The following is a 55836-nucleotide window of genomic DNA, read 5'->3' on the forward strand; positions in this document are numbered from 1 at the left end:
TATTCCTGCCTTACTCGAAACAGCAGGCACACGGCGAGTTTGCGCTTTTCTTCGTCACCGAGAGAGCGCAGAGCAGCGATGACGTTTCGCGCCTGGGCGATGAGATCGGCGGCTTGGGTCGAGGGGAAGAGCGACGGCTCATTGGGAAGGTAGTCAGCCCGGTTGCGCTCGACCTGAAGCTGAACGACGGACTGGCCGATGATCCGAAACCTTGCGTCATCCTTCAGCGGGAGCTGCAGAAAAACACTCTTGAGAGGGCCGTGATCGAGCGAACGGTAGGTGCGGACATACTCCCAGCTGTCGGAGCTCACGTCAGGCAGCAAGCTCTTGCTCGCAAGTTCGGCCAAGGCATGAAAAACCGCGTAGTAGGTCGCACTGACGGCCCGGCGCCGTGAGGCAGGGTTCTGACTATCGCGGAGCAAGGCCTCCGCGGTGAGAAGCAGTTCATCGATCATCGTTCGAGCCGAAATCGCCAGCCGGAGCCACGCTGCCGGGCGCCGGCTCTGGCCGGCGATACGTCAGGAGCGCGAATCGTCTGTCTCCGCGATCGAGCAGCGCTCCCCAGACCTCGCCCCCCACATCGAGCATCGCGCGGCCCGATACCTGCCGGTCGACATCCACTGTCATCCTCAGAACCACATCCCCGTCGAAATCCTCCTCGGAACTGACGGTAACGCCGCGATAGCCGAACTCCTTCAGTCGCTCCCGCAAGATGGGATCAGCCATGCGACGGGCTTCATCGTCACTCAACTCGATGATCATCGACATCGCGTTTCTCCTCTCCGCGCCCCAGCCTCTCAAACCGGCCGCGCGCGGTCACTCACCCATTCAACCCTGGCTCAACCCTCCGAACAATGTCGGCATGTCGAGCGGGCGAAAGCCGTAATGTTCGAGCCAGCGGATATCGGCGTCGAAGAAGGCGCGAAGATCGGGCATGCCGTATTTCAGCATGGCGATGCGGTCGATCCCCATTCCCCAGGCAAAGCCCTGATAGACGTCCGGGTCGAGGCCGACACCCCTGAGGACGTTCGGATGGACCATGCCGCAGCCGAGGATCTCCATCCAGTCGTCGCCTTCGCCGAAGCGAACCTCGGCGCCTGACCGGTCGCACTGGATGTCCACCTCGAGGGACGGCTCGGTGAAGGGGAAGAAGGACGGGCGGAACCGCATCTTCACCTGCGGCACCTCGAAGAACGCCTTGCAGAACTCCTCCAGCACCCACTTCATGTTGGCGATGGTGGAGGTCTTGTCGACCACGAGACCCTCCACCTGATGGAACATCGGCGTGTGGGTCGCATCGGAATCCTGCCGGTAGGTCTTGCCCGGAATGACGATGCGGATCGGCGGCTGCTGCGCCTCCATCGTGCGGATCTGCACCGGAGAGGTGTGGGTGCGCAGCACCTTGCGCTCGCCCTTGTCGTCGGGTGCGAGGAAGAAGGTGTCGTGCATCTCGCGGGCGGGATGGCCCTCGGGGAAATTCAGCGCGGTGAAATTATAGTGGTCGGTCTCGATGTCCGGCCCTTCGGCGATCGAAAAGCCCATATCGGCAAAGATCGCGGTGATCTCGTCGATCACCTGGGAGATCGGATGGATCCGGCCCCGCGCCGCGGCGCCCTGGCGCACCGGCAGCGTGACGTCCACCCGCTCGGCCCGAAGTCTTTCGGCGATCGCCTTTTCGACAAGCTCTTCGCGCTTGGCGGTGATCGCGTTCTGCACCCGGTCGCGCAGGCCGTTGAGGCGCGGTCCGGCCTCCCTGCGCTCATCGGGGCTCATTTTGCCGAGCCCCTTCATCATCTCGGAGATCCGGCCCTTCTTGCCGAGCTCGGCAATGCGGATCGCCTCGAGGTCCGCCTCGTTCGCGGCCCCGTCGATCGCGGCAAGAAGCTCGCCCCCCAGCGCTTCGGTATCGCTCACCAGTCACCTCTTCTTTTTGCAACGCGCCCTGCCTTCGCACGGCAGGAAAGCGGCGTCATGACAAAAAAAGGCCCGCTGCGGCGTCCGCGCGGGCCTTTCCTCGATTAAAAAACTTCGTCCTGGGCATAACCCGTCCGAAAGGTCGATCGACCTTTCGGTATCATGCGTCAGGCCGCGCGCTTTTCTCCGACCGCCCGCTCATAGGCGTTCGGAAACTCGCCGTCCTTCAGATAGGCGAGCGCCGTCTTAGCGGATTCGCAGAGCGCCGCGAAGGCCTCCGGCTCGTGGATCGCGATGTCCGACAGGACCTTGCGATCGACCTCGATGCCGGCCTTGTTCAGGCCGTCGATGAAGCGGCCATAGGTCAGGCCGTGCTCGCGGACGGCAGCGTTGATGCGCTGGATCCAGAGGGCCCGGAAATTCCGCTTCTTCACCTTGCGGTCGCGGGTCGCATACTGCTTCGAGCGGTCGACGGCGGCCTTGGCGGTGCGGATAGTGTTCTTGCGGCGGCCGTAGAAACCCTTGGCCTGCTTCAGAACCTTCTTGTGCTTGGCGTGGGCGGTAACGCCCCTCTTCACGCGTGCCATGATCTAAACTCCTGAAATGTCTTCAAATGCCTGGCGACGCGCGGCTCAGCGGTCGTAGGGCATGTAGGTCTTGACGATCCGCTCGTCGGGCTTCGACAGGATCATCGTGCCGCGCGCGTCGCGAATGAAGTCGTTGGAGCGTTTGATCATGCCATGGCGCTTGCCTGCGGCTCCCGCCTTGACGTGGCCGTTGGCCGTCATCCTGAAGCGCTTCTTGGCGCTCGACTTGGTCTTCATCTTGGGCATTTTGCTCTCCTTCAAGGGATCGCGACGCGGGCCCGGACCGTCTCGCGGCGGCCTCGAACGCACCTTCGGGGAAGGGATTGTCGCGAACAGCATTTAGAGCCGCCACGGCATGCCCTGCCGGCCGGCTCTTGTCTGAACGGTCGGTCTCTTACGCGAGCGGGCGAAAAGACGCAAGATCCCTCCCGACACTCGGCCTGCCGACCGGCGAGGCGGGTGCGGCGCTTGATCGGCGCTCCACCCTCCGCCATAAGGCCGGCAACACAGTGAAGCGTCCTCCCGGAGCCGCCCTATGAGCGCATTCTCCCCCCGCGTCTTTTCCGGCGTGCAGCCGACCGGAAACCTGCATCTCGGCAATTATCTCGGTGCGATCCGGAAGTTCGTCGCGCTGCAGGAAAGCCAAGACTGCATCTATTGCGTCGTCGACCTCCACGCGATCACCGCCCAGCTCGTCCATGACGACTTGAAGAGCCAGATTCGCTCGATCACTGCGGCATTCCTCGCCGCAGGCATCGATCCGAAGCGTCACATCGTCTTCAACCAGAGCCGCGTCTCCGGCCATGCGGAACTGGCCTGGATCTTCAACTGCGTCGCCCGCATCGGCTGGATGAACCGGATGACCCAGTTCAAGGAGAAGGCCGGCAAGGACCGCGAGAACGCCTCGCTCGGGCTCCTTGCCTATCCGAGCCTGATGGCGGCGGACATCCTGCTCTACCGGGCGACCCACGTTCCCGTCGGCGACGACCAGAAGCAGCATCTGGAGCTGACCCGCGACATCGCCATCAAGTTCAACAACGACTTTTCGGGTCGCATTGCCGCGGCCGGTCTCGGCACCGAGATCGCCATGGGCGAAGAAACGGTGAATGGCTATTTCCCGATCACCGAGCCGCTGATCGGCGGCGAGGCCACCCGGGTGATGAGCCTCAAGGACGGATCGAAGAAGATGTCGAAATCCGACCCGTCGGATCTCTCGCGCATCAATCTGACCGACGACGCCGAGCAGATCGCCCGCAAGATCAAGAAGGCCAAGACCGATCCGAACGCCCTGCCCTCCGAGCCGAAGGGCCTCGAAGGCCGGGCCGAGGCCGACAATCTCGTCGGCATCTACGCGGCGCTGGCCGATCTCAGCAAAGCCGACGTGCTGAAGGATTTCGGCGGCCGGCAGTTCTCGGAGTTCAAGCCGGTGCTTGCCGAACTCGCGGTGGAAAAGCTTTCGCCGATCAATGCCGAGATGCGCCGGCTGATCGACGATCCCGCCCATATCGACGCGGTCCTCAAGGACGGCGGCGAGCGGGCAGGCGCCATCGCCGAAAAGACGATGGCGGACGTCAAGGAAATCATCGGCTTCCTGCAGTAGTCGGGCGAAAGCTCGCGAAATCATCGGCCTTCGGCTATCTTCCGGGAAAGTCGTCAGCTGTTGCGCGAGGGATGTGATGGCCAAGGAATCGCTGACCGTGACCCTTTCGGGCGCCGCGGCGGAGAAGCTCCGCCGCCTGTCGGAGGCCTCCGGCCACGATCCCGCCGCCTATCTCGGTGTCATGCTGGACGAGCATTTCGTGGAAGACATGGCCGAGATCGCCGAGCTGAAGCGGCGGATTGCCAGCGCGGACGCCGGAAACGTCGTTCCGCATGAAGGATCGGCGGACGCAGCCGCCTCGCCCCACCTTGCCTCCACCCCCACTGCCCGCCATTTTACCGCTCATGGTTTCGAAACGACTCGGCCGGGAAGCCGGCGGCAAACGCAAGTTCCTGGCGATCATCGACGGCACGCCCGAATGCGGCCGAGCGGCCTCCTATGCCGCGCACCGGGCCAAGGCGAGCGGCGGCAGCGCCGTCCTCCTCTACGTCATCGAGCCTGGCGATTTTCAGCACTGGCTGGGCGTCGAGAAGCTGATGCGGGCCGAGGCCGAGGAGGAGGCCGAGAACAGTCTCGCCAAGGTCGCCGAGGATCTGCGCGAGATCGTCGGCATCGAACCCGAGACGGTGATCCGCGAGGGCAAGATCATCGAGGAGATCCACGCCCAGATCGAGGCTGATCGGGAGATCGCCATCCTCGTGCTCGCAGCCGGCGAGGCCGGCGAAGGCCCCGGACCGCTGGTCTCGGCGGTCGCCGGCAAGGGCGCGGCCTTTCCGATCCCGGTGACGATTGTTCCGGCGTCGCTGACCGACGATGAGATCGTCAGCCTCTGCTGAAGGCTGCAGTCGAGCGCCGGAGGCTTGTGGCAATGGGCAACACACCGTTCGGCCGTCCGAAAGGTCGCTTCGGTCCCGCTGACATAGCCAGCGCAACACACCATCTGTTGCGGCAGAGGCGGCGAGCCGGTAAGATTTAGAAGAATTCCAAGAACCGGCGCAAGGACGGCCGGTGAGAGGCAAAGACGATGTTCATTCAGACCGAAGTCACTCCGAACCCAGCGACCCTGAAGTTCCTGCCCGGGCGGGTGGTGGTCGATTCCGGCACCGAGGAGTTCTCCTCGGCAAACGAGGCCGAGACCCGCTCGCCGCTGGCGGCCAAGCTGATGGCGATCCCGGACGTCTCCGGCGTCTTTTTCGGCTACGATTTCGTCACCGTGTCGAAGAGCGGCGCCGAGTGGCAGCATCTGAAGCCGGCGATCCTCGCCTGCCTGATGGATTACTTCATGTCCGGCGAGCCGGTCATGGCCGTTTCCGGGGGGCCGGCAGCCAGCGGCGGCGAGGAGTTCTTCGAGCCGTCCGACGAGAAGACCGTCGCGACCATCAAGGAATTGCTGGAGACGCGCGTGCGTCCGGCCGTCGCGCAGGATGGCGGCGACATCACCTTCCGCGGTTTCAAGGACGGCACGGTCTATCTCAACATGCGCGGTGCCTGCGCGGGCTGCCCGTCCTCGACCGCGACGCTCAAGCACGGCATCCAGAATCTGCTGCGCCATTTCGTGCCCGAGGTGGAAGCGGTCGAGGCCGTCGAGGCTGCCTGAGGAAGTGACCTGACGGTGCGGAGATATCGCGAAACAAAGTGCACTTGGTAGCGCGCAATCATCTTCCGCCCCGAGCAGTGCAGTTGATCTGGATTACTCGGTGGTACAGATTTGACGCGGACTCAAAGATGCAATCGGAGCGTCGCCCATGGAACTCTCGGTGACTGCCGCCAAGGCTCAGCTGATGGAACTGGTTCGCCGCGCTGAAGCGGGAGAGGAGATTGTCTTGACCCGCCGCGGGCGCGCAGCCGCTCGGATCGTTTCAGTCCCTAGCCACGCAACGAAATCGGAACGTGCCACACGGCTGGACCAGCTTCTTGGGGCAGGCCTTCGTGAAAGCGGCCAGGCCGAACTACCGAGTGCTGCGCGAAGCCAAGATTTCCTCTATGGAGACGACGGCCTGCCCAAATGATAGCCGTCGACACCTCTGCTCTCATTGCGGTCTTGCAGAATGAAGAGCGTGGCGTCGATTGTCTGAACGCAATGAAGGCCGCCGACCGTGTCGTCATTTCTGCCGGAACGACGGCTGAAGCGCTTATCGTTGCGACACGCCGCCGGATGCGAACCTCCATGTCCACGATGATCGAGGACCTGGGTTTCGAGATCATCGCTGTAACCCCGAGCATGTCCCGGTTGGTGGCTGATGCCCATAGACATTACGGGAAAGGCGTTCATCCCGCTTCTCTCAACTTTGGCGACTGTTTTGCCTATGCTCTCGCTAAGGAACTCCGGCTACCCCTCCTTTACATCGGCAACGACTTCGCTCAGACCGACATCACCGCAGTGATCTGATATCCAGAGGATGCAACTGGAACGTCTGATGCGTCCGTCGCTAGCAAAGTACTCATACTGATCCATTCGCTTTTCGCTGATGCCTCCGCTCGTCCTTGCCATCGATACCGCCTTTTCCCGCTGCACGGCGGCCGTGTTCGATGCGGCGGGGGACGGCCGGCTGCTCGCCTCGGCCGAGCCCGAGATCGGCAAGGGCCATGCCGAACGGCTGACGGGCGTGATTGACGAGGTTCTGGCCGAGGCCGGAATTACTTATCGCGATCTTCAGCGCATCGCCGTGACGACCGGCCCGGGCTCCTTCACCGGCATCCGCGTCGGTGTCGCCGCCGCACGGGGCCTCGCCCTCGCGCTCGACATTCAGGCCGTCGGCATGTCCACCCTCGACGCACTTGCGAATGGCGCGATCGCCATGGCAGGCGGCAATGCCGAGCTTCGTGGCGGCCAAAGCACCACACCAGTTCTCGCCGTCATCGATGCTCGGCGCGGCGAGGTCTATGCGGCGTTGTATTCGTCGGACGGATCCGCCCTGAACGGCCCTGCCGCACTGCTTCCCGCAGACCTCCCGGCATTCGTCACCTCGGCGATTGCGGGTGGCGGTCCGGTTTCAGCCACCGCACTCCGTCTCGTCGGCAGTGGCGCGGCAATCGCCGCAGCGGGTCTTTCCGACCACGATTGCGTCATCCTCGACCCCAGTGACCGGATCGATCCGGAGACCCTCGCCCGCCTCGGCGCGCTTGCCGAGGCGGGCGAAGCGCCGCGCCCGCTCTATCTGCGCTCGGCCGATGCCAAGCCCTCGAGCGCTCCCTCGCTCCGCCGCGCACCGACGGAAAGCATTCCCTAATCGGCTTGCGAATATCATAGTGTTTTCAGTAAGGGCGCCTGCCCGCCCTAGGGTGCCACGGATCGGTCGATCATGGTCCCGAAACCGTGTCGGTCAGGGGCAGGGAGGAGCGCGTCATGTACTGGTTTCTGCCCTGGGTTTGGACGGCGAGCTGGCTCGAGACGATTCTCGGCCATGGCGAGCCGGTGGTTGCGGAGCTCGGTGACGACGATCTCGACGCCGCCGCGGATCTTCACAGCGAAGCCTTCGATCAGCCCTGGTCCGGCGACGAGCTCGGCACGCTGCTCGCCCAGCGCGGCAGCTTCGGCTTCGTGGTGCGCCTTCCTGGCCAGCCGCTGGGTGCGCCGCTCGGCTTCGTCCTCGGCCGCTCCATCGCCGGCGAGGCGGAAATCCTGACGATCACCGTCGCCCGTCGCAGCCGCCGTGCCGGGGTGGGCCGGCTGTTGATGGACCACGTGTTGCAGAAGCTGCACGCCGACCGCGTCCAGTCGCTGTTTCTCGAGGTCGACGAGGAGAACGAGCCGGCCCTGAGGCTTTACAAGCGGCTGCGTTTCGAGGAAGTGGGGCGGCGACCCGCCTATTATCAGCATTCCGACGGCCGGCGGACCAGCGCGCTCACCCTCAAGCGGACATTTGCCGCCGCGAGGTGACGTCGCCCGGGCCGCCCGCCGCCACGAGCCTCATGACGCACCGATCGTGACCGAAAGCCCCCGACGAGAGAGCCCGCCGTCATGATCGCCAAGCTGCGTGTGGCGTTCGTCGCCGCGGTGCTCGTTTCGATGACCCTTGCCCTCTGGCCGCTGCAGGCGCTCGCCATGCGGCGCGGCTGGCCGATCCAGCGCAAGCTGCCGCATCTCTGGCACGTCGTCGCCTGCCGCGTCGCCGGGCTGACGGTGCGGGTGAAGGGCACCCCCGCGACCGGCCGGCCGCTGCTGATCACCTCCAATCACCAGTCCTGGTCGGACATCATGGTGCTCGGCCGGGTGATGCCGCTCTCCTTCATCGCCAAGGCCGAGGTGAAGGACTGGCCGGCCTTCGGCCTTCTGGCACGGCTGCAGCGCACGGTCTTCGTCGAGCGCGAGGCGCGCGGGCGCACTGCCCATCAGGCCTCGGCGATTGCCGAACGGCTCTCGGAAGGCGATGCCATGGTGCTGTTTGCCGAAGGCACCACCTCGGACGGCAACGAGGTGCTGCCCTTCCGCACCGCGCTGTTCGGCGCCGCACAGATGGCCTTGCGCGAATCCACCTCCGGCTCGGTTCTCGTGCAGCCGGTCGCCGTCGCCTACACCCATGCCAACGGACTGCCGCTCGGGCGCTACTCTCGCCCGCTCGCCGCCTGGCCCGGCGACGTCACCCTCGGGCCGCATCTTCTCGCATTTCTGAAGGAAGGCGCGATCGACGCGACGGTCGCGTTCGGCGAGCCGATCGCCTTCACCGAAACCTCCGATCGCAAGGCCATGGCCCGGAGCGCCGAAGCGAGCGTCCGCCGGCTTCTCGCCGAAGCCCTCGCGGACCGGCTCTGACGATCGGCGAAAGAGACGCGAACCGGCGCTTGCGCTCGGTCACGATGGCGTCGATATAAGAAGCGAGAGTCATCGCCGGACGATCTGCCGCCGATGTCCGCGACGGCCAGCCAACGAAAGCCGAAACTGAAGGGCGCATGACGGATACGAGCCAAGCGACACTTTCGCCGACGAGACGAGCCGGTTCGCGCAAGGTCTTCATCAAGACATATGGCTGCCAGATGAACGTCTACGACTCCCAGCGCATGGGCGATGCGCTGGCGAGCGACGGCTATGTGGCGACGCAGGCGATCGAGGAGGCCGACCTCGTCCTCATCAACACCTGCCACATCCGCGAAAAGGCGGCGGAGAAGATCTATTCCGAGCTCGGCCGCATCCGCAAGATGAAGCTGGAGCGCGCCGCCGAGGGACGCGAGCTGCGTGTCGCCGTGGCCGGCTGCGTCGCCCAGGCCGAGGGCGAAGAGATCATCGCCCGCGCCCCCGTCGTCGATCTCGTCGTCGGGCCGCAGACCTATCACCGGCTGCCGCAGGCGCTGTCGCGGGTCGAAAAGGGCGAGCGGGTGGTCGACACCGACTACGCCGTCGAGGACAAGTTCGAGCATCTGCCGAAGGCCGAGCGCAAGGAGATCCGCGCGAGGGGCGTCAGCGCATTCCTCACCGTCCAGGAAGGCTGCGACAAGTTCTGCACCTTCTGCGTCGTTCCCTATACGCGCGGCTCGGAAGTCTCCCGGCCGCTTGCCCGGATCCTCGACGAGGCCCGCCAGCTTGCCGAGGCGGGCGTGCGCGAGGTGACGCTGCTCGGGCAGAACGTCAATGCCTGGCATGGCGAGGACGCCGCCGGCCGGCCTGTCGGCCTCGGCGGTCTCGTCTTCGCCCTCGCTGCGATCCCAGGGATCGAGCGGCTGCGCTACACGACCTCGCATCCGCGCGACATGGACGACGAACTCATCGCCGCCCATCGCGATCTGCCCGAGCTGATGCCCTATCTGCATCTACCGGTCCAATCGGGATCGGACGCCATCCTGAAGGCGATGAACCGCCGCCACACAGCCGACGACTATCTGCGGCTCGTCGACAGGATCAGGGCCGCGCGGCCCGACATTGCGCTTTCCGGCGATTTCATCGTGGGATTTCCGGGCGAGAGCGAAGCCGATTTCGACGCGACCATGCGCCTCGTCGAGGCAGTGGGCTACGCCTCGGCCTTCTCGTTCAAATATTCGCCTCGTCCCGGCACGCCCGGCGCCGAGCTTACCGGCCATGTCGAGGAAGCGGTGAAGACCGAACGCCTTGGCCGCCTGCAGGACCTGATACGCCGGCAGCAGCAGGCATTTTCCGAAAGCCTCGTCGGCAAGACCCTCAGCGTCCTCGTCGAAAAGCCCGGCCGCCATCCCGGCCAGATGGTCGGGCGCTCTCCCTATCTGCAGCCGGTGGTGATGTCCTCCGGCGAGATCGGCGAGATCGTCGAAGTCGAAATCGTCGAGGCCGTCGCCAATTCGCTGATGGCCGCAGCCCCCCTCTCCTTCGAGCGCCCCGAGCGCGGAGGTCCGTTTGCCGCGTAACTCATCGTCAGATCTGAAGCCGCATGTCGGCCCCGGGGCCTCGGACATGACCCATATCGTCCTCACTTTCGAGGACAACAGGCTGGCCAGCGCCCTGTTCGGCCAGTTCGACGAACATCTGGCGCTGCTCGAGCAGAAGCTCGGCGTCGACTGCCGGGCGCGCGGCAACAAGGTCGAGATCCGCGGCGCACCCTCGGCCGTCGAACAGGCGCGGCGGGCCCTCGATCATCTGTACGAGCGCCTGCAGCGTGGCAGCGAGATCGGCGGCAAGGACGTCGACGGCGCGGTGCGCATGGCGATCGCCCAGGATGATCAGCTCTATCTGCCGACGCTCGAGAAGAAGGGGCGGATGGCGCTTGCCCAGATCTCGACGCGCAAGAAGACCATCCATGCCCGCACGCCCACCCAGGACGCCTATATGCGCGCCCTCGACCGGGCCGAGCTGGTCTTCGGCGTCGGCCCCGCCGGCACCGGCAAGACCTATCTCGCCGTCGCCCATGCGGCGCAGCTCCTCGAACGCGGCCAGGTGGATCGCATCGTACTGACCCGGCCGGCCGTCGAGGCCGGCGAGCGGCTCGGCTTCCTGCCCGGCGACATGAAGGAGAAGGTCGACCCTTATCTCCGGCCGCTCTACGATGCGCTCTATGACATGATCCCGGCGGAAAAGGTCGAGCGGGCGCTGACCGCCGGCGCGATCGAGATCGCGCCGCTCGCCTTCATGCGCGGACGCACGCTTGCCAATGCCGCCGTCATCCTCGACGAGGCGCAGAACACCACCTCGATGCAGATGAAGATGTTCCTGACGCGCCTCGGCGAGAACGCCCGCATGGCGGTGACCGGCGATCCCTCGCAGGTCGACCTGCCGCCCGGCCAGAAGTCCGGGCTCGTCGAGGCGATGCGGGTTCTCGACGGTGTCGCGAACATCGTCACGGTGCGCTTCGAGGCGAAGGACGTCGTCCGCCATCCGATGGTCCAGGCGATCGTCGAGGCCTATGAACGCGACGCCACCGAGCAGCGCGGCGCCAGCGGCGCGCCGCTCGACCGCTGAGGCCTCGGTTGATGCGTCATGGACGAGTGACTCGGTAAGCCGGCGTAATCTATTCTCGCGAAAGCCTGGAGCGATGGGCAAAGCGCCTGAAACCACGATGTTCGAAGACGGACAGGACGAGGCCGTGACGGCCGCGCTGCACGGCTTTCCCGGCATTGCCGTCGCCATCTCAGTCGATGCGTCCGCTTGGTCGCAGGCGATTCCCTACGAGGCGCTGGAAGCGTTGACGCTGCGCGCCCTCGGCGCCGCTGCCGGCCATGTCGGGCTTCCCACCGCGCTGGAAACCGAGATCTCCGTCACCTTCTCGGACGATGCAACGGTGCGCGAGGCAAACCGCGAATGGCGCGGCAAAGACAAGCCGACGAACATTCTTTCCTTCCCGATGGTGCAGCTGACGCCGGGCGACCTGCCCGGCCTGCTCGCCGGCGATCTGCTGATCGCCTTCGAGACTGTCGCGAAGGAAGCCGCGGCGGACGAAAAGTCGCTGGCCGACCATCTTGGCCATCTTCTCGTCCACGGTCTGTTGCATCTTCTCGGCCATGACCACATCGAGGACGACGAGGCGGCGGCGATGGAGGCTCTCGAGATCGCCATCCTGGCGGGCCTCGGCATTGCCGATCCCTATGGCGACCGGCCGCTTCGAACGGTCCCGGCCGGGACCAGGGATCCTCTGGCGTGATCGGTCTCGCAACTCGGCGAGCGATCCACTATAGTCCGGGATGATTGAGCTTTGAGTGAGACGATGCCACGCGAGGACCACGCCGCTGAAGGACCGGCCGCCGAACCGGCGACCGCGAGCGGCGACAACAGCGGCGACGACCGAAGTCGCCTCCAGCCACATTCTCCCCAGGCCAATGGCGGACGGGGATTCTTCGACGGCCTGTTCGAGCGGCTGCGCCCCCGCATGCCCCGGCTCGTGCGCGAGGACCTGACCAAGGCGCTCCTGAGCCAGAGCCCCGAGGAGGACGCCTTCTCGCCCACCGAGCGGGCGATGCTCAACAACATCCTGCGGCTCCGCGAGGTCCGCGTCGAGGACATCATGGTGCCGCGGGCCGACATCCGCGCCGTCGAGATCACCACCACCCTCGGCGAGCTGATGAAGCAGTTCGAGGCGAGCGGCCATTCCCGCATGCCGGTCTATGGCGAGAGCCTCGACGATCCGCGCGGCATGATCCACATCCGCGACGTCGTCGGCCACATCACCCGCGTCGCCCGTCCCGCCAAGCAGCAGAACGGCAACGGCACGGCGAGGAAGCCGCGGGCCGGCCTCGACCTTCGCCAGATCAACCTCGCCCGCAAGGTCGAGGACCTCGGCATCATCCGCAAGGTGCTGTTCGTGCCGCCCTCGATGCTCGCCACCGACCTGATGGCGAAGATGCAGGCGGCGCGTATCCAGATGGCGCTGGTGATCGACGAATATGGCGGCACCGACGGCCTCGTGTCGCTGGAAGACGTCATCGAGATGGTGGTCGGCAACATCGAGGACGAGCACGACGACGAGGCCCCGATGATCATCGAGCGGGGCGACGGCATCTTCTATGCCGATGCCAGGGCCGATCTCGACGAGGTGAAGCAGGTCGTCGGCGAGGATTTCGACATCTCCGAATATGAGGAAGAGGCCGACACGATCGGCGGCCTCCTGTTCTCCGAGCTCGGCCGCGTCCCGGCGCGCGGCGAGGTCGTCCAGGCCGTGCCGGGCTTCGAGTTCCAGGTGCTCGAGGCCGATCCCCGGCGGGTGCGTCGGGTGCGCATCGTCCGCTTCCGCCAGGGCGAGAAACGCCGCCGCATCGTCGAGGGCCTCGCCGACCAGGCTTGAGGCGGACACGGCCGGCGCGATCCGAAGCCAGCCTGAAGAAAGCCGTCTGGCCTCAACTGTGGTTCTGGGCTACAGCATCGCCCCGAAGATCGCGATCCTTTTCCGGCAAGCACGATGCCGGGATTCGACATCGTGGAGCGTCCTTTGTCCTTTCGGACTGACGGAGGCTCTCGGGCCGGCGCGACGGGCAAGTGGATTTCAGGCAGCGGAACTGCGGGCGGGGGCCTTTGGGCGCAGTGATCACCCAGAGCGGGAAGACCGGGGGCTTCGTCGAGCGTCTGGCAGGCCGCGTGATGCTGCTCGAAGGTCTGCCGCGCGTCCTCGCGGCGGTCGGCGCCGGGGCGGTGGCTGCCCTTGCCTTGCCGCCGCTCGACTTTCCCGCCGCCGCCTTCATCGCCTTTCCGCTTCTCGTCTGGCTGCTCGACGGGATCGGCGCCCGGCCGGGGCTGATCCGCACGCTGCTGGCGGATTTCTGGATCGGCTGGCTGTTCGGCTTCGGCTATTTCGTCGCCGGTCTCTGGTGGCTCGGCAGCGCCATGCTGGTGGATGCCGCAGCCTTCGCGGTCTTCATCCCGTTCGCCGTCCTCGGCCTTCCAGCGGTGCTCGCAGTCTATTTCGGGCTGGCGACAATGCTCGCCCGGCGCTTCTGGTCGGACAGTGCCTCGCGCATCCTCGTTCTCGCGGCCTCGTTCGGCCTCTTCGAATGGCTGCGTTCCTTCGTCCTCACCGGCTTCCCCTGGAACGAGATCGGCGTCCTCGCCGCGCCGACGCCGATGCTGATGCAGTCGGTCAGCCTGATCGGCCTGCACGGTCTCAGCCTCCTTGCGGTGATCGTCTTCGCGGCGCCGGCGGTGCTGGCGGATCGCCACCACCGCCTGCCAGTGCTCCTATTCGCGATCCTTGTCGCCGCCGGCCATATCGGCTTCGGCGCCTGGCGGCTGTCGGCCCATCCGACGCAGTTCGTTGATGGCGTCGACGTCAGCGTCGTCCAGGCGAACATCGCCCAGTCCGACAAGTTCGACGAGGCGGCGGCGCAGAAGATCTTCTCGAAGCAGATCGCCGTCACGGAGAAGGGCCGCGAGGCGCGCGCACCCAACCAAACGCAAGAGGCGCCGGCGCAGGGCGCGAAGATCATCTCGGCCGCACAGAAGCGGCAGACGCTGATCGTCTGGCCGGAATCCTCCCTCCCCTTCATCCTCACCGAACGGCCGGAGGCGGTCGCCCGCCTCGCCGACATGATCCGGCCGGGCGAGACCCTGATCGCCGGCGCGCCGCGGATCGAGCCGCTGGCGACCGGCGGCGAGCTTCTCTACAACTCAGTCATCGTCGTCGACGACAATGGCGAGATCGTCGACGCCCGCGACAAGGTGCATCTCGTGCCGTTCGGCGAATACATGCCCTATGGCGCCTTCTTCGAGCGGTTCGGCATTCTTAACCTCTCCCAGATGCCGGGCGGGTTCTCGCCGGGCACCCAGCGCGAGATCGTCAGGCTGGACGGTGCGCCGGCCTTTCTGCCGCTGGTCTGCTACGAGGCGATCTTTCCCGCCGAGATCGCCGCGAGCATAGCCAACGACCGTCCCGGCTTTCTCGTCAACGACACCAATGACGGCTGGTTCGGCAGGACGCCCGGCCCCTATCAGCACCTGAAGCTCGCGGAGATATCCGCCGTCGCGGTGGGCCTGCCACTGGTGCGCGCCGCCAATACCGGGATTTCAGCGGTTACGGACCCCTATGGCCGGGAGATCGACGCACTCGCGCTCGGAGCGACGGGGACGATCGAATCCCGGCTTCCCGCCGCTGCCGCGGCAACGCCATATTCCCGCCTTCGTAATCTTCCCTTTATGATGTTGCTGAGTGCAACTTTCCTTGCCGGATTGACCGGCTGGTTATTGATCAGTCGGCAAACGGATTGACAAGCCAACGGTAATGGGCGACGCCGTGGGGAAATTCTAAGGGGCGATGATCTTTGTAAGTGAGCCGCCGGCCCCCCTTGCCGGCTGCTGTCACGGCCCGACCGGACCCGTCGGCCGGAGCGAGAGGCGTATGCGATGCAGGAGAGCAAGAAGAAGCCGAACCCCATCGACACGCATGTTGGCTCGAGGGTCAGGCTGCGCCGGACCATGCTCGGCATGAGCCAGGAAAAGCTCGGCGAAGCGCTCGGCATCACCTTCCAGCAGGTGCAGAAATACGAAAAGGGCTCGAACCGGATCGGCGCGAGCCGCCTCCAGCACATCTCCGACGTGCTCAATGTGCCGGTTGCATATTTTTTCGAGGACGCGCCGGGATCTCCCGCCCAGACGAGCAGCGGGATGAGCGAGACCGGCTCCGACTACGTGGTCGATTTTCTTTCGACATCCGAAGGACTTCAGCTCAATCGGGCCTTCGTCAGGATTGCCGATCCGAAGGTTCGCAAGCGCGTGATCGACCTCGTGCGGACCCTTGCCGGCAGCTCCGACGACCTGCCGAAGTCTTAAAAAACGGGCGATTTCGACCGTTTTACCACCACTTGTGGCTTGATTTCGCCACGTCCTTGGCCCAAACCCCCATCGGTCCGCGGGAAACTTCCATTCTCGTAAATTCTGTCAGAGTCAGCATCTGCGACTAGCCGCGCGGGGGTCGACCCCTGCCCGGTGGCATGCGGCTCAGAAGAAGGAAAAACGAATGCAGCGCATGGACTATCTATTCACCAGCGAGAGCGTCTCCGAAGGACACCCGGACAAGGTGTGCGACCGGATCTCGGACGAGATCGTCGATCTGGTCTACCGGGAAGCCAAGAAGGGCGGCGTCGATCCCTGGTCGGTCCGTATTGCCTGCGAGACGCTCGCGACCACTAACCGCGTCGTGATCGCCGGCGAGGTGCGCCTGCCGCCCTCGCTGATGAAGACCGACAAGGCCGGCAAGGAAGTCATCAACCCCTCGCGCTTCAAGTCGGCGGCCCGCCGCGCCATCCGCGACATCGGCTACGAGCAGGACGGCTTCCACTGGAAGACCTGCAAGATCGACGTGCTCCTGCATTCGCAGTCGGCCGACATCGCCCAGGGCGTCGACAAGTCCCATGAGAGCCGCGACAAGGAAGGCGCCAACGACATCGAGGAAGGCGCCGGCGACCAGGGCATCATGTTCGGCTACGCCTGCAAGGAGACGCCGGAGCTGATGCCGGCGCCGATCTACTATTCCCACAAGATCCTCGAACTGCTCGCCGCGGCCCGCAAGTCCGGCGAGGGCGAAGCCGCCAAGCTCGGCCCCGACGCCAAGAGCCAGGTGACCATCCGCTACGAGAACGGCGAGCCGGCCGAGGTCACCTCGATCGTCCTGTCGACCCAGCATGTCGATGAGAGCTGGGATTCGGCAAAGGTCCGCCAGGTCGTCGAGCCCTATATCCGCCAGGCCATGGGCGACCTGCCGATCGCCGAGAACTGCGTCTGGTACATCAACCCGACCGGCAAGTTCGTCATCGGCGGCCCGGACGGTGACGCCGGCCTCACCGGCCGCAAGATCATCGTCGACACCTATGGCGGCGCAGCGCCCCATGGCGGCGGCGCCTTCTCCGGCAAGGACACGACCAAGGTCGACCGCTCGGCCGCCTATGCGGCGCGCTATCTCGCCAAGAACGTCGTCGCGGCGAACCTTGCCGAGAAGTGCACGATCCAGATCGCCTATGCGATCGGCGTCGCGCAGCCGGTGTCGGTTTATGTGAACCTTCACGAGACCGGCAAGAACGTCACCGAGGAGCAGGTCGAGAAGGCCATCCGCTCGGTGATGGACCTCTCGCCGACCGGCATCCGCCGCTCGCTCGACCTCAACAAGCCGATCTACGCCAAGACCGCCTCCTACGGCCATTTCGGCCGCAAGCCCGGCCGCGACGGATCGTTCTCCTGGGAGCGGACCGATCTCGCGCCGAAGCTGAAGGCCGCGGTCAAGGGCTGAGGCCACCGACTTCGCCCGACCGGCGGCCGTCGGTTGGGATGGGGCCGCGAGGACCGCGCAGAAAATCCATCGGGCCCGGCCATCGCCGGGCCCTTTGCTTTGTCAGGCGATGGCAGCACGATGGCGGTGAAGGGCCGGATCGTCGCGCGCGTCGGCCGCATCGAACCGGAGCCATCTTCCATGGTCGCAGAGGACCATCCCGAGCGTCGGCGCGAAGCCTTTTTCGGCCGGCTCAAGGGGCCAAAGCTGAGAGCGCATCAGGCTGACCTGATCGAGACGCGGCTGCCGCAATTGCGGGTCGATCTCGCGGAAGCGGCCCCGACCGATCTTGCGAGCCTGTTTCGGGCCCCGGTCGAGCGAATCCGGCTGGAGATCGGCTTTGGTGGCGGCGAGCATCTCCTCCATCGTTCCGGCGAGGATCCCGCCTGCGGCTTCATCGGCGTCGAGCCTTTCGTCAATGGCATGGCGAAGCTGCTGTCGGCCCTCGAAGATGCTCCCCGGGGCAATCTTCGCCTCTATGACGACGACGCGACGCAATTGATCGACTGGCTGCCGGAGGCCTCGCTCGACGCCGTCGACCTCCTCTATCCCGATCCCTGGCCGAAGAAGAAGCACTTCAAGCGACGCTTTGTCAGCGCCCGCAATCTCGATCGCCTCGCCCGCGTCCTGAAGCCGGGCGGGCTGTTCCGCTTCGCCTCCGACATCGACACCTATGTCAACTGGACGCTGCGCCACGCCGCCGACCACCCGGCCTTCGAATGGACGGCAAGGCGGCCAGCCGACTGGCATGAGCCTTTCGCAGGCTGGCCCGGCACCCGTTATGAGGCGAAGGCGATCCGCGAAGGACGCCCGCCCGCCTATCTGACGTTCAGGCGAAGCGGCGGCTGATCGAGCGCGAACCGCGAAGCTGCGGCCGCCGAAACGGCTTGGATAGATCAGTCATTCAGACTAGCGAGATCCGTACTTTTCGGCCGACGATCTCGGCCGCGCGCTGCAATGTGGCGATCGTCACGTTGCCATCCTTCGGATCGAGCAGACGACTGATCTGGCTGCGACTGGTACCCATCTGCTCGGCCAGCCGCTTGCGCGAGAGCTTCTGCTCTTTCATCGCCTGTTCGATCTGCCAGGCCAGCACTTCCTTGATCGCGATCGCCTCGAATTCATCGCGAGTGCCTTCTGCATCGAGAAACCCATCGAGGCTCGTCAACCCATCGAGGGTTCGTGTCACTTTATCTGTCATGACGATCACGCCTGAAAAACTGGCTCGGCCAGATTGAAATGCCAGGTCAAGGCAAGAATTCCTTCATCCGCTGACGGGCGAGCGTCAGTTCGCTGTCCGGGGTCTTCTGCGTCTTCTTGATGAACCCGGAAAGCACCACAATCCGCGCGTCATGCGCACAGAAAAACACCCGGGCGATGCGTCCGCCGGGCAATGAGCTACGCACCTCCCAGAGGCCGTTTCCCATCGCGCGGCAAAGCGGCATTCCAATCGGCCATCGATATTGCACACGCATCAAGTCCAACCCAATGGCCCGCCGATCGACCTCATTGAGACCTCGAAGCCACTCGAGGACGACCTCGCCGCCAGAGCGGGTTCGGTAGAAAACCAGAGGGATCTTGCGTGGGTCTTCGGCCTCCATCCTGCACCATATAATGTACAGTTCTGACCGGCCGATCAAGCCTAGGACGCCGTGCGTCCGAATGGACGCATAAAGGACGCTCTAACTTATTGAATCGCCGCATTGTGCTTTCCGAAAATCGATTCTGATTTTCGGGCCGATGCTGTAGAGCCAAGCCTTATTTCGCTACTGACAGCCGGTCGGCAGATCAGCGTCACTCCCCGGCAGCAGGCTTTCGGTTACCTCGACGTCGCTTCAGGAGGTTCGTCAACTGGCTGCGGTCTGCCGCACCGGTGAGGAAGGCGAGGACGAAGTAGATCGCCATCGCCGCGACCACCAGGCCGCCGAGCGCCGGAAGTTCGCGGTGGAGCGAGGCGCCGGAGGACAGCCACGGCGACAGTTCGCGCAGGCCGAAGAAAAGGGCGACGCCCATGATCCCCGAGCACAGGCAGACCAGCGCGACCCGCTTCAGAAGCGCCCTGTCGATCTCCCAGAGGCCGCGTCGATAGAGGCCGAGAAACAGCAGGCCTGCGTTCAGCCAGCCGGCAATGGTCGTCGCGAGCGCGATGCCGCGTTCGGCGAAGAGCCAGAACAGGCCGAGGGAGAGGACGATGTTGGCACCGGCGGAGATCAGTGTCGCGATCATCGGCGTCTTGGTGTCCTCCCGGGCGAAATAGCCAGGCGAGAACACCTTGATCATCACGAAGGCCGGCAGGCCGAGGGCGTAGAGCCCGAGCACCGAGGCCACCGCGACGGTCGCCGACGGCTCGAACTGGCCGCGCTCGTAGATCACCCGGATGATCGGCTCGGGGATCAGATAGAGCGCGACCGCTGCCGGTACGGTCAAGAACAGCGCGAATTCGAGGCTGCGGTTCTGGGTGTGCTGCGCCTCGCGCAGATGACCCGCCTTCAGCGCGCGGGCAAGTTCCGGCAACAGCACGACGCCGATCGCCACCCCGACCATGCCGAGCGGCAGCTGATAGGGCCTGTCAGCATATTGGAGAATGGAGACGGCGCCCGGCTTGAAGGAGGCGATCGCCTGGCCGACGAAAAGGTTGATCTGGGTGATGCCACCGATCAGCGCGGCGGGTCCGGCAAGGACCAGCAGGCGTTTCAGCCCCTTGGTCCAGCGCGGGCGCTTCAGCGCAACGCCGAAGCCGGCAAGGCGCATGGCGATCACCACCATGGCCAGCTGGGCAAAGCCCGCGACGAGCACGCCCCAACTCATCAGGAAGCCGATCGTCTGCTTGTCCGCCTCGATCCACAGCGCATAGGAAATCACCCCGATCAGGATGAAATTCAGCAGTGTCGGCGCTGCGGCGGCGGCGAAGAAGCGGCGGAAGGCGTTGAGGATGCCGGAGACCATCGCCAGCATCGACATGCAGGCGAGATAGGGAAACATGATCCGCGAAAAGGCGATGGTGATCTCGTAGCGATCGGCGCAGGAGATCACCTCGCCCCCGGCGGAAGGATCGTCGATGCAGACCGCAAGGCCCGGCGCGATGATCGTCTTCACCAGGATCGGCATGAAGATCATCGCCAGCACGGTCAGCGCCGTCAGTACCGTGAACAGCGTCGAGAAGATCTCCGACGCAAAGCGCCGCGCACCGTCCTCGCCCTCCTCTTCGAGCGATCGGGCGAACAGCGGGATGAAGGCCGAGTTGAACGCTCCCTCCGCGAAGAGCCGGCGGAAGAGGTTGGGAAAGCGGAAGGCGAGGTTGAAGGCATCGGCGACCGGCCCGACGCCCAGCGCCGAGGCCATCAGCATCTCGCGGGCGAAACCGAAGATGCGGCTGACGAGGGTCGCTCCGCCGACGGTGGCAAACTTCGACAGAAGGCTCATTGCCGGGTCAGCCCGTAGGCCTTTTCCGCCGACAGGACGTCGGCCGTCATCGGTTCCGAGCCGGGATTTTCGAAGACATGGGTCAGCCAGGTCTCGATCCGCTCGGTGCGGCTCTGGCTGGTGATCTTGGTGCCGAGGAGGTCCGTCACGTAGAACACATCGACGACCTTTTCGCCGTAGGTCGAGATGTGCGCCGAGCGGATGTCGAGGTTGAGATCGGCCATGGCACGGGTGAGGTCCGACAGGAGCCCGGGCCGGTCGAGACCCTCGACCTCGATGACGGTGAACTGGTTGGACAGGTCGTTGTCGACCCTGACGCTCGGATGGATCGAGAAGGCCGAGGGCGGCCGTTTGGCCTTCTGACCGGAGATCAGCCGCTTGCGGGAATCCTTGCCCTGCAGCAGTGCGCGGATATAGCCGGAGATCCGCTCGCCGCGGCGCAGTTCGTCGGCATCCTCGGCAAATTCGCGGTTGAGGACGAGAACGTCGAGCGCCCTGCCGTCCGACATGGTGAAGACCTGCGCATCGGCGATGTTCGCCCCCGCCCCGGCGCAGGCGCCAGCCAGCATCGACAGGAGGCGCGGATGGTCGGGCGCCAGCACCATGATCTCGGTGATGCCCTGGAAGGCGTCTGTCCGCACCTGCGTCTGCAGCGGCTCCTTCGTCTCCGCAGCGCGGATGAAGACGGCATGGCGCACCTGCTCGTCGAGCGGCGTCGTCAGGAAATAGTTCGGATAGTGCAGGTCGAGATAGGCGCTGCGCTCGGCCTCGCTCCAGTCGGCGAGCCGGGCCGCCAGCCGCTCGCGTGAGGCGCCCAGCCGCTCGGCCCGCGTCGAGCGGGTGAAGCCGCCGGTGAGCGTCGGCTCGGTCTCGAGATAGAGGGTGCGCAGAAGCTGGCCCTTCCAGCCGTTCCAGACCCCGGGCCCGACCGCGCGGATGTCGCAGACCGTGAGGATCAGCAGGAGGTTGAGCCGCTCCAGGGTGCGGACCCGTTCGGCGAAATCGAGGATGGTCTTGCGGTCGTTGATGTCGCGCTGCTGCGCCGTCATCGACATCAGGAGATGATCCTCGACCAGCCAGGCGACGAGTTCGGTCTCCCGCTCGTTCAGCCCGAGCCGCGGGCAGAGCCGCCTTGCGATCCGCGCGCCAGCGATAGAATGGTCCTCGGGTCGGCCCTTGGCGATGTCGTGCAAGAGCAGCGCCACATAGAGCGCCCGCCGGTCCTTGATCGAATCGACGAGGTCGCTCGACATCGGATGGGCATCGACGAGTTCGCCCCGCTCGATCCGCGAGAACACGTTGATGGTGCGCAACAGATGCTCGTCCACCGTGTAGTGATGATACATGTTGAACTGCATCATCGCGACGATCTTGCCGAATTCGGGAATGAACCGGCCGAGAACGCCAGCCTCGTTCATCCGCCGCAGGTGGAATTCCGGGTGGTTGCGGTCGGTGAGGACGTCGAGGAACAGGCTGTTCGCCTCGGGATTTTCCCGAAGCTCGGCGTTGATCAGCCGCAGCGACCGGCGGATCAGCTTCAACGTGTCGGGGTGATATTCGAGCTTGTTCGAGGCGGCGAGCCGGAACACCCGGATGAGGTTCACCGGATCGTCCTTGAAGACGCTCGGCGAGGAGACATTGATCCGGTTGTTGTCGATGTGGAAGTCGACCGTGCCGGGGATCTTCTTCGCCCGGCTGCGCAGGTTCCGCACGAGGTTGCGGATGCCGGCGATGCCCGGGGCGGGCTTGGCGTGCTGCTCTTCCAGCGCCGCGCAGAGGATGCGCGTCAGATCGCCGACGTCCTTGGCGATCAGGAAGTAGTGCTTCATAAAGCGCTCGACGTCCTTCAGCCCGGGATGGGCGTTGTAGCCGAGACGTTCGGCGATCTCGGGCTGGAGGTCGAAGGACAGGCGCTCTTCCGCCTTGCCGGTGGCGAAATGCAGGTGGCAGCGCACCGCCCAGAGGAAATCCTCGGCCTTCTGGAACAGCTTGAGTTCGCGCCGCGAGATCACGCCGAGTTCGGCCAGGGCTTCCGGGCTGGTCACCCGGTAGTGATATTTGGCGATCCAGAACAGCGTGTTGAGGTCGCGCAGGCCGCCCTTGCCCTCTTTCACATTGGGCTCGACCAGATAGCGCGTATTGCCGATCTTGGCGTGGCGGGCGGACCGCTCGGCGAGCTTGGCGGCGATGAATTCCTCGCTGGTGCCCTCCACCACCTCACGCTCGAAGCGCGTCCCGAGTTCCTGGAACAGCGAGCGGTCGCCGACCACCAGCCAACGCTCGAGGATCGAGGTCCGGATCGTCATGTCGGCGCGGGCGAGCCGGATACATTCATCCACCGTGCGCGAGGCGTGGCCGACCTTGAAGCCCAGATCCCACAGGAGATAGAGCAGATATTCGACGACCTGCTCACCGAGCGCCGTCTGCTTGTAAGGGAGGAGGAACAGGAGATCGATGTCGGAGCCCGGCGCCAGCGTGCCGCGGCCATAGCCGCCGACGGCGACGATCGCCATGCGTTCGCCGGCCGAAAGGTTCGACGAGGGAAAGACGTGGCGCAGGGCGAAATCGTGGATCCGCTCGATGAAGACGTCCTGGATCGTCGCAAGGCGGCGCGCACAATCGAGCCCCGCCCGATCCTCGCGAAACGCCTCTTCGACCCGCGAGCGCGCCTCGCGGATTTCATCGCGCAGCAGCGCCAGTACCTTCCCCCGCGCCTCGTCGGAGGCGCCGCCGGCGCTGTCGGCCTCAGCGATCGCCGTCAGCCGTTCGGTCAGCCCGTCCGCGTCGACGAAGCCGGAAACGTCGATCTGGGGAACGATGTCCTCGTTAGGGATCGGATCGGTGCGGTTGGCAACCGCTTGCTGGGACATCTGCTATCCTGCGGCGTCTGGAATGAGCCGCCCGGCTATAGCGCAACTCTCCCGACCCGGCAAAGAGAAGGGCCGCCCCAGCTCCGGCTGGGACGGCCCTCGACATGATTGCGCGCGATGCGCAGTCCTTCGTGAGAAGGCTTATTGGGACTGGCTTTCCGGGGAATCATCCGGAAGCGCCTTGCCCTCCTGGGTCGTCGCATCCTCGCCCGGCGAGAAGTCGGCACCCGAACCCGGGACGAGAATCTTGTCGTTGGTCGGCTCGTCGTCGTTGGTAATGGCGCCGGTCGACATCGCATCGTCGCCGGAAGACACCGCGTCACGCTCCTCGGCGCGCTTCATCTCGCGCTGCGATTCGCTGCCCGGAACCATGGTCTCGCTCTCGGACTGAGCGGACTTGGCGGTGCTCATCCCCGGATTGTCGGCGACGTTGTCACGTTCCTCGGAGTTCTGGATCTCCATCTGCGATTCCGAGCCGGGAACGATGGTCGGGTTGGTCGAGGTCTGCGCGAAGGCGCCATAGCTCAGCATCGAAGCGCCAAGAAGGGCAGCCGAAAAGATCGCTGTCGTTTTCATGATAGTCCTTTCAGGTGTTCGTTACCGAACGCGATATTCTTGCCACTGCTTGGCGGCTTGTCCGGCATTTGTCTGACTTGCTGATGCTGTCACAACGGCGTCGTATCGGGATGGTTCCGAACGATCCCGTCTCAAATGTTCACAACGACCACACGGAGCCGTGAGATTTGAGGCGTTTATGCGTGGCCATCTAACATATTCGACCCGGGCAGTGGCGGGTCATCCGATGCACGGACTGATGGAACGACTTCACGCAACGACCCTAGAGACCAGTCGATCTCCGGCCAATTCTTGACAGAATGCCGCAGCCCGCCTGCCCCGCAAGCAACCCGCATTCAGCCTTGCGCGGCGAGCGCCTTCAGCCGGTAGAGCTCCTCCAGCGCCGCTTTGGGCGACAGGGCATCCGGATCGAGCCTGGCCACCGCCTCCGCAAGTTCGAGATGCGGGGTTTTTGGCGGCTTGTCCGAGATACTGCGGGCTTCTTCGGCCTGTCGGTCGAGCGCGGCCGAGAACAACGGCAGATCGTCGATGAAGGCGGTGCGCCTCGCCTGGCTGCCGCCCTTCTCGAGCTCGGCAAGGACGTGCCGCGCCCGCTCCACGACGCTTGCCGGCAGGCCTGCGAGCCTTGCCACCTGAATGCCGTAGGAGCGGTCGGCGACGCCGGCCGTCACCTCGTGCAGGAAGATCACCTCGCCCTTGTATTCCTTCACCCGCATCGTCGCATTGCGGATCCGGGAGAGCTTCTTGGCGAGCGCCGTCATCTCGTGGAAATGCGTGGCAAAGAGCGCCCGGCAGCAATTCGCCTCGTGGAGATGCTCGACGGTGGCAAAGGCCAGCGACAGCCCGTCATAGGTCGCCGTGCCGCGGCCGATCTCGTCGAGAATGACCAGTGCCCGCTCGCCCGCCTGATTGAGGATCGCGGCGGTCTCGACCATCTCGACCATGAAGGTCGAGCGCCCTTCCGCGAGATCGTCGGACGCCCCGACGCGGGAGAACAGCCGGTCGACGACGCCGATATGGGCGCTTCCGGCCGGTACGAATGCGCCGATCTGGGCGAGCACGGCGATGATGGCGTTCTGGCGGAGGAAGGTCGACTTGCCGCCCATGTTCGGCCCGGTGAGCAGCCAGATCGCGCCCTTGCCGTCGCCGTTTTCCGGCGAGAGATCGCAATTGTTGGCGACGAAGGGATCCCCCGAGCCGGCCTTCAGCGCCGCCTCGACGACGGGATGCCGGCCGCCCCCGATCGCAAAGGCGAGCGAGGCGTCCACATGCGGCCGCGTCCAGGCCGCCTCGACGGCGATTTCGGCGAGCGCTGCAGAGACGTCGAGGACGGCGAGCGCTTCGGCACCCCGACGCAGCGCCTCGGCCGAATCGAGCACCGCGACGCAAAGTTCGTCGAAACAGGCAAGTTCGATCGCCAGCGCCTCGCTCGCCGCGCCGGCGATCCGGCTTTCGAGGCTGCTCAGTTCCTCGGTCGAAAAGCGCATGGCGTTCGCCATGGTCTGGCGATGGACGAAAATCGCTCCGCCATCGCCGGACTTGAGCGTCCTGGCATTCGCCTCGCTGGTCTCGACGAAATAGCCAAGGACGTTGTTGTATTTGATGCGAAGGCCGCGGATCCCCGTTTCTGCGGCGTAGCGGCTTTCGAGTTCGGCGATCACCCGGCGGGAATCCTCGCCGAGAGCCCTCGCCTCGTCCAGCGCCACGATCGCACCCGGGCGGACGAAGCCGCCGTCGCGCTTCAGGTGCGGCGGTGCGTCGACGAGCCGCGCCGCGAGCGCTTCGGCGAGGTCGCGTGGCAACGCCTGGACGGCATCGCGGGCGGCTGCCAGCTCGGCCGGCAGGTCCGTCGAAAGACCGTCAGCGAGCGTCAGGGCCGCGTCCAGACAGTCGCGCACGGCGCCAAGGTCGCGCGGGCCGCCACGGCCGAGGGCCAGCCGCGACAGCGCCCGCTCGCAATCCGGCAGCCCCGCCAGCGCCTTGCGCAAAGCGCGCCGCAGGTCAGGATCGTCGACGAGAAAGGCGACGGCGTCCTGGCGCTCGGCGATGGCTCCCGGGTCGGTGAGCGGCGCGGCAAGCCGCGCGGTCAAGAGCCTCGAACCGGCGCCGGTGACCGTCCGGTCGATGGTCGACAGGAGCGAGCCTTGCCGCCGGCCGGACAGCGTGCGGGTGAGTTCGAGCGAGCCGCGCGTCGCCGGATCGATCTCCATGGTGGTGCCGGCCGAGACCTGCACCGGCCGCTCCAGCATCGGCCGTGCCGCAAGCTGCGTCTTGCCGAGATAGGCGATGAGGGCGGCAGCCGCCGAAAGCTCGGCGCGGGAGAAGCGGCCAAGCCCTTCCAGTGTCGCGACGGAGAAGAACCGGCAGATCCGCGCCTCGGCGGTCGAGCCGTCGAAGAAGGCCTGGGGCTCCGGCCGCACTGCCCGGCCGAAGCGCTTCAGCCGCGGCGCGAAGGTCTCGTCATGAAACAGGTTCTCGGCAACGACGATCTCGCTCGGCTCGATCGCCGCGATCTCGGCCTCGATGCGCTCCGGGCTGACCGCCGCGGTGCGGAAATTGCCGGTGGAAAGATCGGCCCAGGCAAGCGCGTAGTCCGGCGCCTCGCCGCCGCCGATCCGGCTGAGCGTCATCAGATAGTTCGCCCGCCCCGGCTCGAGCAGCGCCTCTTCGGTGATGGTTCCCGGCGTCACCAGGCGCACGACGTCGCGCTTCACCACCGATTTCGCGCCGCGCTTCTTCGCCTCGGCCGGATCCTCCATCTGCTCGCACACAGCGACCCTGTGGCCGAGGGCGATCAGCTTCTGCAGATAGTCGTCGGCGGCATGGATCGGCACGCCGGCCATCGGGATGTCCTCGCCGAGATGCTTGCCCCGCTTGGTGAGGGCAATGCCAAGAGCCCGCGAGGCCTCGGCGGCATCCTCGAAGAACAGCTCGTAGAAGTCGCCCATGCGGTAAAACAGCAGGCAGTCCGGATTGGCCGCCTTGATCTCGATATACTGGGCCATCATCGGCGTCGGGGCAGCGTCGCTGGTCATCGGCCGAAAAACACCTCGTCGAACATCATGCGAAAGCCGGCCGGACTGGCGGCGGATATGCCGCGCCAATGTCTCCGATCACGCCGGCCGACCGAAGGGACTGGGGCAAATCGCTATCGGGGCTGGAAGTGCGAGGCAAGCCGGACCCACCGGCCATCCCCGCGATTTCGCCGCAGCGAGGAGGAGATGATGCGACACCCGCCTTCAAACCGGGCCGTGCAATCCCCAATTGCCAGGCGCATTCGCGCCAGAGCGGCGAGCGGCCGATTGGATGCCCCAACGACGCTCTGACTGATTGAACCGCCGCATCGTGCTTTCCGAATATCGATTCCGATTTTCGGGCGGATGCTGCAGCGGCCTTGCAATTGCCGGCCCACTCAGCTTCCGTTCATCGGGGCGATGCGATGTAGACAGCCGATTCCCCGTGCGCCTCTTGCGCGTTTCGGGATTTCGAGAAGAGAGGGAAGTCCCGATGCCGACCAAACCGATGCGCCTTGCCATCGCCGCGCTCTTCGGCCTCCAGGTCGCAATGCTCGCTCCGGCCCTTGCCGCCGACGAGAGGGTCAACGTCCTCGACTATGCGCTGGCCCATCCGACCGACAATGCCCGCCTGCCGGCGCCGCCCGCACTCGGCGATTCGGTCCCCGGCTCGGTCAAGCTGCAGCAGCCGAAGGGCAGCCGCACCTTCGCCTATTTCTACTATGGCGGCCAGCCGATCATCGTCGACCTGAAGACCCGCAGCATCGTGCGCATCGGAGGCTGATGCCCGGACCGCCGGCGGGCGCGTCCGCGCTCAGCCGGCTTAGCCTCAGGCGGCGAAGCGGCTGGCGTCGGCGCCGTAATGGCCGACATAGCGCGGGTTGATGTTTGCCCGCGGCAGCACGATCAGGACGTCGGTGGTGCCGAACTGGTGGTCGACGACGGCGCCCTCGCCGACATAGCCGCCGAGCCTCAGATAGCCCTTCAGGAGCGGCGGCAGCACCGCCAGAGCCCGGCGCTGGTCGATATTTGCCGGCACGTCGTCGAAGAACGTTCCGCGGTGCGTGTGGGCGCGCACCCGCCACTCCTCAGGCGCCGAGGCATTGGCCTGCAGGAAGCCGAGCGGCGCCGCCAGCGTCGCGGGGTCGGTGCCGGCGAGCGAGGCACAGCCGAACAGGACGTCGACGTCGTGGGCGATCACATAGGCCCAGATGCCCTGCCACAGGAGCTCGACGGTCCGCTTGCCGCGATAGTCCTTCAGGACGCAGGAGCGGCCGAGCTCGAGGAAGCGCTTGCCCGGATGGCGGGCGAGCATCGGCGCGATGTCGAATTCCTGCGCGGTGTAGAAGCCGCCGGCAAGCGCCGCCCGCTCGCCGCGCATCAGCCGGTAGGTGCCGACGATCCGGCTGGCGATGGAGCCGCCACGGGCGTGGTCGATGACGAGGAGGTGGTCGCAATAGCGGTCGAAGGAATCGCGGTCGCGCCGGGTCATCTTCTGCAGTTTCGAGGGCTGGGCGCTCATCTCCTCGTAGAACACCCGGTAGCGCAGCTGCTGCGCCGCCTTGACCTCGGCAGCGTTGCGGGCGAGCCGGACCTCGAGGGTGCCGAGACGTCCAAGCAGCGGCGCCGCAGGGTCGAAGCGTCGGACGAGATGCAGGATCTTCGCCGGCATCTGGCCGAAACCGCCCGTCCCGCCATCCGCACCGATCTTCCGGAACGCAATCGGCCTCAGGCGCCGCATCCCGGGTCGTCGGGGGTCGCCGTCATCGAGGGCGACATGCCGGGAATTGTTCGCGTCGCCCGCGATCCCGAAACCTTGAGCCGTCATCCCTGTTCTCCATCGACCACGGGCTTTCCTTCCAGCTTTACGAAGTTTCAACAACGTTTTCGTGACTGGAACCCTGCACAATATGACGCCTGGCACTGCTGCAAAACAAGGCCGCGGGCCGAGAAGCTGCCATGTCGAGGCTAGAGAGCCTGCCGCGTGGCCGTCCTTAACGGTCGAATGTCGCGACCACCCTGCCGCGAATCTTCCCATCGACGATGTCGCGGGCCGCACCGATGAGATCGTCGAAGCCGATGTCCGTGGCGATCGCATCGAGCACCGACTGGTCGAGATCCTCGGCAAGGCGCTTCCACGCCGCCTCGCGCTTTTCCAGGGGTGCCATCACCGAGTCGATGCCGAGGAGCGAGACGCCGCGCAGGATGAAGGGTGCGACCGAGGCCGGCAGGTCCATGCCCTGGGCAAGACCGCAGGCGGCGACGGCGCCGTGATATTTCGTCGAGGCGAGGACGTTGGCGAGGGTGTGGCTGCCGACGGCGTCGATGCCGGCGACCCAGCGCTCCTTGCCGAGCGGCTTGCCGGGCTCGGAAAGCTCCGCCCGCTCGATGATCTCGCTGGCGCCGAGGCTCTTCAGATAATCGGCCTCGGCAGGCCGGCCGGTGACGGCGAGCACCTCCCAGCCGCGTCTTGCCAGAAGCGCGATGGCGAAGGAGCCGACGCCGCCATTCGCGCCGGTCACCACCGCCGGCCCGTCTTTCGGCGAAAGGCCGGCCTGTTCGAGCGCCAGCACCGAGAGCATCGCCGTATAGCCCGCCGTGCCGATCGCCATGGCATCGCGCGGCGTGAACCGTTCCGGCAGGGCGACCAGCCAGTCGCCCTTCAGCCGGGCAAGCCCGGCATAGGCGCCATAATGGGTCTCGCCGACGCCCCAGCCGTTCAGCACCACCTTGTCGCCCGGCGACCACCGCGGATCGTCTGACCGCACCACCGTGCCGGCGAGATCGACGCCGGGGATCATCGGCCAGCGCCGCACCACCGGCGACTTGCCGGTGATGGCGAGCCCGTCCTTGTAGTTGACCGTCGTCGCCTCGACCGTCACGTCGACATTGCCGTCCATCAGGTCGTCCGGCGAAAGCTCGACGACATCGACAGACTGCCTCTTGGCTTCATCGCGCGAAATCAGGATTGCCCGGAACGTCTCGGCCATCGCGGCCTCCCCTTCTTGGCGCCGGTTCAAGCTGCCATCTGCGGGCATTCCGGCGCTCGTTCGTGTCACCGACTAGCACAGACTGCCGGAGAATGCCTTGTCAATCGGCATCACTGCCGGCCCTTTCCCGGCCGGACGCGCCGGTCCGGGCGAGAATGAACTCGTCGAGGAGAATGATGATCGCCCCGACGGTGATGCAGGCATCGGCGAGGTTGAACACCGCGAAGTCGAAGGCCGGGGTGTGGAAATAGACATAGTCGACGACGTAGCCGAGGCGGACGCGGTCGATCAGGTTTCCGATGGCGCCGCCGACGATGACGGCGAGGCCGAAATGGGTGAGCCGGCGCTCCGCCGGGGTCTTCCACCAGAGATAAAGCACGACCGCGAGGACGGCGGCTGCGAGCAGCGACAGGCCGATATCGCCAAGCCCGGCGAACATCGAGAAGGCGATGCCGGTGTTGCGGGCATGATAGAGCGCCAGGAACGGCAGGAGCTCGATCGCCGAGCCAAGCGGCATGGTGGCGACGACGATCGCCTTGACCAGCTGGTCGAGCAGGACCGAGAGGGCGACGACGACGATATTGGCGACGAACAGCCGGCGGGTCATAGGGTGAGCGCTCCCCGCCGCGCCTCGAACAGCATGACGCCGGTGGCGACGGCGAGGTTGAGGCTGTCGGCGCGCCCGGCCTGGGGGATCCGCACGAGGGTGTCGCAGGCGGCGGCCATCTCGTCGGAGAGCCCGGCCTGCTCGTTGCCCATGAAAAGAAGCGTCGCAGCCTTGCCGTAGTTCGGTTCGCGAAAGTCCACCGTGCCGGCCATGTGGGTTCCGACGATCTGGCCGGTAAAGCAGGAGCGCCAGGCGAGGAACTCCGCTTCCTTCGCCCGCAGGACCGGGACGGCGAAGATCGAGCCCATGGTCGCCCTCACGGTCTCAAGCGAAAACGGATCGACGCAGTCGCCGACGAGGATCACCGCCTTCGCCCCCGTCGCATCGGCGGTGCGCAGGATGGTGCCGAGATTGCCGGGATCGCGCACCCTGTCGAGGGCAACGGCGACCTCGCCCGGCTGCAGCGCCAGTCTTCCAAGCGGCGTCAGCTGGCGCCGGAAGACGCCGATGGCGCTTTGTGGGTTGTCGCGCCTTGCGATCGCCTCCAGCACCTTGGCGCTCGCCTCGATGACGTCGGCGCCGATGCCGACGGCCCGCGACACGGCGCGGGTCAAGATCTCGCTGCCGCCCTGCAGCGCCGCCTTCGACACCACCAGGGTCTTCAGCTCCCAGCCGGCATCGAAGCCGTCGAGAACGAGCTTCAGACCCTCGACGAGGAACAGGCTGGTCTCGTCGCGGTGGCGCTTCTGGGCGAGCGCGCGGATGTCCTTGACGATCGGATTGGCGGCGCTGGCGATCTCCTTGATCCGGCCGGGCGCGGCGAGCCCCCCGCCGGAGCGGCGCGTCGAAGAGGGTCCGTCAGTCATCGGCAATCCAGCGGCTAAAAAGCGAGGTCGAGAGCAGTCTCGGTTCGGCGCCGGCCTCGCCGATCACCAGTTCGCCGGCTTCGATCCGGCCGTGAAGGCCGCGAAAGGCTTCGCCCATCAGCGCCCCGAGCGAATAGAAGGAGGAGCGGATCGAATAGGCGGTGAGGATGACGCAGTCCGGTCTGTCCGAGAGGATGGCTCTGGTCAGCGCCACGAGATAGGACAGGTCTTCGAGGAGCTGCCAGGTCTCGCCCTTCGGACCGCGGCCGAATTTCGGCGGATCGAGAAGGACGATGTCGTAGCGGCTGCCGCGCTTTGCCTCGCGCTCGACATAGCGCACCGCGTCCTCGCAGATCCAGCGGATCGGACGCTCCTGAAGGCCGGCCATCTCCTGGTTCTCGCGGGCCCAGCCGATCGCCTTCTTCGAGGCGTCGACATGGGTGACCTCGGCGCCGGCCCTTGCGGCGATCAGCGAGGCAAGGCCCGTATAGCCGAAGAGGTTGAGGACGCGCGGCGTCACGCCGTCGGCAATCCGCCTGGCGATCCGATCCTCGACGAAGGCCCAGTGCGCCGCCTGTTCGGGAAAGACGCCGACATGGCGGAACGAGGTGAAGCGCCCGAGATAGGACAGCCCGTCATGGGCCAGAGGCCAGGTCTCGCCGAGCGGCTCGCCCGGAAACTGCCAGCGGCCGAGCCCCTCCTCCTCGACATCGCCGGAAAACACCGCGTCGGTGCGCTCCCAGTCCTTCGACGCGAGGCGCCGCGGCCAGATCGCCTGATTCTCCGGCCGCCGGATGCGATAGTCGCCATAGCGCTCGAGCTTCTCGCCGTCGCCGCTGTCGAGGAGTTCGTAGTCGGCGCCGGGCGAAACCGTCAGCACCACGGGAGCGACGAATTCCGGCCGTGGCCCCGCCGGCGCCGTGAGTTCCAGCCGTTTTGCCGGCGGGCTAGCAGCCTCGCGGCCGGCGGCATGCCCATCAGCATGGCGCGCGTTTGTGGGGCGCGCGTCCGTGGGGCGCTCGTCGGCGGGCCGCCCCCGCTGCGGCCGTCCGGCCGGGCCTTGTTTCGGCGGGGCGTCCGCCGTGCCGGCGCGCCGCTTCTGCCGGCTGCCGCGGGCGGCATCCGGAGCGCTCGATTGCTGCGGTCGGCGGCTGCGCGCCAAGGCCCTGCTCCTTGCGGGTTCTGCCGGCCCTGCCGGTCAGTCGCGCTCTCTATCGGTTCTCGTACGGCTTGGCAAAGCCGTGAAAACCGTCAAGTTAGGGGCCTCGTGCGATCGGGCACGCGGCCGCGCCATCCGGCCGAAGAGATCAGGGGAGGACGATCATGGATCTGAACGGCGAATACCGGCTGCCGGCGAGCCGCGAAACGGTGTGGGCGAAGCTCAACGACCCGGAGGTGCTGAAACGCTGCATCCCCGGCTGCGAGGAGCTGGAAAAGACCGGCGACAACGAAATGAAGGCGACGGTGACGGCCAAGGTCGGACCGGTGAAGGCGAAGTTCAACGGCGAGGTCCGGCTCGAGAACATCAAGCCGCCGGAGAGCTATTCGATCGTCGGCGAGGGCAAGGGCGGCATTGCCGGCTTCGCCAAGGGCGGCGCCGACGTCCATCTCGCCGAAGACGGCGCCGAGACGATCCTCACCTACAGCGTCAGCGCGCAGGTCGGCGGCAAGCTCGCCCAGCTCGGTGGCCGGCTGATCGATTCTTCCGCCAAGAAGCTATCCGGTCAGTTCTTCGACAATTTCGCCAAGGAGGTCGAGGCGGCGGAGACCGGCGGCGAAGTCGGCGCTTGAGAGGGGGCCAGTCCGGCACCGGCCCGGAAATCGACGTGGATTTCCGGTAAGCCCCTTGATGTACAAGCAATGTGTCAGAGCGCTCAGGCCGCGTGGCGCTCTCGACGAGATGCAGCGTCGGCCGGAGAATCGCAATCGATTTTCGGGCAGCGCGACGCGGTGATCGAATAGGTGCGAGCGTTGCCTGCGCGTCCGAATGGAGCCGGCTCGCTCCAGGGACATGCGGGCATCGGACCTGCAGCGGCGGACGAGAGCCGGGGAAACGACGGTGAGCGACATCAAAGAGCAGCCAGAATTCTTCGAGACGCCCGGCAATCCGGCGCCGGACAATCTCGTCCCCGGCTTTCTCCTCACCTCCGACAAGCGCCGGCTGCGCTATGCCATCGCCCATGTCAGGGGCCCGTCGCGGGGCACTGTGGTGCTGCTGCAGGGTCGCAACGAGGCGATCGAGAAATATTTCGAGACGATCGGCGACCTCAATGCTCGCGGCTTTTCCGTCGTCACCTTCGACTGGCGTGGTCAGGGCGGCTCGGAGCGGCTGCTGCGCCGGTCGCGCCTCGGCCATGTCCGGCATTTCGGCCAGTATCTGACCGACCTCGAATGCGTGATGCAGGAGGTCGTGCTGCCGGACTGCCACCCGCCCTATCATCTGCTCGCCCATTCGATGGGTGGGCTGGTCGCGCTGCATGCCTCGTCGCGGCTGTCGAACACCATCGAGCGGATGGTCCTCCTGGCGCCGCTGATCGGTTTCGCCGCCAGCTTTCCCTCGGTCGCCATGCTTGCACGCCTCGCCAACGCCGCGCGCTGGCTCGGCTTCGCCAGCCTGCCGGTGCGCCGCTCGATTCCCGGCAAGATGCCCCATGCTGCGGACAATCCGCTGACCTCGGATCCCCGGCGCTACGCACGCAACCGGCGTCTTGCCGAGGAGGCGCCAGAGCTGTTCCTCGGCAGCCCGAGCGTTGCCTGGCTCGCGGCGGTGACGCGGGCGATGCGGCGGTTCGAGCGCTCCGCCGAAATCGCCGCGCTGTCGGTGCCGACGCTGTTCGTCGTTGCCGGTGCGGACCGGGTGGTCTCGCCGGCCGCAGCCGAGAAGCTGGCTTACCGGATGCGCTGCGGATCGAGCCTCACCATCCCGCTCGCCCGGCACGAACTGCTGCAGGAGGCCGATCCCTTTCGCGAACAGGCGCTGGAAATCTTCGATGCCTATGTCGGAAATGCGAGCTCCGCCGATCAGCCGAGCCTCGCAGCCGAATAGCCGCGCCTTTCGCCTCCGGACGATCTGCGTTCAGCCGGCGAGGATCGCCGCCGCCGCCGCATGGAGCTCAGGCGTCGCCGCCGCGAGGACGTCGCCGCCGGCTTCCGGCCGTCCGCCGGAAAAGGTCGTGACGACGCCGCCCGCCTGCTCGACGATCGCGATCAGCGCAGCGATGTCGTAGGGCTTCAGCCCGCTTTCGACGACCAGATCGACATGGCCTGCCGCAAGCATGGCGAAGGCATAGCAGTCGGTGCCGAAGCGGGTCAGCCGGGCGCGTGCCTCCAGTTTCTCGAAGCGTTCCAGGAGACCGCCCGCAAAGAGCCGCGGCGAGGTGGTGAACAGTGTCGCAGCCTCCAGCGACGTCGTCTTCCGGGTCGCAAGCCGCCGCGGCGCTTCATCGCCGCGCTTCAAGAACGTGCCGCTGCCGTCGGCATAGAAGCGCTCGCCGGTGAATGGCTGGGACATCAGCCCCAGCCTTGCACGGCCATCGACATAGTGGCCGACGAGGGTTCCCCAGACCGGAATTCCGGCAATGAACGCCCGGGTGCCGTCGATCGGGTCGATGACCCACTGGCGAGCCTCGCCGCCCGGCGCGGCGGCCGTCTCGCCGAACTCCTCGCCGAGGATCGCGTGGTTCGGGAAATCCCGCCGGATCAACCCGACGATCGCCTGCTCGGCCGCCCGGTCCGCCTCGGTGACCGGATCGAAGGCGCCCTTCCCGAGCTTGTTGTCGACGCCGCCGCCTGCCCGAAACCGCGGCAGAGTCTCGCGATCGGCGGCATCCGCCAGGGCCATCAGGAATGTCGCGTCAGGCTCGGCCATGGGACTCGCTTTCACTGGCGTTCTTGGCAAGCGCCGGCGCTCATGCGACGCAGGCGGTCTGCTGGGCTTTCGATATCACGCTGACGGCGAAGGCCTTTCCGGTCGCGCGGACACCCGCGCAGGACAAAGGCTTGCCGCGACGGTTTGCCACATTTCTCTTCACGGAAACGTGATAGAAGGGGCAGCAAGTATCGGTCAAGACCGTTGACATATTCGGCACCGCAACATAGCTTTTGCGTTGCGGCATCCGTGCCGCTGCCCTTATGGGCGTTTCCTCCCTAGACTTCAGACCGCGCTGCTTCAACGCAGTGCGGTTTTTTTTGCCTGAAATCCGGCCTGGTTTCGACTGCCTGCCGACACGCGTCTCTTCGCCGCGAAGACGGGGAGTTCCCGCCTATTCCGCTGCGGCGGGCCGCGCGGAATAGTCGGCCGCGACGTCGGCCGCAAACCGCTCGACGAAGCCCGACAGCTGCTCCTTCAGCCGCAGGAAGCCGTGGTGGGGGCGGAAGTTGATCTCGTCGGCATAAAGGCCGCGATTGATCTCGATCTGGATCGCATGGAGGCCGATGGCGGGGCGCCCGTAGTGCTCGGTGATGTAGCCGCCGGCATAGGGCTTGTTGCGGGCGACGTCGAAGCCGAAGACCGACAGATGCGAGGTCGCCATCGCGACGAAGCGGCTGGAAGCGCTGGTGCCGTAGCGGTCGCCGATGACGATGTCCGGCCGCCGGCCGCCGGGCAGCGCCCTGACGCTCGACGGCATCGAATGGCAATCGATCAGGATGGCGAAGCCGAACTGCTCGCGGGTGCGCATCAGCAGCGTCTCGAGCGATTTGTGAAACGGCCGGTAGATCGCGTCGATCCGCCGCATGGCCGCCGCGACCGGCATCATGCCGCGATAGATCTCCTCGTTCTCGGCGACGATGCGCGGCACCGTCCCGAGACCGCCGGCAACCCGCAGCGAGGCGGAATTGGCAAATTCCGGCAGGGCGTCACTGAACATCTTCGGGTCGAGTTCGAACGGCTCGCGATTGACGTCGAGATAGGCCCGCGGGAAGCGGGCGCGAATCAGCGGCGCGCCGAAACCGGGGGCGAAAGCGAAGAGATCGTCGACGAAAATGTCCTCCGAGCGGCGGATCGCCTCCCGTCCGAGGCGCGTCGCCGCCATCAGGTCGTTCGGGTAGTCCCGCCCGCTGTGGGGCGAGCAGAAGACGAACGGAATCGCCGGTTCGGATGGCTCGACGATCTCGAAGGCCGGCACCAGGCCATCGCTGGTCTTCAGTGTCGGAATGTCCGTCAATCGTCCCTCTTCGAAAGGTTATGCCGGAAAACTAGGGCCGTCGCGCCGATTGCGCCAATTCCTTTTAGAAAATATTGGACCTATCTGGTATGAAATTCGTGTAAGAATGGGGTGATAACGAACCGGCCGGCCCGGCCAATTCGGATTTTGGGAATGTCGAAGATACTGCTTGCTGAAGACGATAACGACATGCGCCGGTTTCTGGCGAAGGCGCTGGAGCGCGCGGGCTACGAGGTGGTCGCGTTCGACAATGGCGGCAGCGCCTATGAGCGGCTGCGCGAGGAACCTTTCTCGCTGCTTCTGACCGACATCGTCATGCCGGAGATGGACGGCATCGAGCTTGCCCGCCGGGCGACCGAGCTCGATCCGGATCTGAAGGTGATGTTCATCACCGGCTTTGCCGCCGTGGCGCTCAATCCCGATTCGAAGGCGCCGAAGAACGCCAAGATCCTTTCAAAGCCCTTCCACCTGCGCGAGCTGGTCGACGAAGTCGGCAAGATCCTCGAAGACGCCGCCTGATTCCGCCTGACGGCTGAAAGCGCCGCTGGCCGGCGTGCCGGCAAGGAAGACAGGCGATCGGCCGCTGCCGGCTGAGGCGGGCGGCGATCAGCTTGGACAAGGCAGGCGGCGGTCAACCGGGACGGGACGGGCAGCGATCGGCTTGGGCGCGAGACGAGGGCTACCCACGGGCGAGCACCAACGCGCTCTGCCGCTCCGGCCCGGCGCGGCCGGCGGCCTCGGTGGTCGGATAAGCGAGGCTTCAGACAGCCCCGTCACGCCACCGTCGCAAATCTTCGCCGGTGCCGGTTTTCCCTGTTGACGGATCGCGCGGTCCTGTGGTCTATGCCGCTCCGTCGAATGGGCGTGTAGCTCAGCGGGAGAGCACTTCGTTGACATCGAAGGGGTCACAGGTTCAATCCCTGTCACGCCCACCATTCGGCTCCACAACATGAGTTTTTCGCTCTCAGAACAGAAGAGCGGGTTCTGCGTAGTCTGCTGAGAGGGCTCCGGCGCTCCGCGTCACCTTGGCCTGGCAAGCGGTTTCGATGTTCGGGCCGGCGCCGTCGCAACAGAAATGGTCAGGCCCTTCCAGCGTCAGCGGCCCGCCTGGCGCTTTCGATCCGCCACCATTCCCGCATGTAGAGGTCGCGCTCAGCGATCACGTCGCGCAGATCGACTTGCGATCTCCTGCGCAGATAACCCGTCTCTGCCAATTGGTCGCAACAGGCCTCTGCGTCGATCAGGAATGGCCCCTGCAGGTTCGGGTGAGGAGGTAGCGGGTTCAGGACATTGACCAGATAGTGGCTGTCATATGAACCGATGGCGTCGTCGATCGCCGGAAAGGTCGTGCTGATGGTGGCGTTTCTTGCCAGATAGCCGACCTGTTCGGCTCGCTGGCAATAGGCGAGGCTGTGCATGGCCGAGCCGATGACCCCGACGATCTGGCGGGCATTGGCGAATGCCGCAATCTGTTCCTGCAGTGACGCCTCCGTCGGGTCGAGCGTTTGAAACCCCTCGCGCTCGAGCGCCTTTTGAACCGTTGCTTCGCCGAACGCGCTGCCTACCCCGCGACCCCGGACGACGTAGAGACGTTCGCCGCGGCCCGTTGACGGAAGCTTTTTCGCCACTTCGCGGAACGGCCGCGTAAAGGCCTTGCTGGCCCAGACCTGCACGACGAGCGAGGCGTCGGGAATGGTCAGCCTGCCGACCCGGACGGCCATGTTGCGCGGCACGAAGACGGCGTCGATGCCCAGCATGGAAAAGAACGTCCGCGCGAAGCTCGCAATGCCGGTCGACATGACCTGAAAAATCACCGGCCCCTTGTAGCCCGATTCGACCACCCACCAGAGCCGGGCCGTCGTCTCCACCATGAAATGCCCGAAGTGCTCGAAATAGCATCCGCCGTAAACGGCTTCCGCAAAGTGCTCGACGGGAAACTTCGAGACGTCGTCATAGGCGATCGCAAGCTCGGTGGCCTTGCCCCCGATATTGCGCTGCAGTCCGGTTCCCGGAATCATCCGGCCGCTTTCATCGTAGACGCCGCCCCTGAAAGACAGAGGCCCGCGCGACAGGATGGACGGCGGCGGCACGATGCAATTGTCGTGGATCGAAACGGTCGGCTCGCCGCCCAACCGGTTCTTGAGGATGACCTCCCGCTGAATATTCGAGACGTCTCCGAACACGTATTTCATGACGCGCACTCGTTACCGATTGGCGAAGGCGGTGTTATAGGGAACCGCCGGATCGGCCGCCAGCGCTAAGGCAAGCCAGATATCGACGACACAGCATGGTGCAGCGAGGTAGCGTTGTTCAACTACAATTTACGACATTTCGACGAGACTCTCTTCGCCAAGCTGCGCAGTTTTCGCTATGCACCGCGTAACTTCAAAAGTCTGAACGAGGATATCGGCTATTTTTTCTCGCGGATCGACTATTATGTCAGCCTGGAATCGCTCGTTCGGGGCTATCCAGTCGGCAAGTTGCTGCGAGAGAATTTCAGCGGCGGCCTCCTGAACTATCTTCTGGCAGCGAAAAACGCCGGGTGTTTCGGTCATTTCGGCAATGCGGTCGACCCGGTCCGCTTCGCTGTGCACTTTCCGACCAGCGAAACGACCCTGATCTGGATCCCGAAGAACGCCAACACGGCGGTCAAACGCCAGCTCCTGCAATTCGAACCGGAAGAGAGGCGAGCCAAGATCCGCAAGCATCTCTTTCACGAGACGCTTCAGGCGGAGTTCGGCCTCGATCGTTTGACCTGGGCAAAGGCCCGGCCGGAGAACACCACGATCGTCGTCAGAAACCCGTATGAACGCATCGTGAGTTGCTATCTCGACAAATTCGCCGGCCCGGTCATGCGGGGCGGTGAATTCGAAGGGTTCGTGAAGACTCACATCGGAGCGGCCCTCGCTCTCCTCGACATCGATGCCCCGCCGGAGCGATCGCTGTCATTTGCCGAATTCATCTCCTATGTCGAGCACACGCCAGCCTACGCCTGGGACGATCACTGGCGCCCGCAGTTCCCGTTCACATTTGCCTATCCCGATGCCCGGCTCATTCCGACGTCGCGGCTGGATCTGCTGACGCCTCGCCGACCCGTCAAGCGCGCGAACGCTTCGGTCGGAGCCGAATTCCGGCCCGCCGAGAAGCTGACGGGAGAGTTTGCAGAAACGCTGCCGGAGAAGCTGACGTCCAGCTCGATCACCAGCTACAACCAGCTGGTGACGCCCTCGCTGATGGCTCGGCTGCGGATGCTCTACGGGGCCGACGAGCCGCTCTGGGAGAAGGCGCTGGCGACCGCCGCTGCCGACAGGGCGCCTGCCCGGAAAAGGCGACAATAGCGCTTGCCGGGCGATGCGTGGCAGGGAGCCGATCGAAGATCGATGTCGTCAGGCCTGCCTGCACTGCCCTCGGCGCAGGCTGACATCGAACGCGAAGTCCCGCTTCGCCGCAAACGGGGGCAAGTCCACCACGACCACAGGCCAGCGGTCAGCTGTCGCCCATCGCCGCGGCCTTTTCGGCGAGATGCCGGAGATAGGGTGCAACGTCGAGGCCGCGCCCGGTCGCGGCTATCAGGATCGCCTCTGGCGTCCTTGAGCGGCCGAAGCGATGGACGTTGTCGCCAAGCCAGCTTCGCAAGGGCGCGTAGTCGCCAGTGTCGAGCCCTTCGGCGATGCCGGGCTTCGTCGCCGCCGTCTCGAAGAGCTGGGCGGCCATGACGTTGCCAAGCGTGTAGGTCGGGAAGGATCCGATCATCCCCGACGACCAGTGGACGTCCTGCAGCACGCCGAGCATGTCACTTTCGACCTTCAGGCCGAGATAGGCCTCGACCTTCTCCGCCCAGAGCGCGCGAACGTCCTTCACCGCCACCTCACCGCAGATCAGCGCCGCCTCGATCTCCGAGCGCAGGATGATGTGGAGATCGTAGGTCAGCTCGTCCGCCTCGACCCGGATGAGGCTCGGCCGCGCGACATTCACCGACCGCCAGAACTCTTCGGGCGAGACGTCGCCGAGCTGCTCAGGAAAGACGTCCCGCAGAGCGCCGAAATGCAACTCCCAGAAACGCCGCGACCGACCGACCCGGTTCTCCCACAGCCGCGACTGGGATTCGTGCATGCCGAAGCTCGCGCCGCCAACGGCGTAGAGATTGATGAAATCGGTGGTGAAGGCCGAGCGGGTGAAGGCGGGATCAATCCCCTGCTCGTACATGCCGTGGCCGGCCTCGTGCCAGACGGCGAAGAGGCCGCCGGGCAGCCAGTTCTCCCGGAAGCGGCCGGTGATCCTGACGTCGCCGCGGGTGAAGGAAATCTCGAAGGGATGCACCGTGTCGTCCAGCCGACCGCGGGAAAAGTCGTAGCCCATGCGCGCGGCGATTGCGCTCGCAAAGCGCTTCTGGCCGTCGACGGGATAGGAGCGGTCGAGAAAATCGGTGCGCGGTCGCGGCTTGCCGAGCGCCTGATCGATCAGCGGTAGCAGGCCGGCCTTGATCTCCCCATAGAGCCCCTGCAGCCGCGCCCAGCTCATGCCCGGCTCGTAGCCGGCGACCAGCGCGTCATAGGGATGGCCGTCATGGCCGATCGCCTCGGCGATCTGTCGCTGGATCTCGACGGTGCGCGTCAGCAGCGGCGCGAATGCGTCGAAGTCGTTCGCCGCCCTCGCCTTCGCCCAGACCGCCTGGCCGCGGGTCTTCAGCTCGGCCGCCTCAGCGAGAAGGGATCCGGGAATGCGCGACAGGACAGCAATTCCGTCGCTTGCCGCCCGCACAGCCCTCAGGCGTGGATCGTCCTCGGCGGCGCCCCGCAGATCCTCGAGGGCGGAGTCGATCGTCCTCTGCATTCCCGAGCTGACCGCAAGTAACCGTGCGTAGTCGGTGACGGTGGCGAGTTGGTGCCCCCGTGCCTCGACGCCCCCCGGCGGCATCATCACCCGTGCATCCCAGACGAGGAGATTGGCCGTGCAGAGGAGGTCGTTGATCCGCGCGACTTTCTTGGTGAATGCGGCATAGCTCACGGCGATCGGCTCCGGCAACGATTGTGACGTTGGACTGATATGGCTCAGGCGGGCGCCTTGACACTGGCGACAAAGGTCGGAGTGCCAAACTCACTCAGATGACACGCCGCCCGGTGGCCCCTTCCGCGTTCGCCGAGCAGCGGCCGCTCGGCGAAGCAGCGCTCGAAGGAAAAAGGGCAGCGGCTGTTGAACAGGCAGCCCTGCGGCAGATCGAGTGGGCTCGGCAGCTCGCCCCTTGCCGCCGCCTGTCGGCTGCGGCGCCCGGGATCGAGCTCCGGCGCCGCATCCAGAAGGGCCTTCGTATAGGGATGGCGTGGGGCGGAGAACAGCGCCTCGGTCGGGCCGATCTCGATGACCTTGCCGAGATACATCACCGCGACACGGTGGGAGATGTGGCGCACCAGCCGAAGATCATGGGCGACGAAAACGACGGTCAGCGACAGCTCTTCCTGCAGCTGCAGGAGGAGGTTCACCACCTGCGCCTGGACGGAGACATCGAGCGCCGAGACCAGCTCGTCGGCGACCAGCACGTCCGGCTCGACGCACAGCGCCCGGGCAATGCCGATGCGCTGACGCTGGCCACCGGAAAATTCGTGCGGATAGCGCCCGGCGGCGTCCTGCGGCAGCCGTACGAGATCCAGCAGCTCGGCGATGCGGGCGGAAATATGCCGCCTCGGCCGCATCTTGTGGACCGACAGGGCCTCGCCGAGGATCTGGCGCACGGTCATGCGGGGATTGAGCGACGAATAGGGATCCTGGAAGATCATCTGGACCCGGCGGTTGAAGGCCCGGCGCTCGGCCCCGGCGAGTTCGCCGATGTCCCGCCCCTCGAAGCGAACGCGGCCGTCGTCAGGGTCGAGCAGCCGGACGAGGCAGCGCGCGAGGGTCGACTTGCCGCAGCCGCTCTCCCCAACAATGCCGACCGTCTCGCCGCGGTGAACCGACAGATTGACGCCGTTGAGCGCGTTGACGGCAAGCCGTGGACGGCCGGCGATACGGCCAAGGATCGACTGTGGCATCGGGAAGCGCTTGACCACTTCCTCCACCGACAGGAGCGGCACATCGCCCGGTTTTTCCCCCAGCGTCATGTAGCAGCCGCTTCCGCCGCGACATCCGCCTGGCGGAAGCAGGCGACCATGCGGCCCGGCGCGATCGCCTCCAGTGCAGGGCGGCGCTCGATGCAGCGCTCGACCGCGAAGTCGCAGCGCGGATGGAAGGCGCAGCCGGCGGGGATGGCGGCAAGGCTCGGCGGCGTTCCCTCGATCGATGTCAACAGCGTGCGCTCTGCCCCGCCGCGCGGCACCGAGCCGAGCAGGCCGCGCGTATAGGGGTGATGCGGCTCGGAAAAGACTTCCGTCACCGAGCCGGACTCGACGATCCTGCCAGCATACATCACCGCCATGCGATCGCAGGTCTGCGCAACGACGCCGAGATCGTGGGTGACGAAGACGACGCTCATCGAAAACTCGTCGCGAAGATCGAGGATCAGCTTCAGGATCTGATCCTGAATGGTGACGTCGAGGGCGGTGGTGGGCTCGTCGGCAAGCAGCAGCCTCGGATTGCTGGCGAGCGCGATGGCGATCATCACCCGCTGCTTCATGCCGCCGGAGAACTGGTGCGGGAAGTCGCCCAGCCGGCGCTCCGCGGCGGGAATGCCGACGAGGTCGAGAAGCTCGATCGCCCGCGCCCGGCGCTGGCGACCGTCGAGACTGGTGTGAGCGCGAAGGTTCTCCTCGATCTGGACCCGCACCGTCAGCACCGGATTGAGCGCCGTCGTCGGCTCCTGAAAGATTATCGCGATCTTCCCGCCACGCACCCGGCGCAGTTCCCGCTCGCGCATCGACAAAAGGTCGCGGCCCTGCCACAGGACAGTTCCCGCGACCTTGCCCGGTGCATGGACGAGGCGCATCAGCGAGCGCAGCGTCACGCTCTTGCCGGAGCCCGACTCGCCGACGAGGCCGAGCACCTCGCCGGGCATTACGTCGAAGGACACGGCGTCGACTGCCGTCACCGGGCCGCCCGGCGTCTCGAACACCGTCGTCAGATCCTTGACGCTCAGCGCCGGCTCGAAGGCCGTGTCGGTGACCGCGCTCATCTCTTCGTCCTCAGGAGTTCGGCAAGGCCGTCGCCGAACAGCGAAAAGCCGAGGCCGGTGACGACGATGGCGACCCCCGGGAAGACCGAGATCCACCAGGCCGTGGACATGAAGTTCTTGCCGTCGGCGATCTGGACGCCCCATTCGGCGGCCGGCGGCTGGGCCCCGAGGCCAAGATAGCCAAGCGATGAGCCGAGCAGGATCGCCAGCGCCATGTCGGTCATCCAGTAGACGATCGCCGGGGTGATGGCATTCGGGAGCAGGTGGCGGAAGATGATGCGCGCCGGCGTGTAGCCCATCGCCCGGCCGGCATCGGCATAGTCCAGCCGCTTCTGCACCTTCACCTCGCCGGCGACGAGGCGGCCGTAGAACACCCAGTCGATGACGCCGACGGCGATGTACATGTTGGTGAGGCCCGGCCCCAGCACGGCGACGATGGCGATGACGAGAACCAGGAACGGAAAGCTGATGACCGCGTCGACGACCCGGCCGAACAGCGTCTCCGTCAGCCCGCCGGCATAGCCGACCAGCGCGCCGACGATGACGCCGACGATCAGCGGGCCGGTGGTCGCGAAGATCGCGATCTGCATGTCGACCGTATAGGCGTGGATCACCCGTGCGAAGACGTCGCGGCCGAAGCTGTCGGTGCCGAAGAAATGCGAGAGGCTCGGCGGCGCGAGGATGGCGTTGTAGTCCATCGCGATCGGATCATAGGGCGCGAAGATCGAGGGAAAGACCGCCAGGATCAGGCTGATACCGAGGATCAGCCCGCCGAGGACGAAGGTCAGCGGCAGACGTGCGACGCGGATACGGCGCCGGCGCGGCTGGGCTGCGGGAGAGATCGCGGTCACTGCGCCACTCGCGGATCGAGCCAGGCCTGGAGGATGTCGGTTAAAAGAAAGGTCAGCGACACGACCACCGCAAGGGCGAGCGTAAGCCCTTGCACCACCGGGTAGTCGCGACCGTAGATCGATTCGATCATCAGCCGGCCGGCGCCCGGGATGGCGAACACCGTTTCGGTGATCACCGCGCCGCCGAGCAGCGTGCCGACCTGCAGGCCGAACAGGTTGATGGTCGAGATCAGCGCATTGCGCAGGACATGGCGGGTCATGATGACGCGCGAGCGCAGGCCCTTGGCCCGGGCGAAATCGACATATTCGGCATCGACGACGCCGATGATCGCCGCCCTCAGATTGCGCATCAGGATCGCTGCCAGGCTGAGGGCGAGGGTCAAGGCCGGCAGGAACAGATGGTAGAGTTGATCGAAAAAGCCGTTGCCGAAACCGCCGACCGGGAACCAGTGGAGCTGCGCGCCGAAGACGGTGAGGAGGATGAGCCCGACATAGAAGACCGGCATCGACAGGCCGACCTGGAACGAGCCGCGAATGGCGTTGTCGGCGAGACGGCCACGCCGCGTCGCGGCAACGAAGGCGAGCGGCACCGACAGGACGAGCGCGATCAGCGCCGCCATGATCGTCAGCATCAGGGTGACCGGCAGGCGATCGGCGATCAGGCTCGCCACCGAGACCTTCAGGTGGATCGAATTGCCGAAGTCGCCGGTCGCGATGTTCTTCACGAACACGAGGAACTGGACGGGCAGCGGCTGGTCGAGCCCGAGTTCGGCATTGATGCGAACGACATCCGCGTCCCTCGCGCGGTCGCCGAGAATGGCGCTCGCCGGGTCGCCCGGCAAGAGCCGCACCAGAACGAAGATCACCACCAGGATGAAGGCCAGGGTGGGGATCAGCTGCAGGAGGCGGCGGGCGATGAAGCTGAGAAGGGCCAAGAAGCCGATCCGATCCGTGCTGTCAGGACGGGGCGGCGGGCGGCCGGGACCGAACGGGCCGGCCGGCCGTCATGCCGGTTACTGCTTGTCCATCCAGGCCGCACGGAAGACGTTGTTGCCGAGCGGGATCTGCAGGAAGCCGTGCACCTTGTCGCGGAGCGCCACCGGATAGGGCGTCTCGTAGAGCGGGATGATCGGGCCGGTCGCATTGTAGATCTTCTGGATCTCCGCATATTGCTCGGCCCGCTTCTTCTGATCGACCTCCTTCTGCGAAGCTTCGAAGAGCGCGTCGGCCTTCTCACTCTTCCAGCCGGAATGCACCGCGTCGATATTCGGCGAATAGACGTAGTAGGAGGTGATCTCGTTCGGATCGGCGATGTCGTCGGTCCAGGCGCCGGCGCGCATGGTGAACTCGCCGTCGCGGTACTTCTGCGTTCTGGTGGCGTTGTCGACCTGCTGAAGTTCCAGCTTGATGCCGATCTGCGCCCACATCTGCTGCAGCGCCGTCGCGCTGCCGATCTCGTCCTGGCTGCCGGCCAGGATCAGGATTGAGGTCGAAAAGCCGTCCTCGTAGCCGGCTTCCTTCATCAGCGCCTTGGCCTTTTCCAGATCATAGGGATAGACCGCGCCCTCGCCGGTATGCAGCGGCGTTGCCGAGGACATGTAGGAGGACATCGGCGTGCCGACGCCATGGGTGACGATCTGGATGATCGCCTGCTTGTTGGCGGCGTAGTTCATCCCCTGGCGAACCTTCTCGTTCGACAGGGGATTGTCCTTGCCGTCGACCTGCGGCCGGACATTCATGATGACGTTGGCGACGCGGGTCGAGGGGAACAGTTCCATATCGATCCCCTCGGCGTTCTTCAGCTCCTCGACGCGGGCATAGGGGATCAGTTCGGCGCCGTCGATTTCGCCGGACTGGAGCTTCAGGATACGGGTCGCATCGTCGGGCAGAAGGTCGAACTCGATGCCGTCGAGATAGGGCAGCGGCTTGCCGTCCTCGCCCTTGTCCCAATAGTGCTCGTTCTTGACCAGCGTCATGGTCGAGCCGCGCTGCCAGGACTTCAGCACAAACGGGCCGGAGCCCACCGGATGCTCGGCGAAAGCCTTGGCCTTTTCGGCGTCTGTGTCGCCTTCGGCTGCCTCGAACTGCTTCTTCGGCATGATCGCCGTGTTGAACACGGTGAGCGCAGGCAGGATCGCCGGATCGGTGTGCTTCAGCTTAATCGTGATGCCATCGTCGCCCTTGGCGACCACATCCTCGACCGAGCCGAGCAAGAAGTTCCAGATGCCGTTGTCGGGGTTCGCCGCGCGCTTCAGCGACCAGATCACGTCGTCGACGGTGATCGGCGAGCCGTCGGAGAACATCGCCCCCTTGCGAAGGGTGAGATCGACGGAAAGACCGTCGTCGGCGACGGTCCATTCCGTCGCAAGGCCCGGCTCCAGCCCCTTGCCGTCGTCGGTCGGCAGGATCAGCGTGTCATAGAGGTTCGACAGGATCCAGATGTCGACATTGGCGTCGTTGAGAACCGGATCGAGGAACAGGCTGTCGGCGTAGCGGCCGTAATGCAGGACGCCGCCACGCTCGACGGACAGCGCTGCCGAAGCGGAGCCGGCGAGCAGGGCGGCGGTGAGCGCCGCGGTGACTAAATTCCTCATTGAGACCCCCGATCCAGTTTAGAAAACCGTCCTAGTGATGTGTAACGATAGGCATGGGACCGGAAATGAGTCAATCGGTTGTGCCTGCCCTTGTTTTCAGCATGTCTGCGTCATTTCCCACCGTTCGGCCGCTTGCCCGCCAGTGTGGGATCGTGCTAGCCGAATAGAACAGTTGGAGCTTTCAGTCCGATGCATTTCCACGTCGATCGCGACCTGCCGGTGCCGATCAGGCTGCAGATTAAGGGCCTGATCGAATACGGCATCGCCTGCGGCGAGCTGCAGGCGGGCGAGGCGCTTCCCTCGGTGCGCGAGCTTGCCGAGAGGGTGGGGGTCGCGCCGATGACGGTCAGCCAGGTCTATGGTGAACTCAAGTCTGCCGGTCTCATCGAGACCCGCCCCGGCTCCGGCACCTTCATCGCCAATAGCGGCCAGGCGCGCATGGCGGCACGGCCGGAGGCAATCCAGCTGCGCCGGCAGATCGACGCGCTGATCGACGAGGGGCTCGCGATGGGCGTGCGCGCGAGCGATCTCGCCGCGCTGGTCAATGCGAGGCTCTTCTACCGCACCAGCGTCGGACAGCGGGTTTCCGTCGCGATGGTCGGCCTGTTTCCCGAGGCGACGGCGAGCTATGCCCGCTTCATCGCGGCGCGCCTCGGCGCAGCCGCAACGGTCGAGCCGCTGACCATCGAGGCGATGCAGCGGGACCCGGCCACCCGCGCCCGCGGCGCCTCGGCCGACCTCGCGGTCACCTTCGTCAATCGCCACCGCGAGGTGGCGGCGCTCCTGCCGAACACCAAGGTGGTGTCGATCAGCTTCATCCCCTCCGAAGAGACGCGGCGGGCGCTCGCCTCGCTCGACCCCCTGGAAACCCTCGGCATCGTCTCGCGCTTTCCAGATTTCCTGCCGATCATGAAATCCGGCGTGCAGCGCTTTGCCCCGCACGTTCCCGCAATCGCCGCGACCACCGTCGAGGAGCCGCATCTTCGCGAGGTGATCGAGCGATCCAGCGTCCTCGTCTACGCCACCGGCGCCGAGAGCGCGCTCTCCATGGTCCGGCCGGGCACGTCGGCCATCGAATACCGCCACACGCCCGACCCGGCCGACATCGAGCGCGTCATCCTGCCCATGGTCCGGGCGAGCGACGAAGCCGCTCCCGCCGCGGCACCGGACCGGCCCTTTGAGGAAACGGAAGCATCATGAAAGTCTCGGAAGCCAACTGGCAGCAGATCGAAGCCTATCTGAAGACCGACGACCGGGCGATCCTGCCGCTCGGCTCCACCGAGCAGCATGCAGGGCTCTCTCTGTCGGTCGATTCGATCCTCTCCGAGCGCGTCGCCGCCGAGGCGGCCGAGCCCCTCGGCGTGCCGGTCTTTCCTGTCCTCGCCTATGGCCTGACGCCATATTTCCTGGCCTATCCCGGCTCGGTCTCGATCCGAATCGAGACCTATGTGCGGATCGTCCGTGACATCCTCGATTCCTTGAAACGACAAGGCTTCCGCCGCATTCTCATCGTCAACGGCCACGGAGGCAACCAGCCGGCGGGTAGCCTCGCCATCGAGTGGATGGCCGACAATCCGGGCTGCTCGGTGAAGTTCCACAACTGGTGGAACGCGCCGCAGACCTTCGCCAAGGTGCAGGAGATCGACACCGTCGCCTCCCACGCATCCTGGATGGAGAACTTTCCCTGGACGCGGCTGCCGGACGTGGTCCAGCCGAGCCAGTTGAAGCCAATGGTCGATCTCGCCCGAATGCGGCTGATGGATCCGGAGAAGGTTCGCGAGCTCCTCGGCGACGGCAATTTCGGCGGCTATTACGAAAAGCCCGACGCCGACATGCTGGCGATCTGGGACATCGCGGTAACGGAGACCCGCGCCCTCATCGAAGGCCCGTGGGCATGAACAGCGGATCGACGCCGACCGGGCCGATCCTGATCTGGGGTGCCGGGGCGATCGGCGGAACGCTCGGCGCGGCCTTCATCCGGTCCGGGCACGAGGTCGTCTTCGTCGACAGCGCCGAGGATCACGTCCGGACCATCAACGACAAGGGACTTTCCATCGCCGGCCCGCTGTTCGAGGACACCCTCCATGCGCCGGCCTTCCTGCCGCGGGACCTCGACGGCACCTTCGAGACGGTCTTTCTCTGCGTGAAGGCGCATCACACCGAGGCGGCGGCGAGGCAGCTGGCGCCGCATCTTGCCGCCGACGCCTGTGTCGTCTCGGCGCAGAACGGCCTCAACGAATATGTCATCGGGCGCGTCATCGGCGAGAAAAGGGTCGTCGGCTGCTTCGTCAATTTCGGCGCGGACTATCTGGAGCCGGGCCTCGTCCACTATTCCGGCAAGGGCGCGGTGGTGATCGGCGAGATGGACGGCCCGGCAACGCCGCGGGTGGAGGCCCTGCACCAGCTGCTGCATCGATTCGCCGACCATGCCGTCCTGACCGAAAACATCCTCGGCTTTCTGTGGGGCAAGCTCGTCTATGGCGCGCTGCTCTTCGCGACGGCGCTGACCGACGATTCGATCGCCGACGTCCTCGCCGAGCCGGCCTATCGTCCGGTGCTGACGGCGCTCGGCCGCGAGGTCGGATCCGTGGCGACGGCGGCGGGCATCGATCCCGAGCCCTTCGACGGCTTCGACCCCCTCGCCTTCATCCCCGATGCGCCCGAGGCGCGGACGGAAAGGTCTTTCGACGACATGGTGGCCCACAATCGCCGGTCGCTGAAGTCGCACAGCGGCATCTGGCGCGATCTCGCCGTTCGCAAGCGGCGCACCGAAGTCGACGCCCAGCTCGGCCCGATCGTCGAGTTCGGCGTGCGCCACGGCGTTGCAACGCCGCTGACGCGGCGGTTGATCGCGATGATCCACGAGATTGAGGAAGGCGAACGGCCGCTCGCCGGCGCCAATCTTGCAGCGCTGGCAGAGGCGGGCGGGCCTTCCGGCATGGCAGGGAGCGCCGCATGAACATCCGCTTCGACGAACGCACCGCTCTCGTCACCGGCGCCGCCCACGGCTTCGGTCGGGCGATCGCCATCGCCCTTGCGGCAAGGGGCGCGCGGGTCATCGCCTGCGACATTCTCGAAGCCGAACTGACCGAGACCGTGACGTTGGCGGGTGACGCCTGCGAACCGCTGGTGCTCGACGTCACCGACCGTGACGGCGTCCAGGCCGCCGTCGCCGGGATCGAGGCGGCGCACGGCACGGTCGACATCCTCGTCAACTGCGCCGGCGGTGTCCTCGGCCAGATCGGCCGACCGATCGAGGAGATCGGCGAGGCCGACTGGAACGCCATCTTCGCCGTCAATCTCTCCGGCGCCTTCTACCTGACCCAGGCCGTCGCGCCGGGGATGAAGCGGCAGAAATTCGGCCGCGTCGTCAACATCTCCTCCGGCGCAGGCCTCGGCATCTCTTTGACCGGCATTCAGGCCTATGCCAGCGCCAAGGCAGGGCAGATCGGCCTCACCCGCCAGCTCGCCCACGAGCTCGGGCCCTTCGGCATCACCGTCAACAACGTCGCGCCGGGCTTCGTGCGCTCCAATCCGACGACCGAGAGACAGTGGGAGGCGATGGACGAGGACGGCCAGAAGAAGCTCGTCGACAACATCGCCCTGAAGCGACTCGGCAGCCCCGACGACATCGCCCATGCGGTGATGTTCTTCGCCTCCGAACAGGCCGGCTGGATCACCGGCCAGGTGCTCTCGGTGGATGGCGGCAAATGAGCCGGCCAGCGAGGGGCGAGATCGGCGACGTAAAAGCCTGGCTCGAGAGCCACGCCGAGGCGATGGTGGAAGAGCTGAAGGCCTTCTGCCGGATCGAAAGCGTCTCGACCGACCCCGCCTATCGGGCGGGCATCACTGCAGCAGCGGATTTCGTCGCCGATCGACTGACGCGCGCCGGCTTCCCGAGCGTCGAGATCGTGCCGACCGGCGGCCATCCCGCGATCGTCGCCGAATGGTGCGAGACCCCCGGCGCGCCGACGATCCTCGTCTATGGCCACTACGACGTGCAGCCGCCGGATCCCCTCGAGAAGTGGAAGACCCCGCCCTTCGAGCCGGACATCCGCGACGACCGCCTCTATGCCCGCGGCGCCTCGGACGACAAGGGCCCGCTGATGGTGCCGATTCTCGTTGCCGAAGCCTTTTCCAGAACTCGCGGCGGCCTGCCGCTGAACGTCAAGATGTTCGTCGAGGGCGAGGAGGAATCCGGCAGCCCGCAACTGTCACCGACCGTCGCGCGGCTGAAGGATCGCCTCGCCGCCGACCTCGTCGTTTCCGCCGATGGCGCCATGTGGCGGGCGGATCTCCCCTCGGTGACGGTGGCGAGCCGCGGTCTCCTCGCTTTCGACGTAACGGTGGGCGGCGCCGGCAAGGATCTTCATTCCGGCCGGCATGGCGGCAGCGCGCCGAACCCGGTGCGGGCGCTGGTGACAGTGCTCGCCAGCCTGCATGACGAAACCGGCCGCGTTGCGGTCGAAGGCTTTGCCGACAATACCACGCCGCCCGACCCGGCGATCCTCGACGCGATCCGCGCCTCGGACTTCGATCCTGCCGGCTACTACCGTTCGATCGGCGCGCCGCTGCCGGATCCGCTGCCGTCGACCGAGGAACTTCTCACCCGCCAGTGGCTGGAACCGACGCTGGAGTTCAACGGCATTTCCGGCGGCTATTCCGGCGCCGGGATGAAGACCGTGATCCCCTCCTCGGCGAGCGCCAAGATCACCTGTCGGCTCGTCGCCGGCCAGGAGCCGGGGGCCGTGCGTCAGGCGATCGAGCGGCATCTGACGGCGGCGATGCCGACCGGCTTCGAACTGACCATCGCCGGCCACGGGCCGGGCAGCGCCGCCTTTGCCCTCGATCCGGACGAGCCGGCGCTGGCGATCACCGAGGACATTCTGGAAGAGGTTCTCGGCGCGAGGCCGCTGCGCGTCGCGATGGGAGCGACGATTCCGATCGGCGCGGTGTTCAAGCAGCATCTCGGTGCGCCGCTGGTATTCTTTTCGTTTTCGACCGCCGACGAGGACTATCACGCGCCGAACGAGTTCTTCCGGCTGGCGAGCTTCCGAAATGGCCTCATCGCCTGGGCGCGGCTGTTCGATCGCCTCGCGGAGACGGGCGCCGGCGCGCGCGGATGCTGACAAGGAGGCGGATCGCCGCTTGCCGCATCAGTCGGCCGCTTCGGCGAGCATGTCTTCGCGCATCATCTTCAGCCGGGCCCGCTGGGCGCTGCGGATATGGGTGCGGGCGGCCGCATCCGCCGCGGCCGCATCGCGTCCGGCGATCGCCGCGATGATGGCGCAATGTTCCTCATGCGCGCTCTCGTAGCGTCCCGGCACCGTCAGGCTGGTCCCGCCGAGAAGCGCCATGGAATCGCGCAGCGCGATCAGCGCCCGCTCCAGATAGCGGTTGTGGGCGGCGCGATAGAGCACCGAATGGAACAGCCGGTTCAGATCCGCCAGCTTCTGCGGGCTTGCGGCGATCGCCTCCTCCGAGCCGACGAGTTCGCGCAGCTCCTCGATCTCCGCCTCCGAGGCATGCCGCGCGGCAAAGGCCGCCGCGGTGCCCTCGAGCACCTCGCGCAGATCGTAGAGCTCCATCGTCTCCTGGTGGTCGAGCTTGGAGACCACCGCCCCATGGCGCGGCACGAATGAAATCAGCCGCTCGGCTTCGAGCCGCCGGATCGCGTCGCGGGCCGGCGTGCGGCTGACCTTGAAACGCTCGGCGATCTCGGCCTCGCGCAGGCGCGTGCCCGGCCGGATCGAGCCGTCCTTTATGGCGGCCTTCAGCTTCTGATACGCCACCTCGCCGCGGGAAATCTCGTTGGCCATCGGTTCCTTTCGCCTCGCCTCCCGCCAGTGCCCCTCGGCCGGCGCCAAGGAGTTAGTGTCCCCCGGCTGATGCCCGCCGGGCCGAACCGCATCCGGCCGATAGCCGCTGCCTGGCGGCGGCACCAGCATAGGCGATGATCCCCACGCGAAAAATCCGTGGATGGTCCGACGGGACGCTCCCTTCGCGGCGATTCCGTCAGGGCCTCTGCCGCCATGCCGACGCCGACGGCGAGTCACTCCCGCACTCTGTACAGAAGAGAAAAGGCTGACCGGTGGCATCAAAGCCAGCCGGCGGTGCGCGCATAAGTGGCTTCACAGCGATTGCATACCACGGTACACGCTCGTGATCACTGCGCTAAGTCCAGCTTAGCGATCAACCGCCAAACACGTTCCGGGAGGAAGACCATGCCAAGCCGTTTCCAAAGGACGATCGTCGGGCTGACGGCCGCCACCCTTTTCGCAGGCGTCGCGTCTGCTGTGCCGGCCCGAGCCAGCGATCTGTCGATCCGCTTTGCCTGGTACATGCCGCCGAAGACCGCGACGGCCGACCAGGGCGAGGCGATCGCCAAGAACATCGCGGACATGAGCAACGGCTCGATCGACGTCTCGACCTATCCGTCCGGGTCGCTCGCCAAGGAATCGACGATGGCGCAGGCCCTCGCCAACAACACGGCGAATATGGGCATCATGGCGATGCACTGGTGGTCGAGCATGGAGCCGTCGCTTGAATGGGACACCATCCCGTTCCTTGCCGACGATGCGGGCCAGCTTCTCGACGCGCTGCACGGCAAGCTTGGCGACGACATCAACAAGATCTTCAACAAGCACGGCGTCCAGATCGTCGGCTGGGGCTATTACGGCTACGCCGAGAGCTATGTGAACACCAAGCATCCGATCAAGACGCCCGATGACCTCGACGGGCTGCGGATGCGCTCGGAAGGAAGCCTGTCGGCCGAGTTCCTCAAGGCCAAGGGCGCGAGCCCCGTCGCCGTCGATTCCAGCGAGGTCTACACGGCGCTGCAGCGCGGCACCCTCGACGGGGCGGTGTCCGGCCTGTCGTCCATCGTCTCGCGCAAATGGTACGAGGTCGGCCACAACATCACGGCGATCCATTATGTGCCGCTGGTCTATCCGGTGCAGGTCAATCTCGGCTGGTGGCAGGGCCTGACCGACGAGCAGCGCGACATCATCTCGAAGGCCGTCGCCAAGACCGAGAAGCCGAATGTCGACGCCATCGAGAAGGAATTCAAGGACGACATCGAACTCGCCAAGAAGGCCGGCGACGACGTCTACGTGCCGACCGAGGACGACCTTGCCAAGTGGAAGGACGCAACGCTCGACATGGCGTTGAAGAGCTACTACGCGAAGGCCGGCGACACCGGCAAGTCGCTGGTCGCCGACGTGCAGTCGGCGATGGGCGGCAAGGCGACGCAGTAATGACGCGCGGCCCCGCTCACGCTTCGTCAACCCGCCCGAGAAGCCGGCGGGGCCTCGCAGCGATTGCCGGCGCAGGCGACCTCGTCGCCTTCGCCGTCGGTCACCTGGCGATGATCGCGATGCTGGCGCTGACCGCCGGCATCATCCTCGGCATCGTTCTGCGCTGGGTGCGGATCGACAATTCCTGGACCTACGACCTCGACCTCTTCAGCCTCGTCTGGGTCGCCTTTGCCGGCGCCATCCTCACCGCCCGCTTCGATCGCCACGTGACCTCGGGCATCGCCGTCGAGCGAATGGTCGAGGGCCGGCTGCGGCTGTTCTTCCGCATCTGCCGTGTGCTCATCGTCGTCGGCTTTCTCGTCCTCCTGACGATCTCGGGATGGCGCGACACGCTGACGAGCTATTCGACCGGCGAGAGCACCATCGATGTCGCCGAGTGGCCGGTCTTTATCGCCAAGGCGGCGATCCCGCTCGGCGCGATCTTCTGGGCGCTGGCCGAACTCACCAAGGCGGTCCTTCGCAGCGACGACGACGTCGCGGACGAGACCCTCTTCGACGAAGACCGGCCCGGAGCCTCCACGTGATCTTTCTGACGACGGTGCTGGCGCTTTTCGCGCTCTTGATCCTTGGCACCCCCATCGCGATCGCCCTGATGATCAGCGGCCTCGTCGGCTATGTCCTGACCATCGACTTCGAGCCGGGACTGAACGCCCTTGCCCAGATCGCCTATGGCGATCTCAACTCCTTCGTCATCGGCGCCATCCCGCTCTATGTCCTGATGGGCCAGATCATGCTGAAGGGCGGCGCCGGCAAGGATCTGTTCGACCTCGCACAGCGTGTCGTCGGCCGCCTTCCCGGCGGTCTCGGCGTCGCCGCGATCTTCGCCTGCGCGATCTTCGCCGCGATCTCCGGCTCGTCGACCGCGACGGTCGCGACCATCGGCTCGATCAGCATTCCGGAGATGCTGAAGCGCGGCTACAGCCGCCGGATGACGGCGGGCTCCGTCGCCGTCGCCGGCAGCCTCGGCATCCTGATCCCGCCGAGCATTTCCTTCATCCTCTATTCGCTCGTCACCAACACCTCGGTCGGCAAGCTGTTCATGGCCGGCATCCTACCGGGAATCCTGCTGGCGCTGCTGTTTGCGCTCTACACCGTCGTGCAGAGCCTGCGGGAGAACCGCCTCGGCATCGCCGAGCAGACGACCAGCGAAACGCCGCCGCTGGAGTGGCGCGCCCTCGGCAGCCTGGCGATGATCATCATCGTCCTCGGCGGCATCTAT

Annotated in this window: 55 protein-coding genes and 1 tRNA gene (2 of these 56 running past the window's edge); 30 read left to right on the plus strand and 26 right to left on the minus strand. The window is 65.8% G+C overall.

Translation table 11 applies throughout. The features are described from left to right. From E3C22_RS08740 to rpmI, 5 genes are all read right to left on the minus strand, one after another. On the minus strand, window positions 1-455 hold the 5' portion of the coding sequence (locus tag E3C22_RS08740) for a hypothetical protein (protein ID WP_134761600.1). The gene continues 1 nt to the left of window position 1, outside the view; the window shows 455 of its 456 coding nt (coding positions 1-455); it begins with the start codon at window positions 453-455; the stop codon is cut by the window's left edge — 2 of its three bases fall inside, at window positions 1-2. Then, window positions 445-768 (minus strand): hypothetical protein, encoded by a 324-nt coding sequence (locus tag E3C22_RS08745; protein ID WP_134761601.1) that lies wholly within the window; start codon window positions 766-768, stop codon window positions 445-447. Before E3C22_RS08745 ends, E3C22_RS08740 begins: the two co-directional genes overlap by 11 nt. Before the next feature lie 60 nt (window positions 769-828). Continuing rightward, window positions 829-1914, minus strand: a complete 1086-nt coding sequence (pheS, locus tag E3C22_RS08750; RefSeq protein WP_134761602.1) for a phenylalanine--tRNA ligase subunit alpha — start codon at window positions 1912-1914, stop codon at window positions 829-831. A 167-nt stretch (window positions 1915-2081) separates the two neighbouring features. Next, window positions 2082-2501 (minus strand): 50S ribosomal protein L20, encoded by a 420-nt coding sequence (rplT, locus tag E3C22_RS08755; protein WP_134761603.1) that lies wholly within the window; start codon window positions 2499-2501, stop codon window positions 2082-2084. 45 nt (window positions 2502-2546) lie between these two features. Then, on the minus strand, window positions 2547-2747 hold the full coding sequence (rpmI, locus tag E3C22_RS08760) for a 50S ribosomal protein L35 (protein WP_134761604.1): 201 nt from the start codon (window positions 2745-2747) through the stop codon (window positions 2547-2549). 289 nt (window positions 2748-3036) lie between these two features. On the opposite strand from rpmI, the gene trpS reads away from it, so the two are divergent. The 16 genes from trpS (at window position 3037) to trmB (ending at window position 18092) form a co-directional block, all read left to right on the plus strand. Next, window positions 3037-4101, plus strand: a complete 1065-nt coding sequence (gene trpS / locus E3C22_RS08765) for a tryptophan--tRNA ligase (protein WP_134761605.1) — start codon at window positions 3037-3039, stop codon at window positions 4099-4101. Window positions 4102-4445: 344 nt separating this feature from the next. Next, a complete protein-coding gene (locus E3C22_RS08770) occupies window positions 4446-4937 on the plus strand; it encodes a universal stress protein (RefSeq protein WP_134761606.1) in 492 nt (163 codons plus the stop codon). A 188-nt stretch (window positions 4938-5125) separates the two neighbouring features. Continuing rightward, on the plus strand, window positions 5126-5698 hold the full coding sequence (locus tag E3C22_RS08775; RefSeq protein ID WP_134761607.1) for a NifU family protein: 573 nt from the start codon (window positions 5126-5128) through the stop codon (window positions 5696-5698). Window positions 5699-5846: 148 nt separating this feature from the next. After that, window positions 5847-6110 carry a type II toxin-antitoxin system Phd/YefM family antitoxin gene (locus tag E3C22_RS08780; RefSeq protein WP_134761608.1) on the plus strand — a complete coding sequence of 88 codons (264 nt, stop codon included), beginning with the start codon at window positions 5847-5849 and terminating at the stop codon, window positions 6108-6110. Further along, window positions 6107-6490: a type II toxin-antitoxin system VapC family toxin gene (locus E3C22_RS08785; protein ID WP_134761609.1), complete on the plus strand. Its 384-nt coding sequence runs from the start codon at window positions 6107-6109 to the stop codon at window positions 6488-6490. Before E3C22_RS08780 ends, E3C22_RS08785 begins: the two co-directional genes overlap by 4 nt. Window positions 6491-6569: 79 nt before the next feature. Continuing rightward, complete coding sequence (gene tsaB / locus E3C22_RS08790; protein ID WP_134761610.1) at window positions 6570-7331, plus strand: tRNA (adenosine(37)-N6)-threonylcarbamoyltransferase complex dimerization subunit type 1 TsaB; 762 nt, start codon at window positions 6570-6572, stop codon at window positions 7329-7331. A gap of 116 nt (window positions 7332-7447) precedes the next feature. After that, window positions 7448-7981, plus strand: coding sequence for a GNAT family N-acetyltransferase (locus E3C22_RS08795; protein WP_134761611.1), 534 nt, complete (start codon window positions 7448-7450; stop codon window positions 7979-7981). Window positions 7982-8062: 81 nt separating this feature from the next. Continuing rightward, window positions 8063-8854 carry a lyso-ornithine lipid O-acyltransferase gene (gene olsA, locus E3C22_RS08800; protein WP_134761612.1) on the plus strand — a complete coding sequence of 264 codons (792 nt, stop codon included), beginning with the start codon at window positions 8063-8065 and terminating at the stop codon, window positions 8852-8854. A gap of 137 nt (window positions 8855-8991) precedes the next feature. Further along, window positions 8992-10413, plus strand: a complete 1422-nt coding sequence (gene miaB / locus E3C22_RS08805; RefSeq protein WP_134761613.1) for a tRNA (N6-isopentenyl adenosine(37)-C2)-methylthiotransferase MiaB — start codon at window positions 8992-8994, stop codon at window positions 10411-10413. 46 nt (window positions 10414-10459) lie between these two features. Beyond that, the gene (locus E3C22_RS08810) at window positions 10460-11461 is read left to right on the plus strand and encodes a PhoH family protein (RefSeq protein ID WP_134761614.1); all 1002 of its coding nucleotides are present in this window, start codon (window positions 10460-10462) and stop codon (window positions 11459-11461) included. Window positions 11462-11558: 97 nt separating this feature from the next. Continuing rightward, the gene (gene ybeY / locus E3C22_RS08815; protein ID WP_134761615.1) at window positions 11559-12140 is read left to right on the plus strand and encodes an rRNA maturation RNase YbeY; all 582 of its coding nucleotides are present in this window, start codon (window positions 11559-11561) and stop codon (window positions 12138-12140) included. A 63-nt stretch (window positions 12141-12203) separates the two neighbouring features. Further along, window positions 12204-13277 (plus strand): hemolysin family protein, encoded by a 1074-nt coding sequence (locus tag E3C22_RS08820; RefSeq protein ID WP_167591718.1) that lies wholly within the window; start codon window positions 12204-12206, stop codon window positions 13275-13277. Between the two features lie 293 nt (window positions 13278-13570). Next, complete coding sequence (gene lnt, locus E3C22_RS08825; protein WP_134761872.1) at window positions 13571-15190, plus strand: apolipoprotein N-acyltransferase; 1620 nt, start codon at window positions 13571-13573, stop codon at window positions 15188-15190. 135 nt (window positions 15191-15325) lie between these two features. Beyond that, complete coding sequence (locus E3C22_RS08830) at window positions 15326-15751, plus strand: helix-turn-helix domain-containing protein (protein ID WP_134761616.1); 426 nt, start codon at window positions 15326-15328, stop codon at window positions 15749-15751. Window positions 15752-15938: 187 nt separating this feature from the next. After that, window positions 15939-17204, plus strand: coding sequence for a methionine adenosyltransferase (gene metK, locus E3C22_RS08835; RefSeq protein WP_134761617.1), 1266 nt, complete (start codon window positions 15939-15941; stop codon window positions 17202-17204). A 180-nt stretch (window positions 17205-17384) separates the two neighbouring features. Further along, window positions 17385-18092, plus strand: coding sequence for a tRNA (guanine(46)-N(7))-methyltransferase TrmB (gene trmB, locus E3C22_RS08840; RefSeq protein WP_134761618.1), 708 nt, complete (start codon window positions 17385-17387; stop codon window positions 18090-18092). 55 nt (window positions 18093-18147) lie between these two features. Here the strand turns inward: trmB and E3C22_RS08845 are convergent, their stop codons facing one another. The 6 genes from E3C22_RS08845 to mutS form a co-directional block, all read right to left on the minus strand. Next, entirely contained in the window at window positions 18148-18444 is a 297-nt protein-coding gene (locus tag E3C22_RS08845) for a helix-turn-helix domain-containing protein (protein WP_134761619.1), read from the minus strand. A 46-nt stretch (window positions 18445-18490) separates the two neighbouring features. After that, window positions 18491-18844, minus strand: a complete 354-nt coding sequence (locus E3C22_RS08850; RefSeq protein ID WP_134761620.1) for a type II toxin-antitoxin system RelE/ParE family toxin — start codon at window positions 18842-18844, stop codon at window positions 18491-18493. Between the two features lie 193 nt (window positions 18845-19037). Beyond that, window positions 19038-20666 carry a murein biosynthesis integral membrane protein MurJ gene (gene murJ, locus E3C22_RS08855; RefSeq protein ID WP_134761621.1) on the minus strand — a complete coding sequence of 543 codons (1629 nt, stop codon included), beginning with the start codon at window positions 20664-20666 and terminating at the stop codon, window positions 19038-19040. After that, window positions 20663-23536: a [protein-PII] uridylyltransferase gene (locus E3C22_RS08860; RefSeq protein WP_134761622.1), complete on the minus strand. Its 2874-nt coding sequence runs from the start codon at window positions 23534-23536 to the stop codon at window positions 20663-20665. The genes murJ and E3C22_RS08860 overlap by 4 nt, the downstream gene beginning before the upstream one ends. A gap of 141 nt (window positions 23537-23677) precedes the next feature. After that, window positions 23678-24112, minus strand: coding sequence for a hypothetical protein (locus E3C22_RS08865; RefSeq protein WP_134761623.1), 435 nt, complete (start codon window positions 24110-24112; stop codon window positions 23678-23680). A gap of 335 nt (window positions 24113-24447) precedes the next feature. Next, window positions 24448-27147, minus strand: a complete 2700-nt coding sequence (gene mutS / locus E3C22_RS08870) for a DNA mismatch repair protein MutS (protein WP_245514855.1) — start codon at window positions 27145-27147, stop codon at window positions 24448-24450. 472 nt (window positions 27148-27619) lie between these two features. Here mutS and E3C22_RS24450 point away from each other — a divergent pair, with 472 nt between their 5' ends. After that, complete coding sequence (locus E3C22_RS24450) at window positions 27620-27910, plus strand: hypothetical protein (protein WP_167591695.1); 291 nt, start codon at window positions 27620-27622, stop codon at window positions 27908-27910. 45 nt (window positions 27911-27955) lie between these two features. On the opposite strand, the gene olsB is transcribed toward E3C22_RS24450, so the two are convergent. From olsB to E3C22_RS08900, 5 genes are all read right to left on the minus strand, one after another. Next, window positions 27956-28798 carry a l-ornithine N(alpha)-acyltransferase gene (gene olsB, locus E3C22_RS08880; RefSeq protein ID WP_245514856.1) on the minus strand — a complete coding sequence of 281 codons (843 nt, stop codon included), beginning with the start codon at window positions 28796-28798 and terminating at the stop codon, window positions 27956-27958. Window positions 28799-29120: 322 nt separating this feature from the next. After that, window positions 29121-30116 carry an acrylyl-CoA reductase (NADPH) gene (acuI, locus tag E3C22_RS08885; protein ID WP_134761625.1) on the minus strand — a complete coding sequence of 332 codons (996 nt, stop codon included), beginning with the start codon at window positions 30114-30116 and terminating at the stop codon, window positions 29121-29123. Between the two features lie 100 nt (window positions 30117-30216). Then, entirely contained in the window at window positions 30217-30723 is a 507-nt protein-coding gene (gene lspA, locus E3C22_RS08890; RefSeq protein WP_134761626.1) for a signal peptidase II, read from the minus strand. After that, window positions 30720-31589 (minus strand): TrmH family RNA methyltransferase, encoded by an 870-nt coding sequence (locus E3C22_RS08895; RefSeq protein WP_134761627.1) that lies wholly within the window; start codon window positions 31587-31589, stop codon window positions 30720-30722. The genes lspA and E3C22_RS08895 overlap by 4 nt, the downstream gene beginning before the upstream one ends. Continuing rightward, the gene (locus tag E3C22_RS08900; RefSeq protein WP_134761628.1) at window positions 31582-32751 is read right to left on the minus strand and encodes an RsmD family RNA methyltransferase; all 1170 of its coding nucleotides are present in this window, start codon (window positions 32749-32751) and stop codon (window positions 31582-31584) included. Before E3C22_RS08900 ends, E3C22_RS08895 begins: the two co-directional genes overlap by 8 nt. Window positions 32752-32912: 161 nt before the next feature. Here E3C22_RS08900 and E3C22_RS08905 point away from each other — a divergent pair, with 161 nt between their 5' ends. Both E3C22_RS08905 and E3C22_RS08910 read left to right on the plus strand, forming a co-directional pair. Next, window positions 32913-33380 carry an SRPBCC family protein gene (locus E3C22_RS08905; RefSeq protein WP_134761629.1) on the plus strand — a complete coding sequence of 156 codons (468 nt, stop codon included), beginning with the start codon at window positions 32913-32915 and terminating at the stop codon, window positions 33378-33380. 268 nt (window positions 33381-33648) lie between these two features. Continuing rightward, window positions 33649-34635: an alpha/beta fold hydrolase gene (locus E3C22_RS08910; RefSeq protein ID WP_167591696.1), complete on the plus strand. Its 987-nt coding sequence runs from the start codon at window positions 33649-33651 to the stop codon at window positions 34633-34635. A gap of 30 nt (window positions 34636-34665) precedes the next feature. Here E3C22_RS08910 and hisN read toward each other — a convergent pair whose 3' ends face one another. Both hisN and E3C22_RS08920 read right to left on the minus strand, forming a co-directional pair. Next, window positions 34666-35457, minus strand: coding sequence for a histidinol-phosphatase (hisN, locus tag E3C22_RS08915; RefSeq protein ID WP_134761631.1), 792 nt, complete (start codon window positions 35455-35457; stop codon window positions 34666-34668). A 394-nt stretch (window positions 35458-35851) separates the two neighbouring features. After that, window positions 35852-36754 (minus strand): N-formylglutamate amidohydrolase, encoded by a 903-nt coding sequence (locus tag E3C22_RS08920; RefSeq protein WP_134761632.1) that lies wholly within the window; start codon window positions 36752-36754, stop codon window positions 35852-35854. 153 nt (window positions 36755-36907) lie between these two features. On the opposite strand from E3C22_RS08920, the gene cpdR reads away from it, so the two are divergent. Both cpdR and E3C22_RS08930 read left to right on the plus strand, forming a co-directional pair. Then, window positions 36908-37273 carry a cell cycle two-component system response regulator CpdR gene (gene cpdR, locus E3C22_RS08925; RefSeq protein ID WP_083592809.1) on the plus strand — a complete coding sequence of 122 codons (366 nt, stop codon included), beginning with the start codon at window positions 36908-36910 and terminating at the stop codon, window positions 37271-37273. A gap of 341 nt (window positions 37274-37614) precedes the next feature. Continuing rightward, window positions 37615-37689, plus strand: a tRNA-Val gene (locus tag E3C22_RS08930). Window positions 37690-37833: 144 nt separating this feature from the next. Here E3C22_RS08930 and E3C22_RS08935 read toward each other — a convergent pair. Next, the gene (locus E3C22_RS08935) at window positions 37834-38946 is read right to left on the minus strand and encodes a glycosyltransferase family 61 protein (RefSeq protein WP_134761633.1); all 1113 of its coding nucleotides are present in this window, start codon (window positions 38944-38946) and stop codon (window positions 37834-37836) included. A 114-nt stretch (window positions 38947-39060) separates the two neighbouring features. Here E3C22_RS08935 and E3C22_RS08940 point away from each other — a divergent pair, with 114 nt between their 5' ends. After that, complete coding sequence (locus E3C22_RS08940) at window positions 39061-40092, plus strand: sulfotransferase family 2 domain-containing protein (protein WP_167591697.1); 1032 nt, start codon at window positions 39061-39063, stop codon at window positions 40090-40092. Window positions 40093-40240: 148 nt separating this feature from the next. On the opposite strand, the gene E3C22_RS08945 is transcribed toward E3C22_RS08940, so the two are convergent. The 6 genes from E3C22_RS08945 to E3C22_RS08970 form a co-directional block, all read right to left on the minus strand. Then, a complete protein-coding gene (locus E3C22_RS08945) occupies window positions 40241-41761 on the minus strand; it encodes a carboxypeptidase M32 (RefSeq protein ID WP_134761635.1) in 1521 nt (506 codons plus the stop codon). A gap of 44 nt (window positions 41762-41805) precedes the next feature. Continuing rightward, window positions 41806-42849, minus strand: coding sequence for an ABC transporter ATP-binding protein (locus E3C22_RS08950; protein ID WP_134761636.1), 1044 nt, complete (start codon window positions 42847-42849; stop codon window positions 41806-41808). Continuing rightward, entirely contained in the window at window positions 42846-43856 is a 1011-nt protein-coding gene (locus E3C22_RS08955; RefSeq protein ID WP_134761637.1) for an ABC transporter ATP-binding protein, read from the minus strand. The genes E3C22_RS08950 and E3C22_RS08955 overlap by 4 nt, the downstream gene beginning before the upstream one ends. Further along, a complete protein-coding gene (locus E3C22_RS08960; protein WP_245514858.1) occupies window positions 43853-44707 on the minus strand; it encodes an ABC transporter permease in 855 nt (284 codons plus the stop codon). Before E3C22_RS08960 ends, E3C22_RS08955 begins: the two co-directional genes overlap by 4 nt. Continuing rightward, the gene (locus E3C22_RS08965; protein ID WP_134761638.1) at window positions 44704-45642 is read right to left on the minus strand and encodes an ABC transporter permease; all 939 of its coding nucleotides are present in this window, start codon (window positions 45640-45642) and stop codon (window positions 44704-44706) included. Before E3C22_RS08965 ends, E3C22_RS08960 begins: the two co-directional genes overlap by 4 nt. 78 nt (window positions 45643-45720) lie before the next feature. Continuing rightward, window positions 45721-47301, minus strand: a complete 1581-nt coding sequence (locus E3C22_RS08970) for an ABC transporter substrate-binding protein (protein ID WP_134761639.1) — start codon at window positions 47299-47301, stop codon at window positions 45721-45723. 189 nt (window positions 47302-47490) lie between these two features. Between E3C22_RS08970 and E3C22_RS08975 the strand changes: the two genes are divergently transcribed. From E3C22_RS08975 to E3C22_RS08995, 5 genes are read left to right on the plus strand one after another with little or no spacing between them, the layout of a single operon-like run. Next, window positions 47491-48501, plus strand: coding sequence for a GntR family transcriptional regulator (locus E3C22_RS08975; protein ID WP_134761640.1), 1011 nt, complete (start codon window positions 47491-47493; stop codon window positions 48499-48501). After that, window positions 48498-49199, plus strand: a complete 702-nt coding sequence (locus E3C22_RS08980) for a creatininase family protein (protein WP_134761641.1) — start codon at window positions 48498-48500, stop codon at window positions 49197-49199. Before E3C22_RS08975 ends, E3C22_RS08980 begins: the two co-directional genes overlap by 4 nt. After that, entirely contained in the window at window positions 49196-50260 is a 1065-nt protein-coding gene (locus tag E3C22_RS08985; protein WP_134761642.1) for a ketopantoate reductase family protein, read from the plus strand. The genes E3C22_RS08980 and E3C22_RS08985 overlap by 4 nt, the downstream gene beginning before the upstream one ends. Further along, window positions 50257-51015 (plus strand): SDR family NAD(P)-dependent oxidoreductase, encoded by a 759-nt coding sequence (locus E3C22_RS08990; protein WP_134761643.1) that lies wholly within the window; start codon window positions 50257-50259, stop codon window positions 51013-51015. Before E3C22_RS08985 ends, E3C22_RS08990 begins: the two co-directional genes overlap by 4 nt. After that, a complete protein-coding gene (locus E3C22_RS08995) occupies window positions 51012-52430 on the plus strand; it encodes a dipeptidase (protein ID WP_134761644.1) in 1419 nt (472 codons plus the stop codon). The genes E3C22_RS08990 and E3C22_RS08995 overlap by 4 nt, the downstream gene beginning before the upstream one ends. A 27-nt stretch (window positions 52431-52457) precedes the next feature. On the opposite strand, the gene E3C22_RS09000 is transcribed toward E3C22_RS08995, so the two are convergent. Next, window positions 52458-53120 carry a GntR family transcriptional regulator gene (locus tag E3C22_RS09000; protein ID WP_134761645.1) on the minus strand — a complete coding sequence of 221 codons (663 nt, stop codon included), beginning with the start codon at window positions 53118-53120 and terminating at the stop codon, window positions 52458-52460. Window positions 53121-53525: 405 nt separating this feature from the next. Between E3C22_RS09000 and E3C22_RS09005 the strand changes: the two genes are divergently transcribed. The 3 genes in view from E3C22_RS09005 to E3C22_RS09015 are tightly spaced (each overlapping or abutting the next) and all read left to right on the plus strand, a layout consistent with a single transcriptional unit that may run on beyond the window. After that, window positions 53526-54557, plus strand: a complete 1032-nt coding sequence (locus E3C22_RS09005; protein WP_134761646.1) for a TRAP transporter substrate-binding protein — start codon at window positions 53526-53528, stop codon at window positions 54555-54557. After that, entirely contained in the window at window positions 54557-55141 is a 585-nt protein-coding gene (locus E3C22_RS09010) for a TRAP transporter small permease (RefSeq protein WP_134761647.1), read from the plus strand. Before E3C22_RS09005 ends, E3C22_RS09010 begins: the two co-directional genes overlap by 1 nt. Beyond that, window positions 55138-55836: the 5' portion of a TRAP transporter large permease gene (locus tag E3C22_RS09015; RefSeq protein ID WP_167591698.1), read on the plus strand. Its footprint extends 588 nt past the window's final position; the window shows 699 of its 1287 coding nt (coding positions 1-699); it begins with the start codon at window positions 55138-55140; the stop codon falls past the right edge of the window. The genes E3C22_RS09010 and E3C22_RS09015 overlap by 4 nt, the downstream gene beginning before the upstream one ends.

This window comes from Jiella endophytica, from assembly GCF_004519335.1.
Lineage (GTDB): Bacteria > Pseudomonadota > Alphaproteobacteria > Rhizobiales > Rhizobiaceae > Jiella > Jiella endophytica.

Coding starts and splice junctions, on each gene's coding strand:
- E3C22_RS08745 (WP_134761601.1), bottom strand. CDS start 768: ATGTCGATGATCATCGAGTTGAGTGACGATGAAGCCCGTCGCATGGCT.
- rplT (WP_134761603.1), bottom strand. CDS start 2,501: ATGGCACGCGTGAAGAGGGGCGTTACCGCCCACGCCAAGCACAAGAAG.
- rpmI (WP_134761604.1), bottom strand. CDS start 2,747: ATGCCCAAGATGAAGACCAAGTCGAGCGCCAAGAAGCGCTTCAGGATG.
- trpS (WP_134761605.1), top strand. CDS start 3,037: ATGAGCGCATTCTCCCCCCGCGTCTTTTCCGGCGTGCAGCCGACCGGA.
- E3C22_RS08770 (WP_134761606.1), top strand. CDS start 4,446: ATGGTTTCGAAACGACTCGGCCGGGAAGCCGGCGGCAAACGCAAGTTC.
- E3C22_RS08775 (WP_134761607.1), top strand. CDS start 5,126: ATGTTCATTCAGACCGAAGTCACTCCGAACCCAGCGACCCTGAAGTTC.
- E3C22_RS08780 (WP_134761608.1), top strand. CDS start 5,847: ATGGAACTCTCGGTGACTGCCGCCAAGGCTCAGCTGATGGAACTGGTT.
- E3C22_RS08785 (WP_134761609.1), top strand. CDS start 6,107: ATGATAGCCGTCGACACCTCTGCTCTCATTGCGGTCTTGCAGAATGAA.
- tsaB (WP_134761610.1), top strand. CDS start 6,570: ATGCCTCCGCTCGTCCTTGCCATCGATACCGCCTTTTCCCGCTGCACG.
- E3C22_RS08795 (WP_134761611.1), top strand. CDS start 7,448: ATGTACTGGTTTCTGCCCTGGGTTTGGACGGCGAGCTGGCTCGAGACG.
- olsA (WP_134761612.1), top strand. CDS start 8,063: ATGATCGCCAAGCTGCGTGTGGCGTTCGTCGCCGCGGTGCTCGTTTCG.
- miaB (WP_134761613.1), top strand. CDS start 8,992: ATGACGGATACGAGCCAAGCGACACTTTCGCCGACGAGACGAGCCGGT.
- E3C22_RS08810 (WP_134761614.1), top strand. CDS start 10,460: ATGACCCATATCGTCCTCACTTTCGAGGACAACAGGCTGGCCAGCGCC.
- ybeY (WP_134761615.1), top strand. CDS start 11,559: ATGTTCGAAGACGGACAGGACGAGGCCGTGACGGCCGCGCTGCACGGC.
- E3C22_RS08820 (WP_167591718.1), top strand. CDS start 12,204: ATGCCACGCGAGGACCACGCCGCTGAAGGACCGGCCGCCGAACCGGCG.
- lnt (WP_134761872.1), top strand. CDS start 13,571: ATGCTGCTCGAAGGTCTGCCGCGCGTCCTCGCGGCGGTCGGCGCCGGG.
- E3C22_RS08830 (WP_134761616.1), top strand. CDS start 15,326: ATGCAGGAGAGCAAGAAGAAGCCGAACCCCATCGACACGCATGTTGGC.
- metK (WP_134761617.1), top strand. CDS start 15,939: ATGCAGCGCATGGACTATCTATTCACCAGCGAGAGCGTCTCCGAAGGA.
- trmB (WP_134761618.1), top strand. CDS start 17,385: ATGGTCGCAGAGGACCATCCCGAGCGTCGGCGCGAAGCCTTTTTCGGC.
- E3C22_RS08845 (WP_134761619.1), bottom strand. CDS start 18,444: ATGACAGATAAAGTGACACGAACCCTCGATGGGTTGACGAGCCTCGAT.
- E3C22_RS08850 (WP_134761620.1), bottom strand. CDS start 18,844: ATGGAGGCCGAAGACCCACGCAAGATCCCTCTGGTTTTCTACCGAACC.
- murJ (WP_134761621.1), bottom strand. CDS start 20,666: ATGAGCCTTCTGTCGAAGTTTGCCACCGTCGGCGGAGCGACCCTCGTC.
- E3C22_RS08860 (WP_134761622.1), bottom strand. CDS start 23,536: ATGTCCCAGCAAGCGGTTGCCAACCGCACCGATCCGATCCCTAACGAG.
- E3C22_RS08865 (WP_134761623.1), bottom strand. CDS start 24,112: ATGAAAACGACAGCGATCTTTTCGGCTGCCCTTCTTGGCGCTTCGATG.
- mutS (WP_245514855.1), bottom strand. CDS start 27,147: ATGACCAGCGACGCTGCCCCGACGCCGATGATGGCCCAGTATATCGAG.
- E3C22_RS24450 (WP_167591695.1), top strand. CDS start 27,620: ATGCCGACCAAACCGATGCGCCTTGCCATCGCCGCGCTCTTCGGCCTC.
- olsB (WP_245514856.1), bottom strand. CDS start 28,798: ATGCCGGCGAAGATCCTGCATCTCGTCCGACGCTTCGACCCTGCGGCG.
- acuI (WP_134761625.1), bottom strand. CDS start 30,116: ATGGCCGAGACGTTCCGGGCAATCCTGATTTCGCGCGATGAAGCCAAG.
- lspA (WP_134761626.1), bottom strand. CDS start 30,723: ATGACCCGCCGGCTGTTCGTCGCCAATATCGTCGTCGTCGCCCTCTCG.
- E3C22_RS08895 (WP_134761627.1), bottom strand. CDS start 31,589: ATGACTGACGGACCCTCTTCGACGCGCCGCTCCGGCGGGGGGCTCGCC.
- E3C22_RS08905 (WP_134761629.1), top strand. CDS start 32,913: ATGGATCTGAACGGCGAATACCGGCTGCCGGCGAGCCGCGAAACGGTG.
- hisN (WP_134761631.1), bottom strand. CDS start 35,457: ATGGCCGAGCCTGACGCGACATTCCTGATGGCCCTGGCGGATGCCGCC.
- cpdR (WP_083592809.1), top strand. CDS start 36,908: ATGTCGAAGATACTGCTTGCTGAAGACGATAACGACATGCGCCGGTTT.
- E3C22_RS08935 (WP_134761633.1), bottom strand. CDS start 38,946: ATGAAATACGTGTTCGGAGACGTCTCGAATATTCAGCGGGAGGTCATC.
- E3C22_RS08950 (WP_134761636.1), bottom strand. CDS start 42,849: ATGACGCTGGGGGAAAAACCGGGCGATGTGCCGCTCCTGTCGGTGGAG.
- E3C22_RS08955 (WP_134761637.1), bottom strand. CDS start 43,856: ATGAGCGCGGTCACCGACACGGCCTTCGAGCCGGCGCTGAGCGTCAAG.
- E3C22_RS08970 (WP_134761639.1), bottom strand. CDS start 47,301: ATGAGGAATTTAGTCACCGCGGCGCTCACCGCCGCCCTGCTCGCCGGC.
- E3C22_RS08975 (WP_134761640.1), top strand. CDS start 47,491: ATGCATTTCCACGTCGATCGCGACCTGCCGGTGCCGATCAGGCTGCAG.
- E3C22_RS08980 (WP_134761641.1), top strand. CDS start 48,498: ATGAAAGTCTCGGAAGCCAACTGGCAGCAGATCGAAGCCTATCTGAAG.
- E3C22_RS08985 (WP_134761642.1), top strand. CDS start 49,196: ATGAACAGCGGATCGACGCCGACCGGGCCGATCCTGATCTGGGGTGCC.
- E3C22_RS08990 (WP_134761643.1), top strand. CDS start 50,257: ATGAACATCCGCTTCGACGAACGCACCGCTCTCGTCACCGGCGCCGCC.
- E3C22_RS08995 (WP_134761644.1), top strand. CDS start 51,012: ATGAGCCGGCCAGCGAGGGGCGAGATCGGCGACGTAAAAGCCTGGCTC.
- E3C22_RS09000 (WP_134761645.1), bottom strand. CDS start 53,120: ATGGCCAACGAGATTTCCCGCGGCGAGGTGGCGTATCAGAAGCTGAAG.
- E3C22_RS09005 (WP_134761646.1), top strand. CDS start 53,526: ATGCCAAGCCGTTTCCAAAGGACGATCGTCGGGCTGACGGCCGCCACC.
- E3C22_RS09010 (WP_134761647.1), top strand. CDS start 54,557: ATGACGCGCGGCCCCGCTCACGCTTCGTCAACCCGCCCGAGAAGCCGG.